This is a genomic window from Chryseobacterium glaciei (genome assembly GCF_001648155.1).
Lineage (GTDB): Bacteria > Bacteroidota > Bacteroidia > Flavobacteriales > Weeksellaceae > Chryseobacterium > Chryseobacterium glaciei.
Map to the genome: position 1 here is coordinate 2,811,958 of NZ_CP015199.1, position 57,671 is coordinate 2,869,628.

Annotated in this window: 49 protein-coding genes and 2 tRNA genes (2 of these 51 only partly in view); 23 read left to right on the forward strand and 28 right to left on the reverse strand. The window is 33.7% G+C overall.

The genetic code is table 11. From position 1 onward, the window contains the following. The 3 genes from A0O34_RS12515 to argS all read left to right on the forward strand — a co-directional run. Positions 1-1,067, forward strand: partial view of a SusD/RagB family nutrient-binding outer membrane lipoprotein gene (locus A0O34_RS12515; RefSeq protein ID WP_066755098.1) — the 3' portion only. The gene continues 394 nt to the left of window position 1, outside the view; only the last 1,067 of its 1,461 coding nucleotides appear in the window; its start codon lies off the left edge, out of view; the stop codon is at positions 1,065-1,067. 56 nt (positions 1,068-1,123) lie between these two features. Beyond that, positions 1,124-1,564 (forward strand): lipocalin-like domain-containing protein, encoded by a 441-nt coding sequence (locus tag A0O34_RS12520; protein WP_066755100.1) that lies wholly within the window; start codon positions 1,124-1,126, stop codon positions 1,562-1,564. A 122-nt stretch (positions 1,565-1,686) separates the two neighbouring features. Further along, complete coding sequence (argS, locus tag A0O34_RS12525) at positions 1,687-3,447, forward strand: arginine--tRNA ligase (RefSeq protein WP_066755102.1); 1,761 nt, start codon at positions 1,687-1,689, stop codon at positions 3,445-3,447. A gap of 55 nt (positions 3,448-3,502) precedes the next feature. On the opposite strand, the gene A0O34_RS12530 is transcribed toward argS, so the two are convergent. The 5 genes from A0O34_RS12530 to ccoN all read right to left on the reverse strand — a co-directional run bounded on the left by A0O34_RS12530 (position 3,503) and on the right by ccoN (position 15,318). Continuing rightward, positions 3,503-4,432, reverse strand: coding sequence for a YihY/virulence factor BrkB family protein (locus A0O34_RS12530; RefSeq protein WP_066755104.1), 930 nt, complete (start codon positions 4,430-4,432; stop codon positions 3,503-3,505). A 50-nt stretch (positions 4,433-4,482) separates the two neighbouring features. Further along, on the reverse strand, positions 4,483-6,810 hold the full coding sequence (gene tamL / locus A0O34_RS12535; RefSeq protein ID WP_066755106.1) for a translocation and assembly module lipoprotein TamL: 2,328 nt from the start codon (positions 6,808-6,810) through the stop codon (positions 4,483-4,485). Further along, positions 6,810-11,840, reverse strand: coding sequence for a translocation/assembly module TamB domain-containing protein (locus tag A0O34_RS12540; RefSeq protein WP_066755108.1), 5,031 nt, complete (start codon positions 11,838-11,840; stop codon positions 6,810-6,812). The genes tamL and A0O34_RS12540 overlap by 1 nt, the downstream gene beginning before the upstream one ends. 291 nt (positions 11,841-12,131) lie before the next feature. Continuing rightward, a complete protein-coding gene (locus tag A0O34_RS12545) occupies positions 12,132-13,019 on the reverse strand; it encodes a cbb3-type cytochrome c oxidase N-terminal domain-containing protein (RefSeq protein ID WP_066755110.1) in 888 nt (295 codons plus the stop codon). A 19-nt stretch (positions 13,020-13,038) separates the two neighbouring features. Continuing rightward, positions 13,039-15,318 carry a cytochrome-c oxidase, cbb3-type subunit I gene (gene ccoN / locus A0O34_RS12550; RefSeq protein WP_066755113.1) on the reverse strand — a complete coding sequence of 760 codons (2,280 nt, stop codon included), beginning with the start codon at positions 15,316-15,318 and terminating at the stop codon, positions 13,039-13,041. Between the two features lie 195 nt (positions 15,319-15,513). Between ccoN and A0O34_RS12555 the strand changes: the two genes are divergently transcribed. Continuing rightward, positions 15,514-15,807: a helix-turn-helix domain-containing protein gene (locus A0O34_RS12555; protein ID WP_066755115.1), complete on the forward strand. Its 294-nt coding sequence runs from the start codon at positions 15,514-15,516 to the stop codon at positions 15,805-15,807. Positions 15,808-16,134: 327 nt separating this feature from the next. Here A0O34_RS12555 and A0O34_RS12560 read toward each other — a convergent pair whose 3' ends face one another. Then, positions 16,135-17,478: an alkaline phosphatase family protein gene (locus A0O34_RS12560; RefSeq protein WP_066755116.1), complete on the reverse strand. Its 1,344-nt coding sequence runs from the start codon at positions 17,476-17,478 to the stop codon at positions 16,135-16,137. A gap of 186 nt (positions 17,479-17,664) precedes the next feature. Between A0O34_RS12560 and A0O34_RS12565 the strand changes: the two genes are divergently transcribed. Next, the gene (locus tag A0O34_RS12565) at positions 17,665-19,089 is read left to right on the forward strand and encodes an amino acid permease (protein ID WP_066755117.1); all 1,425 of its coding nucleotides are present in this window, start codon (positions 17,665-17,667) and stop codon (positions 19,087-19,089) included. A gap of 104 nt (positions 19,090-19,193) precedes the next feature. On the opposite strand, the gene A0O34_RS12570 is transcribed toward A0O34_RS12565, so the two are convergent. Both A0O34_RS12570 and A0O34_RS12575 read right to left on the reverse strand, forming a co-directional pair. Next, a tRNA-Gln gene (locus A0O34_RS12570) sits at positions 19,194-19,264 on the reverse strand. Between the two features lie 165 nt (positions 19,265-19,429). Then, positions 19,430-19,500, reverse strand: a tRNA-Gln gene (locus tag A0O34_RS12575). Between the two features lie 98 nt (positions 19,501-19,598). On the opposite strand from A0O34_RS12575, the gene A0O34_RS12580 reads away from it, so the two are divergent. From A0O34_RS12580 to A0O34_RS12595, 4 genes are read left to right on the forward strand one after another with little or no spacing between them, the layout of a single operon-like run. Next, positions 19,599-20,621, forward strand: coding sequence for an AMP-binding protein (locus A0O34_RS12580; protein WP_066759684.1), 1,023 nt, complete (start codon positions 19,599-19,601; stop codon positions 20,619-20,621). A gap of 39 nt (positions 20,622-20,660) precedes the next feature. Next, positions 20,661-21,053 (forward strand): alternative ribosome rescue aminoacyl-tRNA hydrolase ArfB, encoded by a 393-nt coding sequence (gene arfB / locus A0O34_RS12585; protein ID WP_066759685.1) that lies wholly within the window; start codon positions 20,661-20,663, stop codon positions 21,051-21,053. A gap of 47 nt (positions 21,054-21,100) precedes the next feature. Then, a complete protein-coding gene (locus A0O34_RS12590) occupies positions 21,101-21,757 on the forward strand; it encodes an acyloxyacyl hydrolase (protein WP_066755118.1) in 657 nt (218 codons plus the stop codon). A gap of 26 nt (positions 21,758-21,783) precedes the next feature. Beyond that, the gene (locus A0O34_RS12595; protein WP_054511710.1) at positions 21,784-22,758 is read left to right on the forward strand and encodes a deoxyhypusine synthase family protein; all 975 of its coding nucleotides are present in this window, start codon (positions 21,784-21,786) and stop codon (positions 22,756-22,758) included. A 376-nt stretch (positions 22,759-23,134) separates the two neighbouring features. Here the strand turns inward: A0O34_RS12595 and A0O34_RS22515 are convergent, their stop codons facing one another. Next, on the reverse strand, positions 23,135-23,281 hold the full coding sequence (locus tag A0O34_RS22515; protein ID WP_169816838.1) for a hypothetical protein: 147 nt from the start codon (positions 23,279-23,281) through the stop codon (positions 23,135-23,137). Between the two features lie 190 nt (positions 23,282-23,471). On the opposite strand from A0O34_RS22515, the gene A0O34_RS12600 reads away from it, so the two are divergent. After that, complete coding sequence (locus tag A0O34_RS12600) at positions 23,472-23,768, forward strand: MGMT family protein (protein WP_066759687.1); 297 nt, start codon at positions 23,472-23,474, stop codon at positions 23,766-23,768. Positions 23,769-23,867: 99 nt separating this feature from the next. Further along, positions 23,868-24,662, forward strand: coding sequence for an alpha/beta hydrolase (locus A0O34_RS12605; protein ID WP_066755119.1), 795 nt, complete (start codon positions 23,868-23,870; stop codon positions 24,660-24,662). A gap of 84 nt (positions 24,663-24,746) precedes the next feature. Here the strand turns inward: A0O34_RS12605 and A0O34_RS12610 are convergent, their stop codons facing one another. The 14 genes from A0O34_RS12610 to A0O34_RS12675 all read right to left on the reverse strand — a co-directional run bounded on the left by A0O34_RS12610 (position 24,747) and on the right by A0O34_RS12675 (position 39,016). Beyond that, positions 24,747-25,538, reverse strand: coding sequence for a hypothetical protein (locus tag A0O34_RS12610; protein ID WP_066755121.1), 792 nt, complete (start codon positions 25,536-25,538; stop codon positions 24,747-24,749). 3 nt (positions 25,539-25,541) lie between these two features. Further along, positions 25,542-25,904, reverse strand: a complete 363-nt coding sequence (locus A0O34_RS12615) for a hypothetical protein (RefSeq protein ID WP_066755123.1) — start codon at positions 25,902-25,904, stop codon at positions 25,542-25,544. Positions 25,905-25,916: 12 nt separating this feature from the next. Then, positions 25,917-26,471 (reverse strand): LemA family protein, encoded by a 555-nt coding sequence (locus tag A0O34_RS12620; RefSeq protein ID WP_066755125.1) that lies wholly within the window; start codon positions 26,469-26,471, stop codon positions 25,917-25,919. A gap of 12 nt (positions 26,472-26,483) precedes the next feature. Continuing rightward, positions 26,484-26,756 carry a hypothetical protein gene (locus A0O34_RS12625; RefSeq protein ID WP_066755127.1) on the reverse strand — a complete coding sequence of 91 codons (273 nt, stop codon included), beginning with the start codon at positions 26,754-26,756 and terminating at the stop codon, positions 26,484-26,486. 16 nt (positions 26,757-26,772) lie between these two features. After that, the gene (locus A0O34_RS12630) at positions 26,773-27,561 is read right to left on the reverse strand and encodes a hypothetical protein (RefSeq protein ID WP_066755129.1); all 789 of its coding nucleotides are present in this window, start codon (positions 27,559-27,561) and stop codon (positions 26,773-26,775) included. Between the two features lie 139 nt (positions 27,562-27,700). Continuing rightward, positions 27,701-29,593, reverse strand: a complete 1,893-nt coding sequence (gene htpG / locus A0O34_RS12635) for a molecular chaperone HtpG (RefSeq protein WP_066755131.1) — start codon at positions 29,591-29,593, stop codon at positions 27,701-27,703. 105 nt (positions 29,594-29,698) lie between these two features. Next, on the reverse strand, positions 29,699-30,424 hold the full coding sequence (locus A0O34_RS12640) for a phosphodiester glycosidase family protein (protein ID WP_066755137.1): 726 nt from the start codon (positions 30,422-30,424) through the stop codon (positions 29,699-29,701). A 75-nt stretch (positions 30,425-30,499) separates the two neighbouring features. Continuing rightward, on the reverse strand, positions 30,500-31,507 hold the full coding sequence (gene recA / locus A0O34_RS12645) for a recombinase RecA (RefSeq protein WP_066755138.1): 1,008 nt from the start codon (positions 31,505-31,507) through the stop codon (positions 30,500-30,502). Between the two features lie 495 nt (positions 31,508-32,002). Further along, positions 32,003-33,199: an oxygenase MpaB family protein gene (locus tag A0O34_RS12650; RefSeq protein ID WP_066755139.1), complete on the reverse strand. Its 1,197-nt coding sequence runs from the start codon at positions 33,197-33,199 to the stop codon at positions 32,003-32,005. Positions 33,200-33,349: 150 nt separating this feature from the next. Next, complete coding sequence (locus tag A0O34_RS12655) at positions 33,350-34,126, reverse strand: LuxR C-terminal-related transcriptional regulator (RefSeq protein ID WP_066755140.1); 777 nt, start codon at positions 34,124-34,126, stop codon at positions 33,350-33,352. A gap of 389 nt (positions 34,127-34,515) precedes the next feature. Beyond that, the gene (gene gap, locus A0O34_RS12660; RefSeq protein WP_066755141.1) at positions 34,516-35,520 is read right to left on the reverse strand and encodes a type I glyceraldehyde-3-phosphate dehydrogenase; all 1,005 of its coding nucleotides are present in this window, start codon (positions 35,518-35,520) and stop codon (positions 34,516-34,518) included. 26 nt (positions 35,521-35,546) lie between these two features. Continuing rightward, positions 35,547-36,533: a 6-phosphofructokinase gene (gene pfkA / locus A0O34_RS12665; protein WP_066755143.1), complete on the reverse strand. Its 987-nt coding sequence runs from the start codon at positions 36,531-36,533 to the stop codon at positions 35,547-35,549. 331 nt (positions 36,534-36,864) lie between these two features. Beyond that, positions 36,865-37,623, reverse strand: coding sequence for a TIGR03915 family putative DNA repair protein (locus A0O34_RS12670; RefSeq protein WP_066755145.1), 759 nt, complete (start codon positions 37,621-37,623; stop codon positions 36,865-36,867). 133 nt (positions 37,624-37,756) lie between these two features. Continuing rightward, complete coding sequence (locus A0O34_RS12675) at positions 37,757-39,016, reverse strand: putative DNA modification/repair radical SAM protein (RefSeq protein ID WP_066755147.1); 1,260 nt, start codon at positions 39,014-39,016, stop codon at positions 37,757-37,759. Positions 39,017-39,363: 347 nt separating this feature from the next. Here A0O34_RS12675 and A0O34_RS12680 point away from each other — a divergent pair, with 347 nt between their 5' ends. The 7 genes from A0O34_RS12680 to A0O34_RS12710 all read left to right on the forward strand — a co-directional run bounded on the left by A0O34_RS12680 (position 39,364) and on the right by A0O34_RS12710 (position 46,316). Further along, positions 39,364-40,692 carry a hydroxymethylglutaryl-CoA reductase, degradative gene (locus A0O34_RS12680; RefSeq protein WP_066755149.1) on the forward strand — a complete coding sequence of 443 codons (1,329 nt, stop codon included), beginning with the start codon at positions 39,364-39,366 and terminating at the stop codon, positions 40,690-40,692. 166 nt (positions 40,693-40,858) lie between these two features. Then, the gene (locus tag A0O34_RS12685; RefSeq protein WP_066755151.1) at positions 40,859-41,929 is read left to right on the forward strand and encodes a hypothetical protein; all 1,071 of its coding nucleotides are present in this window, start codon (positions 40,859-40,861) and stop codon (positions 41,927-41,929) included. A gap of 2 nt (positions 41,930-41,931) precedes the next feature. Next, positions 41,932-42,318 carry a DUF423 domain-containing protein gene (locus tag A0O34_RS12690; protein ID WP_066755153.1) on the forward strand — a complete coding sequence of 129 codons (387 nt, stop codon included), beginning with the start codon at positions 41,932-41,934 and terminating at the stop codon, positions 42,316-42,318. A 55-nt stretch (positions 42,319-42,373) separates the two neighbouring features. Next, the gene (locus A0O34_RS12695) at positions 42,374-43,060 is read left to right on the forward strand and encodes a hypothetical protein (RefSeq protein ID WP_066755155.1); all 687 of its coding nucleotides are present in this window, start codon (positions 42,374-42,376) and stop codon (positions 43,058-43,060) included. A gap of 80 nt (positions 43,061-43,140) precedes the next feature. Continuing rightward, positions 43,141-44,418, forward strand: coding sequence for a chloride channel protein (locus A0O34_RS12700; RefSeq protein WP_066755157.1), 1,278 nt, complete (start codon positions 43,141-43,143; stop codon positions 44,416-44,418). Positions 44,419-44,549: 131 nt separating this feature from the next. Beyond that, on the forward strand, positions 44,550-45,740 hold the full coding sequence (gene sucC, locus A0O34_RS12705) for an ADP-forming succinate--CoA ligase subunit beta (protein ID WP_066755161.1): 1,191 nt from the start codon (positions 44,550-44,552) through the stop codon (positions 45,738-45,740). Between the two features lie 126 nt (positions 45,741-45,866). Further along, complete coding sequence (locus A0O34_RS12710) at positions 45,867-46,316, forward strand: hypothetical protein (RefSeq protein WP_157886012.1); 450 nt, start codon at positions 45,867-45,869, stop codon at positions 46,314-46,316. Between the two features lie 51 nt (positions 46,317-46,367). Here the strand turns inward: A0O34_RS12710 and A0O34_RS12715 are convergent, their stop codons facing one another. Continuing rightward, on the reverse strand, positions 46,368-47,249 hold the full coding sequence (locus A0O34_RS12715; RefSeq protein WP_066755165.1) for a mechanosensitive ion channel family protein: 882 nt from the start codon (positions 47,247-47,249) through the stop codon (positions 46,368-46,370). A 99-nt stretch (positions 47,250-47,348) separates the two neighbouring features. On the opposite strand from A0O34_RS12715, the gene A0O34_RS12720 reads away from it, so the two are divergent. Next, entirely contained in the window at positions 47,349-47,984 is a 636-nt protein-coding gene (locus A0O34_RS12720; RefSeq protein WP_066755166.1) for a peroxiredoxin, read from the forward strand. Positions 47,985-48,090: 106 nt separating this feature from the next. Here the strand turns inward: A0O34_RS12720 and A0O34_RS12725 are convergent, their stop codons facing one another. From A0O34_RS12725 to A0O34_RS12735, 3 genes are all read right to left on the reverse strand, one after another. Beyond that, a complete protein-coding gene (locus A0O34_RS12725) occupies positions 48,091-48,681 on the reverse strand; it encodes a hypothetical protein (RefSeq protein ID WP_066755167.1) in 591 nt (196 codons plus the stop codon). Between the two features lie 162 nt (positions 48,682-48,843). Next, positions 48,844-49,359 carry a PepSY domain-containing protein gene (locus A0O34_RS12730; protein WP_066755169.1) on the reverse strand — a complete coding sequence of 172 codons (516 nt, stop codon included), beginning with the start codon at positions 49,357-49,359 and terminating at the stop codon, positions 48,844-48,846. Positions 49,360-49,453: 94 nt separating this feature from the next. Beyond that, positions 49,454-51,745, reverse strand: coding sequence for a TonB-dependent siderophore receptor (locus A0O34_RS12735; RefSeq protein ID WP_066755171.1), 2,292 nt, complete (start codon positions 51,743-51,745; stop codon positions 49,454-49,456). A 188-nt stretch (positions 51,746-51,933) separates the two neighbouring features. Between A0O34_RS12735 and A0O34_RS12740 the strand changes: the two genes are divergently transcribed. Then, on the forward strand, positions 51,934-52,989 hold the full coding sequence (locus A0O34_RS12740) for a Gfo/Idh/MocA family oxidoreductase (RefSeq protein WP_066759689.1): 1,056 nt from the start codon (positions 51,934-51,936) through the stop codon (positions 52,987-52,989). Positions 52,990-53,143: 154 nt separating this feature from the next. Here the strand turns inward: A0O34_RS12740 and A0O34_RS12745 are convergent, their stop codons facing one another. Continuing rightward, a complete protein-coding gene (locus A0O34_RS12745; RefSeq protein ID WP_066755173.1) occupies positions 53,144-55,036 on the reverse strand; it encodes an ABC-F family ATP-binding cassette domain-containing protein in 1,893 nt (630 codons plus the stop codon). Positions 55,037-55,309: 273 nt separating this feature from the next. Here A0O34_RS12745 and A0O34_RS12750 point away from each other — a divergent pair, with 273 nt between their 5' ends. The 3 genes from A0O34_RS12750 to A0O34_RS22105 all read left to right on the forward strand — a co-directional run. Then, the gene (locus A0O34_RS12750; protein ID WP_335617670.1) at positions 55,310-55,828 is read left to right on the forward strand and encodes a DUF1761 domain-containing protein; all 519 of its coding nucleotides are present in this window, start codon (positions 55,310-55,312) and stop codon (positions 55,826-55,828) included. Positions 55,829-56,131: 303 nt separating this feature from the next. Continuing rightward, positions 56,132-57,262 carry a GNAT family N-acetyltransferase gene (locus A0O34_RS12755; RefSeq protein WP_066755175.1) on the forward strand — a complete coding sequence of 377 codons (1,131 nt, stop codon included), beginning with the start codon at positions 56,132-56,134 and terminating at the stop codon, positions 57,260-57,262. Positions 57,263-57,445: 183 nt separating this feature from the next. Beyond that, positions 57,446-57,671, forward strand: partial view of an alpha/beta fold hydrolase gene (locus A0O34_RS22105; protein ID WP_082891157.1) — the 5' end (the start) only. The gene runs 1,421 nt beyond the window's last position; 226 of the gene's 1,647 nt are visible here — the first part of the coding sequence; its start codon is at positions 57,446-57,448; its stop codon lies off the right edge, out of view.

Below are 57,671 nucleotides of genomic sequence, written 5' to 3' on the forward strand. Positions count from 1 at the left end.
ATAATAATCTTGCCATGATAGAATTGGTGAATGTTTATGCTTGGGCTAATTTAGTTGATACCTATGGAGATATTCCTTATTTTGGAGCATTAAAGGCTACTCCTGAAAATCCAGGGTCTGCAGAAATTCCTTATGATGATGCCAAAGTAATTTATTTGGATCTGATCAAAAGAGTTGATGATGCTCTCGCGATGATCAACGTTACTGAAAAAGGATACTCAAATGATTTGATCTATAAAGGAGATATGATTAAATGGAGAAAAATGGGAAATTCTTTAAAATTTAGAATGGCCGTTACTCTATCAGATGTGGAGCCTGCATTAGCTAAAACATATGCGGAAGCAGCATTTACAAATGGTTTATTTACAGCACCAGAGGATAATTTTGGATTAAAAACATTTCCTTCAGGACAGTTTTCTAATCCGGTTTATCAGGATGTAATACAATCTGGTAGAAATGATTTTGTTCCTTCAGATGTTTTGGTAAACTTTATGAATACTACTGTTGACCCAAGAAGAGCAGCTTGGTTTACAACTGTTGGAGGCGCTTATGTTGGAGGGGTATATGCTAGGCAAAACCCATTTAGTAATTATTCTCATTTTACCGATGCTATTACCGGAGAAAATGCACAGGGGTATTTATTAGATTACACTGAGATTTTGTTTTTGAGAACTGAAGCAGCGCAGAGAGGATTTAATGTTGGAGGTACTGCTCCTGCTTTGTACGCTGATGCTATTATGGCCTCTATGACAGAATATGGGATAAGTAACGCAAACGCAGTAACTTATATTGCTGCTAATCCTTATAACGCTGCCAATTGGAAAAAATCTATAGGAGAGCAGTCATGGGTTGCGATGTTTAATAAAGGTTTTCAAGCTTGGAATTTTTCTAGAAGATTAGATTTTCCAGTATTTGTGAATCCAAGTAATTCTGTTGTTGAATCAGTACCGGTAAGAATGAGATATTCTGATCAAGAATATCTTTTAAATGCTAATAGTGTGAATGCTGCTGCTACAAAGATTGGTGGAGATAAAGTGTCAACAAAAATCTTTTGGGATAAATTTTAAATTAACTGATAATAATCCAGACAAATATTTTGTCTGGATAATGAAAAGTATGTTATATGAAGTATATTATTGTCATTTTCCTTTTATTGGGAATGGTTTCATGCTCTACTGATGAGCCTAATGTTATTGTAGAAAATACAAGTATCAATGGAAACTGGAAACCTTATAAGTATATTTTTAGAGGTAAGGACATTATGTTAAACGAATGTGAGAGTAAGGGCCAGCTATTAATCAATACAGATTTCTCTGGAGTATATGAAAGATATGGTCTTTCAGACTCAGGCAATTGTAATACATTGGATTCATTTGAAGGGAACTGGAAGTATGATAATTTAAATACTTTAATACTAACCTATATAGAATCTGGAGCGACTAAAACACTGACTAAAAAAGTTAATTCATATTCTGATATAGAACTCCGAATTAATGATAATAGTAAAAATTTAGATAATGTACCCGGAAATGATGAAGGAATCTTAGTTTATAGAAAATATTAATTTATTTAACATTCATATTAAAAACCGCCTCTGGGCGGTTTTTTTATTTCCGTATATTTGTACTTCAAAATTGTGAGATCAAATAAGGCTAATTCTATCCGGTCTTAAAAAATAATAGATACATGAATATTAAAGATATATTAGAAGAAAAACTTTCGGAGATTATTTTAAACGTATACCAGTTGAAGGATATCAATCTGGAAGTTCAGGAAAATAAAACTGAATTTGAAGGTGACTTTACGATCGTAACATTTCCTTTGGTAAAGCAATTGAAAAAAAATCCCGAAAGTATTGGGGTTGAATTAGGCGAAGCTTTAACAGAACAAACAGAATTACTGGAAAGTTTTAATGTGGTTAAAGGTTTCCTTAATGTTAAAGTAAAAAATCAATTCTTTGTAGATCAGTTTAGATGGGTAACAGAAGGTTTTTCAAAAATAGAAAAGAAAAATTCTGCGGTGATGGTAGAGTATTCTTCTCCGAATACCAATAAACCTTTGCATTTAGGGCATGTCAGAAATAATTTATTAGGTTTTTCTGTTGCGCAGATTCTTAAAGAAGCAGGATATGACGTGATTAAATCTCAAATCATCAATGATAGAGGAATTCATATCTGTAAGTCAATGTTGGCTTGGGAGAAGTTTGGAAAAGGAGAAACTCCGGAAACTACCAATACAAAAGGAGATAAATTTGTAGGAAATTATTATGTAGAATTCGATAAAAACTACAAAAAAGAAATTTCTGAATTGGTTGCCCAAGGTTCAACTGAAGATCAGGCTAAAAAAGATGCTCCATTGATTGTTGAAGCTCAAAAAATGTTGTTGGATTGGGAAAATGGAGACGAAACCGTAAGAAATCTTTGGAAAGAAATGAATTCTTGGGTTTATAAAGGTTTTAGCGAAACTTACAAAAGATTAGGCGTTGATTTCGACCAAGTTCAATATGAAAGCAATACATATATTTTAGGAAAAGACCTTATTCAGCAAGGTTTGGAGAAAGGTATTTTATACCAAAAAGAAGATGGTTCGGTTTGGTGTGACCTTACGGATGAAGGCTTGGATCAAAAATTATTGTTGCGTTCAGACGGAACTTCGGTTTATATGACTCAGGATTTGGGTACGGCGGTTGAGCGTTTTAAAGAAAATAATATTCAGAAATTAATTTATACTGTAGGAAATGAGCAGGATTACCATTTTCAGGTTTTATTTAAGATCTTGAAAAAATTAGGATATTCTTGGGCAGATCAATTGTTCCATTTATCTTACGGAATGGTGGAACTTCCTAATGGGAAAATGAAATCCCGTGAAGGAACTGTTGTAGATGCAGACGACTTGATGCAGGGAATGTATGAAGAAGCAAAATTGAAAGCAACCGAACAAGGAAGATTAGAAGGTCTTTTGGACGAAGAAAAAGAAGTTTCATACGAAATTATAGGTCAGGCTGCATTGAAATATTTTATGCTAAAAGTTGATCCTAAGAAAAAAATGCTGTTCAATCCAGAAGAAAGTATTGATTTTAATGGGAATACAGGACCTTTCATTTTATATACTTATGCTCGTATTCAATCTTTATTATCTAAAGCGAATTATCAGCATAAAGAAGTTGCTGTAGTTGAGTTCAATCAACCAGAAAAGGAATTAATTATGCTTTTATCTAATTATAAAGGAATTGTTGAAAAAGCTGCAGAATCTCTGAGCCCAGCCTTAGTAGCCAATTATTTATATGATTTGGTTAAATCTTACAATTCATTCTATCAAAGTAATAAGATTTTAATATTGGAAGATGAAAATTTAAAGCAAGCTCGTTTGAACTTATCAGACCTTACAGCAAAAACGATACAAAAATCATTAGGGTTACTGGGAATAGGAACGGTAAACAGAATGTAAAAATAAAAGCCTCTCGAAATTTTCAAGAGGCTTTTTTATGTGTTTAATATCAGATTCAGACTTGAGGAGTTTGATTTTTGTGACTTTCTTCGTAAAGCTTTGCAGCGCTCCATTTTGCGTGTTTTGATGGAACAATTTTATATCCTTTTTTATAGGTATAAACCTTGGTAAATTCGGCTCCGAAGAACACGAGCATACAGGAATAATTAATCCACATCATAATTAAGATGACAGTTCCGGCTGTTCCAAAAGCAGATGTAGGTTTGAAATTTCCAAAGTAAAGACTCAATAAAAATTTACCTAATGTAAATAAAAGTGTCGTTAAAAAAGCGCCTTTCCAAACCGGTCTCCAATTGATTTGTACATCTGGAAGAAATTTGAACATTAATGCAAACATCAACATTACCAATCCGAAACCGACTCCAAAATTGACTAATTCTACTAATAAATAAGTCTCGAAACCGAAATATTTAGTAATGATATTATTGAAAACACTTATTAATGAAGATAAAATCATGGTAATCATTAATAAAAAACCAATCATAAGAATCATTCCTAATGAATTGGCTCTGTCTAATAAAAATTTAATTAAAGCTTTTTTAGGAGCAGACTGTACGTCCCAAAGACTATTCAATGAATGTTGAAGCTGGAAAAATAGAGTGGTAGAACCAAAAACCAAGGAACCAATCCCCACAATTTTCATGAAAATATTTTGTTTATCAATCAAAGCTCCGGCAATCATACTTTCTACACTTTTTGAAACTTCAGCTCCCATAATTCCGCTGATCTGGTTACTTATTTCACCACGAATAGCTTCTTCACCGAAGAAATTACCCGCGATCCAAATAATAATAATCAACAAACCAGGAATAGAAAAAATAGCATAATAGGCAAGACTCGCAGAATCTCTTGATGCGTTGGAATTATTCCATTCGTCGAAAGTTTCTTTTAAAACCTCCCAGAAAAATTTTGCGTTTTTTACCATACAATTGTGTTTAAATAGATCAACTAAAATCAATATTGAAAATCCAAAATTTAAAAAGGATATCCAATTGCTATATTTAATATAAGATTGTCTTTTCTCCAACTTGAGTCCCCGAAATTAATTCGGTCAACTGTCCATCGATCTCCTTTTTCATAATAAGGAACTCTCAATGGCATTGCCAGATCTAATCTTAAAATTAGAATAGAGAAATCAAGTCTTAGACCAACTCCGGCTCCTACGGCAATTTCATTAAAAAAATCTTTGGTGAATTTTGCTCCTGGTCTTGAAGGATCGTCATGCATTAGCCAAACATTTCCTGCATCTACAAAGGCAGCTACATTTAAAAATTTGTATAGATTAGCTCGATATTCAGCATTTAATTCTAATTTAATATCACCAGATTGATCTATTATAAATTCTTGCCCAACTTTTCGGGGATCAAAACTTCCAGGACCTAAAGTTCTTGCACGGAATGCACGAATACTGTTACTTCCTCCCGTAAAAAACTGTTTAGAAAAAGGGACAAATTCTGAATTCCCATACGGATAAGCTATCCCACCAATAAATCTGCTGGCAAATGAACTCTTCTCTGTAAATTTATGATAGAACCTTACATCATTTTCAATTTTTGCATATTGACTGAATGGAACTCCGAAAATTTCTTTTTGTTTATCTTTTTTAGCGTTGGCACCTGTTACTAATCCTGTAATATTTCCTGCAAGATCCAACGTTCCTTTATAGTAGAATGTATTGGTTTTCGGAAGCATAGTATTGGTATAAGTATAACTATAAGTAGGTCCGAAAATAAGTTGTTTGGCAACTACTCTTCGCATAGCATCACTTTTTGCGGCTAAGGAGTTATATAATTCTGTAACGTTTGCAGGCGAAACAAGTGTTATGTCAATTACCTTTAAATCATGTTCTTTTCTGGCATTCTCTTTCCATACATATCCAAATGAGGCACTAAAATTATTTAGCTTATAATATTCTGTACGGTTTAGTAATTCATAGCCTAACGTAATATTGGTTCTCGGAACAAAAGCACTCGAAGAATTGAAACGGAACGGCGCAACAATTCTTGGGATAGAAAGTTGAACATTCGCTCCCGCACGGAAAATATTTTTTGCATTTTCCTGACCTCCCATTTGTACATCAAAAGCTCCATAAACAGCTGCTTTAAATTGCTCTGCTCCTTTAAAGAAGTTTCTGTGAGTCCAGTTAAGGTTCAATTCACTACCTGCGTAATTAGCAGAGTTTGTTCTTCCTAAAGCTTCCAGTCTAAGTGACTGAATTTGTCTTGGTGTCAATAAATAATAGGCATCAAATTTATGGTTTAAAGAATCTGAAACAACAAATTCATTTTTCACAAATTTGAAGACTCCTAAACTGATCAAACGGTTTAAAGAAAGATTATGATTGGAGCGATTGTACAAATCACCTTTTTTAAAATATAATGCTCTGTCAAAAATTTTTGGTTTAAATTTATGCTGAGGATCAATTACATAAATATCATCATAGGCATACTTTGCAAGAGAATCCGGATTCATCGGAACACTGTATTTTCCTTTTTTTACATCCTGAATATTATAGGTAGGAAAAACAATCACATTATTAATGCTGAATTGCTCTGTTGCCAACTCCGGAGTGTCTTCTTTCAGTTTTACATTCAATTCAACTTTATGACCTTTGCTAACCGTACTGTCTGCCTGAACAATAATATTATCTGCACTGAAATAATAAAAACCTCTTTCTTTTAAGCCATTATCAATACGATCTCTTTCACTTTTAATAACATCAAGATCAAATGGATTTCCTGATTTTAAAAATGTTTTATTGGTAAAAGTCTGAATTTCTTTATTGATCAAAGAGGAATCTTTTTGAAATTTAACATTGCTTATTAAATATCTTGCTCCCGGTCTTAATGTATAAATTACCTGCGCTTTCTTGTTTTTAGAAACCGTATCGTAAGTTGCTTTTGCATTAAAATATCCTTTGTTTTCAGAATAATTCTGAATGATATCTTTGTTGAATTCACGATCAACATCTCCTAATAAAACAGGTTTTTCACCTACTTTATATTTTAGCCAATAATTAAAACCTTTATCTTTTTTTGGTTCTTTGGCGATGTTATAGAAATATAATTTTGGACGTAATCCTAATATCGTTGAATTAGGTTTTGGAACTAAATTCTCTTCCAAAGCAGCTTGAAGTTCGTTTTTATCTTTTTTGGAGATTGTATCATTTTCGATTTTTACTTCTCCTCCGGTATAAAGCATTTGTCCTTCCTTCAGAAACTTTGTATTACTACACGAAAGAGTAACCGCAGCAAATCCGGAAGCGAGCAAATATTTATAATATATATTCAATTTACTTTTCATTATTTAAATTCTACCACTTGGTTATTCTTATTTTCTTTTTTACGTCTGTCTTTTTTGTTTTTTTGAAAGATCTCACGGAATTTATCATAGTCTAAAGTGATAACGAAACCAACTCCTGTTTCTATGATCTGCCCCTGAAGTGTCACCTGATATTCATCTTTACGATACGCTCTAAGCATATATCTTCCGTCTTTTGAAAGGCTGTAATCTACAGTTACATTTCCTGCAATATTGGTGGTGTTTTCATTTTCGCGGGCTTGACCTTCCAGTGCGAAATTACTTCCCACCGAAACCTTTAGACGGTCATTTAATAATCTTTTACTAACACCCACATTAAGATCTGTTCTTGTATTTTTTTGTCCGCTTGAGTAATCCTCAGAAGAATCAAGACCTAGATCAATATCAACTCCTTTGATTAAACCTGATGCCAGATTGTTCAATTGTTGAGAAAGAAGCTTACTTACACTTTGTCTCGCCATTCCTTCAGCGGACATTCCTGCGCTGGATTCAAATGGGTTTTCACCTATGAAGCGACCTAATAAAAGTAAAGCAAAAACCTGTTTATTCATTTCAGATTCCTGCGTTCTGAGTTGGGCAAGTTTTGTAGTTACAGTTTCTGTTACGTCCGATGAAACTGCATTATTTTTATCATCCGTTGTGATATCAAAACTGATTTCAGGTTTCAATAATTCACCTTTCATTTTTAACAATGTATTGAAAGAGATTCTTTGTTTATACTGATTCAATTTAGAAGCATCATCTCCGGCCAGCTGCTGCTCAACAAGGTCAATAGGAGGAGCCTGAGTTTTATAGACGGCTGTAATATCCATCATTGCTGTGGTAGGCTCACCAGTCCAAGTGATTGTACTTCCTTTTTGGATGTCAAATTTACGTTTCAGAACACTTACAGAAAGTTCATAAGATCCCTTTTCTACTTGATAGACTCCGACAAGCGTCATTTTTCCTGATGGATCAACTCCTCCAGTTAGTTCCGCTTCTCCCTGTAGTTTTACAAAATCACCATTGGCTTTATCAATGATAATCGACATTTTGGCTTCTTTGCTTACTTCGATATTCACACTTACATCCATTCCTTTGATGCGGTTTTGAGCTTTCAGAGAATCTGCTTTAATGGTTTTGTTTAATACCACCTGATCCTGATCAATAAACTCTACAATCCCATCTCTTTCCTGTAATGAAGGGCTGGTTTGCGGAAGAACGAAAGAGAAATCTGTATTATCAGAAACGGCTAATGTTCCGTCAACTTTTGGTAGGTCTAAGTTTCCTCTAATGTGCAATGCTGCATCAATCGCCAAAATTCCATACATCATGGCGTCATTAGATTTTTCTGAGTTAACTACTTTGAATTTTTTAGCATTAAGATCAAGATTAAAAGCGTAATCTTTATAATTTTGAGTAAGAACTGCGCCATTGATAACAAGAGCATTTCCGTCTTTATCGTTAATTTTAAATTTATCAAATTCAATTCCTCTGCTTGTAAAATCAATCTCGTCATTCAGTTTTCTGAAATCACTTCCTGTTTTTGCGATCTCCAAACCAACATCATTGAATTTTACTTTTCCTAAAATATTAGGTTTGTCGGCACTTCCTGTAATTTTCAGATTTCCTGAAAGATAACCTTCCGTATTGGTAATCGCATTCATAGAGAATCCTTGTGCAGATTTCATTTGAAGCTTGTTAATCGCCATATTCAGGTCAAATGTGCTTGAAGAAGTGTTGTAATCTCCCAAGATTTTCACATCATTATCATTTCCGGAAAGGGCAATATCAGCATTTAAAAGATTAGGTGAAGTATTGTTGACTTTCACAGCAAGATTTCCAACCGGATTTCCATAAACGAATAAATCTGAAACCGTAAGATCAGAATTAAATGTCATATTTTTCGTTAAATCTCGAAGCTGAGCAGTTCCGTTGATGGTTCCTTTTGCTAAAACAGTATCTTTTTTAATAATCTCGGTGATGGTTTCAATTTTGAAATCTTTCAACGAAATATTTAGAGGATTGTTTGGAGATTGAGTTTCGGATTGAAGTAAAATCTCGCTTCCTCCATTAGAAAGTCTGAAATTATCAGCCAAGATTCCTTTGCTGCTGATCTGGATTTTATTTCCTTCACCAACTGTCCAATCGCTGTAATTTAATTTTAAACCATTTGGATTTAAAGATATTTCTGTAATGTCGTTCAGTGATTTTGCGTTTCCTGCAATCAGGAATTGAGTCACATCTTTTTCGTCTTTGGTAGTGATGTTATAATTGATAATATTATTGGCAACATCTCCATTAATATTCACTTTATTTAAAGCTAAACTTGAGCTTTTCAATGCTGCTACGCCAAGATTATACTGTAAAGCCTGATTTTCATTCGTGACTTTTAATGAAGCATTTTCAATAGAATTTTCACCGTACAGCAATTGTGGAATTTGTCCGTCGATTTCAATTTTCTGAGAATCTGCGTCATAATTTCCAACTAAATTGATCGTTTCAAAACTTTTCAGATCCGGAACAAATTTTCTGATCAGATCATCGTTTTTAATTTTTGCATTAAAAGTAAAATGTTGCCCTGCATCAATTTTCTGAGCCTTACCGGGCTTTTGGAATTGATAGTATTGATTAATTGTATTGGCTAAAGATCCGAAGATCTGCGTTAATTTATATTTTCCTGCAAGTTCAACATCCGCAATTTGCGAGTTGAAAATAATTTTGGTTGAATCATTGGTTGAAGAAGCCTTTAAATTAACTTCCTGAATCGGATACACTTCTTTCGTATCAGAAAAAGCAAAATTTTGAAGATTTAAATATCCGTTAAGATTATCAGGATCAAGATTGGTGAAATCACCGTCAATTTTTCCTCCGATGATCATTTGTTTATCATAGAAACCAAGCTTGTTTAAGTCTAATTTAATGATGTCTCCGTTTACTTTTACGGTAGGATTTTTTTCATTATAAACTCCGGAAGCTATTAATTTTAAATTAGCATTCGGGTCTTTAGAGTTTAAAACAATATTATAAACGCCACGGTTGATCTTGCCTGTGAGATCCATATTTTGATAACGATAACCTTTATAAACTGCCGATGCAACATGACCTTTTAAGTCAGCGTTTGCATTTTTAAAATCAAAACTTTCTCCTTTTGCCGAAATTTGAGCCGTGATAGGTCCAATATCTTTATTTTGAATAAATTTTCCGACCTGTAAACCTTGAAGATTGGCTTTCACATTATACAACTCATGGTTTTTTCTGCGCATATCTACTTGAGCAATAATCGCAGCGTTACCAAGGGTTGAATACAGATTAAGATTGGTATCTACGACTTTCGTTGTGCCTTTTGCGGTTCCTTTTATGCTGAAATTTGATGGCAGAGAAATATTGGCCGGAATCGTATTTTTAGGAACTAAATTATAGATCGTTTTTGCCGATGAAGACAATTCTGCAATTCTCAGATCGTAATACAGATTGTCAGGATTCATCGCATTTTTAATTCTTCCTGATGCCGCAACTCGTAATTGATCCAATCCTGAAACTTTCAGATCCTGAATCAGTAAATCATTCACAATTCCTTTTACATTGGCGTTTACATTCAATATGGCGTTTGGATATTTGTTGAATGGAACGGTATTTCTTAACGTCGGAACCAAATTTAAAATATCAGAAAAACCAATTTTAGAATCTTTGATATTCGCTGAAATTTTTACGGTTCCTGGGTTTGAACTTAACTGTTCGATCGAATTATAATTTAAAATAACCTCATCTCTGATAAGCGTTTTCGGAGTCTGTAAATAAAGATCTTTCAAGTAAGCTTCTTTTTCACCATACACAAAATCGGTGTTGAATTTTTGAATATCCAAACCTCTCGCTTCCTGAATTTCCGCTGAATTTACAGTTCCCGCGAAAGTATTATTCTCCATTTTAAAGCTTCGAACCTCAATATTCATTTTAGAAAAATTCATGTGGTTGAAATCCATTCCCTGTTTTGTAGGAGCAATCGCGGTGTTGTTGTAAGCTACTTTTACGTCATTTAAAACCAATTTTCCTAAAAGCAGTTTCATTGCTTTTTCTTTGTCGGAATTGGTTGATGGTTCAGGTTCTTTCGTGTTTTTTGGATTGGCATTTTGTGCCGGAAGATATAAGTTGGCGTTGATGTCTGCTCCCGAAAGAAATACATTTCCAACATTATAAGCATTATTTTCAAGATCAAGTTTGTTGACTTTCGTACTTAATTCTTTAAATAAAACCTTTGCAAATGTTTTGGTATTGTCGTCTCCGTAATCAATGTCGAAATTGGTTAGTTTAATTCCTCTTAACCCAATCTGCATAGGTTTTTGGTTGTTGAGAGAATCCACTTTTTTCTCTACTTTTTTGGAAACCTCCTTTACAAGATCTTGTTTAAGTTTTAATTTTAATCCGTCAAGATTAATGTCATTAACGGCGTATGTGTTTTTAGTTAAATCAAAAGTTTTAACTCTGGTGTCGAAAGATTTGAAATATAATTTAATATCATTATTCGATTGTTGATCGTTGAAAGTAACGCCAATATCTTTTAAATTAATTTTATCAAGAGAGATAATGAATGGTTTTGACGGACTTTCTTCTTTATCAGTCGTCGCAAAAGCATCCATAATATAATCGAAATTGAATTTTCCGTCCGGTTTTCTTACCACATTCGCGCGAACGCCTTCCAGATCAACAGACGTAATATCTGCGGTGGAATTGATTAGTTTAAGCATATTTAAACCTACATCCAGTTTTTTTACGGCAAGAAGCGTATCAATATTTTGGCCTTTTAAATACAAATTTTCCATAACAAGACTGTTTGGAAACCCTATATAAACCTTTTCTAAGCTTACTTTTGTTTTGATTTTTTTCTCAAGATAGACAACCAATTTGTCTTTGATGAAGTTTTGAACCGCCGGAAGCCTTAAGCTGAATATAAGCAAAGTGAGGAAAACCAATATTGAAATAAGGGTTATTGCAATACGCTTTAGGATCTTTCTTTTATTAAATTTAAGTTTCAAATGTAAGTGGTTTGTAACAAAGATAATAAATCATTTTTCATTGAATATTAATTTTCTTTGTTGTATTAGCACTTTGCAAGTACAAAAATCCTGCCTTGGCCGACTATTATGGAATTTAGTTTAGCTAGTCAAGTGAATTAGTTGATAAGAACAGCCAAGACATGGATTTAGGTTAATATTTTTAAAAGCCCTCTTTCTAATCATTTTTTTTTCGTTGAAAAGGTGTGATGCAAAAATGAAATCAAATGTTAGTGTTTAAAAGAGGGCATGGTTGATATTTAGGTATAAATTTTATTCGTTGTTATTTTCCCATTTTACTTCTTCTCCCTGCGGTGCGGCACCTCCCTGAGCTTCGGTAATAGGCGTTGTTTCCTGATTGATATGATAAACATACGCTGCAATTTTTTCGGCATCTCTTCCTGTGATGGTTCCTTCTTTGATAAAAGGTCTCATGGTTGGATTATTTGGAGATCCATTTTCAAGCATCCAGAATACATTTTTAAATAAACTTTTTTCTTTAATGTTGATCCAGTGCGTATCGGTAAGATTCGGGCCGATTCCTCCTTTTGCGCCATCTCCGTGGCAGGTAACGCAATTTGTTTTAAATAATTGTTCACCTTCTGCAATGTTGTCTGCGCTGTATTTTGCGGTTTCCAGACTGATCTGTGGAGCCGTTTTTTCATATTCTGTGATTGATGCCAACATGGTTTTGGTTTCTTTGTTTAATTCAGCTTCAGGATGGGCGTAATCTGTAAAAGCAAAAGCAAATAAATAGACTGCGCAGAAAATACATCCGAACCAAAATAAACCGATCCACCATTTGGGTAAAGAATTATCAAGTTCTGTGATTCCATCGAAGCCATGATCGATCAGAATATCTTTTTCCTCGGTTGCAGATTGTTTTTTAAAGGCTGAATTCCAAAGTTTTTGATAATAAGGTATATTCTTTTCGTTTAAATATTCTTTTCTCTCATCTTCTGATAACCTGCTGAATCTTTCATTTTCAACCAAATCTCCAACAGAATTCATAATGAGAAGTAAAATAGTCGTAATCAATATCAATGCCCAGAAAAAAGGTGAAGAAAAATATCCTGAATCCTGTGCAAACATTTCGAATGCCATGATCGTTAAACCAATTGTTGCAGCAATATATATTGAAATTGGGGTTCTCGTTTTCATTGTAATAAAAATTTAATGATTACTTTATGCTTGCTGTTTTGATCTCCGTTGTCTTAATATCGGTTCCTAATCTTTGCAGATAGGCAATCATTGCTATGATTTCTCTTTGCTCAAGCGGAACGAATGAAGTGCCTTTGGCAACTTTATCTTTTTCTACTTGATCTCTTACATCAGTAGCTTCAGAATAAATTCTTTTAACGATAGCTTTCGATTGATTATCTGCCCATTTTCCGGCTGAATCTATTTCAGCTTTTGTGTACGGAACATCGAAACTGTTTTTCATTAATTTCATTTTATCCACCATTTGAGAGCGATCCAGTTTATTTGTAATCAACCAAGGGAAACGTGGCATAATTGAACCTGCGGAAGTAATTCTTGGGTTATACATATGTTTAAAATGCCATGAATCTGGGTTTCTTTCTCCTTCCCGGTGTAAATCTGGTCCGGTTCTTTTTGATCCCCATAAAAATGGTCGGTCATAAACGAATTCTCCTGCTTTTGAATATTGCCCGTTTTTACCGTCAAACCTCATCACTTCATCACGGAAAGGTCTTACCATTTGTGAGTGACATGAGTTACAGCCTTCGCGGATGTACAAGTCTCTTCCTTCTAATTCTAATGGTGAATAAGGTTTCACGGCTGTAATTTCAGGAACGCTTTGTTTAAGAGATAGGGTAGGGACAATCTCTATCAATCCTCCAATTGAAATCACTACAAAAGCTAGTATGGATAATAATTTTGGTGTTCTTTCCAGCCAAAGGTGTGCGCCTTCGCCTTCTTTTCTGCTGCTTCCGATATTAGCTAAAGCAGGTGCTTCTGCAGGTACATTTTTTTGGAATGATCCGGCTTTGATAGTTTTAATAACATTCACAACCATTAAGATTGCCCCTGAAAGATAAAGCAGTCCTCCTACAAACCTCATTTTAAAGTAAGGAATAATTGCAGTTACGGTATCTAACCAGTTTTTATAGAGTAAAGTTCCGTCCGGATTGAATTGTTTCCACATTAATCCTTGCGTAAATCCTGAGATATACATGGGTACGGCATAAAAGATAATTCCTAAAGTACCCAGCCAGAAATGCCAGTTTGCTAATTTTTTAGACCAAAGTTGGGTTCTCCACATCACAGGAATCAAATAATAGATAACTCCGAAAGCCATGAAACCATTCCATCCAAGTGCTCCTAAGTGAACGTGACCAATAACCCAGTCTGTGTAATGACCAATTTTATTTAAAGATTTTGTTGCTAAAAGTGGACCTTCAAAGGTTGCCATCCCATAACAGGTAACGGCTACGACAAAGAATTTAAGAATAGGATTTTCTCTTACTTTATCCCACGCACCTCTTAAGGTTAAAAGTCCGTTCAGCATTCCTCCCCAAGATGGAGCGATCAGCATGATGGAGAAACCTGTTCCCACAGCCTGAGCCCAAGCTGGTAAAGCGGTATATTGAAGGTGGTGCGGACCTGCCCACAGATAAACGAAAATCAAAGACCAAAAGTGAATAATGGAAAGTTTATATGAAAAGACAGGTCTGTCAGCAGCTTTAGGCATAAAATAATACATCAAACCTAAAACCGGAGTCGTTAATACGAATGCAACCGCATTGTGACCATACCACCATTGAACCAAAGCATCTTTTACTCCTGCATAGACAGAATATGATTTCCAGCTTGTGAATGATAACGGAACTTCAAGATTATTAAATATATGAAGCATTGCCACAGCAATCCAAGTTGCGATGTAAAACCAAATGGCAACATACAAATGTCTTACTCTTCTTTTTGCAATTGTTCCAAACATATTGATTCCGAAGATGATCCATGAGAATGCGATTAAAATATCGATCGGCCATTCGTGTTCTGCGTATTCTTTAGAGGTATTAATTCCCATTAAGAAAGTGATCACAACGCTGACGATCATTATTTGCCAAGACCAGAAATGCAACCAGGATAATGTATCGCTGTACATTCTTGTTTTTAATAGTCTCTGCATACTATAGTAAGCTCCGCAAAAGAATGAATTACAGACAAATGCAAAGATCACGGCACTTGTATGAAGCATTCTGATTCTTCCAAATCCCATTGCACCCTGAGTATTAATCAACCCTTGAATATTTCCGGATGCTAAACTTTTAATCGTAGTATCATCTGTTCCAAATAAAAATTCAGGTAATTCTGGGTAGAAAAGCATTAAAGCAGCCGTAAGACCGAGTAAAAATCCGACCAAACCAAATACAATAGTAGCATACAAGAATGCTCTGACAATATTATTGTCATAATTAAATCTTTGCGTCTCCATAATTCCAATTGTGTGTACCGAAGTGATAAATTTTTCTTTTAAAATGGTTTTATTGGGTAAATTTTTAAACCAAATTTTAGGATGAAATAAATATCATGTAACGTGTATAATGTTTTGCCAAAGGTATTTATTAACTTTGTTAGAGGCTATTAGATAAACTTCTAAAATATACCGAAAACTACTAAAACAAAAAGGATGAAGATATGTGGACAAAACATCAGAAAGATTCGAAGGAGTAAAGACTTTACCCAAGAATATATGGCTTTTGAAATGGGGATTTCACAGAAAGCTTATTCCGATATTGAAAATTCTAAAGTGAAGATCAATCTTGATATTTTAAACAAAATTTCAGGAATTTTAGATATAAAACCTTCCGACATCTGTAGTATTTCTCACAAATGCGGAACGAATGATTTTGAAGATAAATATCACGATCTTGTAGAATATATGAAGAAAAATAATATTGCTATTCCAAAAGAGTATTTATAAACTTGTTAGATATAAAATCAAAAAGGCTGCTTCAACAAGAGGTAGCCTTTAGTTTTTTTAAATTATTTTAGACTTAATACTAAGAGAACTTGATAAATCTAGTTAGTCGGTCAATCGCAAAGGCGCAAATTAAGATTAAATATATTCTTCTAAGGCGCAAGGATTTTGTCTTCGATAAAATTTAATAAAGCAAATTTATTACTGAATTAATTGAATATGATGTTTACTGAAAATCTCTGATTTTCTTGCGCCTTAAAAACGTGTATTATATTAAAAAATTGCGTCTTTGCGATTACCAACTGTTTAAACAGTTTTTAGTTTAAAATTTTACTTTTTCAATAGTCCCGGATATAGAACTCCGTCTGTTTTCATTGTAAGATGTAATAATTGTGCAATTAATGGAGCAATATCTTCCTGTCCCATTAGAGGTAAAACCGTTCCTTGCTTTATATTTTTACCAAAAGCAACAAATCCTGTTTGAATTTCTTTAAAATCTGTTGGTAAATAACCGTGAGTTCCTCCGTCTGCCGCTTTTAATAATTCTCCTGTAGCGGTTGCTCCAAAACTCACTCCTTGATAAGCTGCTAATGCTAATGATGCAGTCGGATCTCCTTGAGCATCTGCGATTTGTTGCTTATTCAAAACATGGAAAAGTTTTTTGTATCCATCAGGTAAATTGTTGAGAAGTTCGTTTACTTTAGTTAACGTAGCTTTATCATTAGGATTTTTCAAATGTAAAAATGCAGAACCTCCACTTGCCTGAAAGTAAGCTTTCCAGTCTTCTTTTTTATCATTATCGTACAATCCTGCTTTTGCGAGCATAACATTGGGATTAAACTGAGAGTGGATATCCACAAATCCGTGATCTCCTGTGATGATAAACGTTGTATTTTCATCAATTCCTGCTGCTGTTGCGGCATCGATAAGTGTTTTGATGGCTACATCCGCACCAACAACTGCGGAACGAACTTTATCGCCATCTCTTCCTTCTTCATGCTCAAAGTGATCGACAGCTGCAATATGAAGCGCTAAAAATGCAGGCTTGTATCTCTTTAAAATATAAGCGGCCATCCTTGCTTTATTTTGATCAGTTACTGCATGGTCTAAACTTGCTCCATATTCCCCGAATTTCCCCACTGCATAATCCTGAACTTCCTGAAAAAGCTCTTTAGGTGTTGATTCTAAACTCATTGCCTTTACTTCATCCTTTTTCTCACCTTTATTTTTTGGAAGATAAACATATTCTGGTAAGTTGTAAGTGATTGGTGCTCCTACGGTTACAGGCCAGCTTACTCCAGCAGTAGTAAGTCCGGCTTCTTTAGCAATACTGAAAATCGTTGGAACTTTAATATCCTTATAAAACCAAAACCATTCTCCCGTAATTCCCAAAGGCTGAACCGGAGTATTATAATAAATACCATGCTTTGCAGGCAAAACTCCGCTTACGATGGTAGTGTGCGATGGATAAGTAACGGTTGGAAATGAACCACGAACGCCATTGGCATAAGCTCCTTTTTTCATCATTTGTCTGAGGTTTACCATAGACCATTCAGGATTCAGATAAAACTCAGGTCTTAAACCATCAATACTTATTAAAACGACATGGTCGGAATTGTTTTGAGCTTTCGCCAATCCCGTTGCCAGCGCAAGAAAAAGGAATATTTTTTTCATTGTAAAAATTTTTGCAAGATTAGGATATTAGTATTAATGGAGTGTGAATAGACTATTAAGTTTACTTTCTTTATTAAATATTTGTTGAGGATTAAAATTATTAACCCAGTCAATTAACTTTTATAAAGTCTCCAATAAAATCAAGAGCGAAAGTTTTTATATATTTAAGCTATATTTTTTCGATCTATGAACAATGAAAATAAAGAGGAACAAAAAGGTTCTCTTGTCAGAGGGTTAACCAATCGACACATTCAATTAATTGCCCTTGGTGGAGCCATCGGAACAGGATTGTTTCTTGGAATTGGTCCTGCAGCAGTTTTGGCGGGTCCATCCGTTATTTTAGGGTATGCTTTGGCTGGGATTATTGCCTTTTTTATCATGCGTCAACTTGGTGAAATGGTTGTTCAGGAACCGGTTTCAGGAAGTTTCAGTTATTTCGCGTATAAGTATTGGGGGAAATTTCCCGGATTTGCTTCTGGCTGGAATTATTGGATTCTTTACATTCTCGTAAGTATGGCCGAACTTACTGCCATTGGTCATTACATTCATTTTTGGTGGCCTGATATTCCTCTCTGGGTTTCGAGTTTATTCTTTTTTATCTTAATTAATGCTTTAAACTTAGCTTCAGTAAAAGTTTATGGTGAAACAGAATTTTGGTTTTCAATTATAAAAGTAGTAGCCATTATTGCCATGATTATTTTCGGTATTTATTTGTTGATAAGTGGAACAGGAGGTAGTAATGCAAGCGTTTCTAATCTATGGAATGACGGCGGTTTTTTCCCAAAAGGATTATTCAATCACAGTGAAAATGGATATTCAGGGCTCTTTGCGGCAATGGCGATGATCATGTTTTCTTTTGGTGGATTAGAATTAATCGGAATTACCGCTGCGGAAGCAAAAAGTCCCGAAAAAACAATCCCTAAAGCTACTAATCAGGTAATCTATAGGATTCTGATTTTCTATGTTGGAGCTTTGATTATTCTATTTTCTTTGAGTCCGTGGAGAGAAATTACAGAAGGTTCAAGTCCGTTTGTAATGGTTTTTCAAAATTTGAATGGATTGGAATTTACGATGTTTGGAAAAGTCATTCAATTCAATGTTTTGATTGCTAATGTTTTGAATTTAATTGTATTGACAGCAGCATTATCCGTTTACAACAGCAGTGTTTACAGTAATAGCAGAATGCTTTTCGGATTGGCTCAACAAGGAAATGCACCAAAATTTTTACAGAAATTAAATAAAAATCACGTACCAATTAACGCAATCCTTATTTCTTCTTGTTTTGCAGGAATCTGTATTATCATTAATAAATTAGTTCCGGAAAAAGCTTTTGAGTATTTAATGGCTTTGGTGGTTTCATCATTAATTATCAATTGGTTGATGATTTGCTACACGCATTTAAAGTTCAGAAGAAGTAAAATAGCATCGGGAGAAAAAACGAAATTTCCGTCTATATTTTATCCAATCTCCAATTATATCTGCATTTTATTTTTATTGGCTATTTTGGTATTAATGAGTATTACAGGAATGGAAATTCAGGTAATCTTAATTCCGATATGGGTAGCCTTTTTGTTTGTAATGTATAAATTGTACAAGCCTAAACAAGGATAATAGTATTTTATCATTAAAAGATATTTTGAAAGGGCGGATATTCATCTGTCCTTTTTTGTGCTTTATAGAAATAAAAAAAACCATCCTTAAAAAAGAATGGTTTGTAGACCCACAGGGATTCGAACCCCAACTGACGGTACCAAAAACCGGAGTGCTACCGTTACACTATGGGTCTGTTTTATTTTGGTGATGCAAATTTACAGCTTTTTTCTTTATAGGCAAGAGCTTCATTGAAAAAATGCAATTTTTTTTATGTAAAAAAGTATAAGTGATTGTCTTTGAACGGAATTAATTTTTGAAAATTATATACAAAAAAACCACCCTTAAAAAGGATGGTTTGTAGACCCACAGGGATTCGAACCCCAACTGACGGTACCAAAAACCGGAGTGCTACCGTTACACTATGGGTCTGTTTTATTTTGGTGATGCAAATTTACAGCTTTTTTCATTATTTGCAAGAACTTTTTAAACTTTTTTTTAAATTTACATAACTTTTTATGGTGGTAAATATGGTGATAGACTTCAATAATCTCAGAATTAACAATTTACATTCGCAGACGGAATTTGAAAAGAAAGCGACTTTTTTTTTAGAAGATTGGCTGTCGGATTCTGAAACAATGAAAGTACAGACTTCAGGTTCTACAGGAACTCCGAAAGTTTTCGAAATTGAAAAAAAAAAGATGCTCAATTCTGCCGTGATGACCTGCAATTTTTTAGGTTTAAAAGAAGACGACACTGCATTATTGTGTCTTCCCGTAGAATATATTTCTGGGAAAATGATGGTGGTTAGATCTTTTGAAAGAAAAATGAAGCTGATTGTTGCCAATCCATCCTTAAAACCGCTTGAAAATTTAGAAGAAGAAATAGATTTCTGTGCAATGACGCCTTTACAGGTTGAAAATTCATTAGACAAGCTTCATTTAATTAAAAATCTAATTATTGGCGGTGCTTCGATCTCCGAAAATCTGAAAGATAAAATTTTTCAGGCTCTCAAACTTTCAAATTCTCAAACTCAAATATTTGAAACGTATGGAATGTCGGAAACACTGTCTCATATTGCACTGAAGCAATTGATTCCACAGGCAGAGGAGTACTTTACAGCCTTTGAAAATGTTTCTGTTACGAAAGATGAAAGAGGGTGTTTGAGGATATGGGCGCCTAATGTAAATGCTGAGGTGTTGGAAACTAATGACTTAGTTGAGATTAAGGATGAAAATAAATTTAGGTTTTTAGGGCGAATAGATAATGTAATTAATTCCGGTGGCGCAAAAATTTTTCCTGAAGAATTGGAAGCTTTAGTTAAAAAAGAAATTTCAAATGAAGTAGTATTTTTAGGATTGAATGATGAAAGTTTGGGGCAGAAATTGATATTAGTGATTGAAGGTGAAGAGTCGAATGATTTACTTGAAAAAATACACCAAATTCCATTTGAGAAAAATTTTCACAAGCCAAAAGAGATCATTTTCATTAATGAAATTCCAAGAACGCCGAACGGAAAAGTGAATAGGACAGAATTAAAAAACATATTGTAAAGTCTTTTATCTTTACTCTTTAATTTAATGATCTTAAAAATGAAAGATTTCACAAAAGAACTCAATTTCAAAACTTCCCGCAGCAGTGGGGCAGGAGGACAGAACGTCAATAAAGTTGAAACGGCTGTTACCGTACTTTGGAAAGTGGACGAATCTGAATTTTTTAATGAAAGACAAAAAAATTTAATTCAGGAAAAACTAAAAAACAGAATAAATCTAGAAGGACTTTTATTCTTAACCGTTTCTGAAAGCAGAACACAATTAATGAATAAAAACAAAGCGATTGAAAAAATTATAGATATCGTTAATAAAGCTTTAATTGTTCCGAAAACAAGAATCGCCACAAAACCTTCCCGAGCCAAAAAAGAAAAAAGATTAGACACCAAAAAGAAAATGTCTGAAAAGAAAGAAAACAGACGGTTCAAATTTTGATTTTGGATAATCAATAAAAACATTATTTTTGCCCAAAATTTTAAATAATGTTAAAAAAACTAATAGCCTTAGGAGCTTTTTCAATTTCTCTACTTTCTTTTGCCCAGCAAAATGAACCGAAAATTTCAGTTATTCCTTCTGTAGGATATGCATGGAGAACCGCAAAAACAACACCTGGTTTGACTAAAGCGGAAAAAGATTATGTTAATGGCCTAAAAAGCGGAGTGAATTTCGATATTTCTGCCTATTATCATTTAAAAAACATTGTAGCAATTGGATTGAAATTTTCTAATTACAGTGCATCAAGCGATGGATTTCTTTTAGGATATGATATGAGCGGAATGCCTGTTTCTGCGTCCGTTACTACTAAAGACAATATCACTTTCTTTGGTCCTGCTTTGATGATCTCAAACTTCAGCGAAGCAACGAGACATAAAATGTACGTTGATATGGGATTAGGAGTAATTTCATATTCAACAAAAACAGGAAATGTAAAAGGAACAGGTTCTAATTTAGGGGCAGAGCTTAATTTTGCATATCAATACCAAATTTCCAAGAACTTTTTAATTGGTCCAAAAGTAGGACTAACAGCCGGAACACTGAATAAAATGAAGTTCAACGGACAGACAATTGAGTTCGGAGAAGATCAAAAAGAAGGCTTACACAGAGTTTCTTTAAGTGCTGCCGCTACATTCCGTTTTTAAGTTTTATCTTTGCAAAAATCAAAATAATGAGCAAACCGATTACTGAATTTATAGAGAAATATTACCTGCACTTCAATGCAGCTGCATTGGTAGACGCATCTAAAGGGTATGTTGCACATCTTAAAGATGGTGGAAAAATGATGATTACTTTGGCGGGGGCAATGTCAACTGCTGAATTAGGGAAAATTCTTGCTGAAATGATCCGTCAGGGAAAAGTAGATTTTATCTCTTGTACCGGAGCGAATCTTGAAGAAGATCTAATGAATTTGGTGGCACATTCTCACTACGAAAGAGTTCCGCATTACAGAGATCTTACGGCTCAGGACGAGTGGGCTCTTTTAGAAAGAGGATTGAACAGAGTTACAGATACTTGTATTCCTGAAGAAGAGGCTTTCAGAAGATTGCAAAAACACATCGTTGAGATCTGGAAAGATGCTGAAGCGAAAGGAGAAAGATATTTCCCGCACGAATATATGTATAAAATGATCCTTTCAGGAGTGTTGGAGCAGTATTACGAAATTCCTAGAGAAAACTCTTGGATGATCGCCGCTGCAGAAGCAAATTTACCAATTGTAGTTCCGGGATGGGAAGATTCTACAATGGGTAACATCTTCACTTCTTACTGTATCAAAGGAGAATTACAGTTTTCTACAATGAAATCTGGGATCGAATACATGGCTTATTTAGCAGATTGGTACACTAAAAACTCAGGTGGAAAAGGGGTAGGATTCTTCCAAATTGGTGGAGGTATCGCAGGAGATTTCCCAATCTGTGTAGTTCCGATGTTGTATCAGGATATGGAAATGCATGACATTCCGTTCTGGTCTTATTTCTGTCAGATCTCTGATTCTACGACGTCTTACGGTTCGTATTCAGGAGCTGTTCCGAATGAGAAAATTACTTGGGGTAAATTAGATATCACAACACCGAAATATATCGTTGAAAGTGATGCAACGATCTGTGCACCATTGATGTTCTCTTACATCTTAGAAAATTCATAAAGCAGGAGGACGGAAGTCTGAAGCTTGAAGTTATATAAAACGTCCAATTTTGTTGGACGTTTTTTTATTTTATTAACCACAGATTTTCACAAATTCACACAGATGTTTGTGCTTATTTGTGAAAAATTATTTGTGAAATTTGTGTTTAAATAAATAGCATCAAAGAAAAATATACACAATTAACAAAGAAAATTAGAACACAAACATCTGTGTGAATTTGTGAAAATCTGTGGTCAAAATATTTATAAAAATCAGGGCGTGCCCCTCTCCAACGCTAAGCCTCAATCTCGGGTCGGGCTTCTCCGGGCTCCACTTCGTTTCGGTGCTTTGCACTGCTCCTTTCAGTCGCACCCTCCATATCCCTCACGCAAAACTGTCAGTCCAAAGAATTAGTCAGCACAAAATATCGATAAGCCAAAATCCCTTTCTGAACTTTGGTTAATATACTCGGATCTTTATCACTCAATTTCGGTAAAACGGCTTTATTGATTTTATTCACGAGTCTAAAAAATGATTTTTTCATAACTTTATATTTTAATGAGAAACACCATTGAAACAAGTAGAGTTCAAAAATGATGCAAAACAAGATAACTTAGCAGATTTAGCTGAGTGAAACGCCTTTGCGAACGAAAAATATTTTCAAACATTTCAAAAAAAACTTTGCGATCTTTGCGTTAAAAATAGGTAATCGTTTCAAAATAAAAACAAAAAAAATGGACGAAATATTCAAACAACAAGTCTGGGAAATTACCAAACTCGTTCCAAAAGGAAGAGTAACAAGCTACGGAGCTATTGCAAAAGCAGTCGGCTACCCGAATCATTCCCGTCATGTCGGAAAAGCAATGGGAGGGTGCCCGAAAGATGTTCCGGCTCATCGTGTTATTTCGAGCTCAGGAACTTTATCCGTTCCGGAATTTCAAGTCAGATTAGAAGCAGAAGGAATTGAGGTGGAGAATTTCAGAATTAAAAATTTCAAGAAGCTTTTTTGGAATCCTTTGGACGAATTATAGGATTTCTACCGTTCAGGACATAAAAAATACAGCTGAGTCGCTTTTTTTGGTAAGGCTTATTCGAAGGGTTTAGTTTTGTCTCATAAAATAAATGAAACCATGAAAACAAAACTGCTATCTACCATACTTTTCTTACTTACAATTTGCTTATCAAAAGCTCAAATGGATGATAAATTTTATCAGCCGAGTAAAGAAATGAAGCCATTAGAATTTTCAAATCCACAATTTATTGCGTTTCCTGTAGAAAATGATACGATTACGGCTGTAGTTTTAAAGCCTCAAACCAATAATATAAAAAAGACAATTTTGTTTTTCCACGGTGCGAATGGAAACGTATCAACCTATCAATATATTACAAAGCCATTGGTGGATAATGGTTTTCAAGTCGTAATGATAGATTTTAGAGGGTATGGAAAATCAACAGGAAAACCTACTCACGTTAACGTAGCAGCAGACGGACAAAAAATACTTGATTTTTTACTAGGCAAACCTGAGATCAAAAACACTAAAATATATATTTACGGAGCTTCATTAGGTTCTCAGATTGCGGCTCATTTGGCAAGAGAAAATAAAGATAAAATATCAGGATTGATTATAGATGGTGGGATGTCATCATTTGCAGATATCGCGGCGGTTCATGCTCCGCAATACAAAGATTTTATCAACCAAATGTTGCAAAACGTTTATTCGGCAAAAGAAGATATAAAATTTACAAATGGGCTTCCTAAGCTATTTATCTACAGCAAAAATGATAAAACAATTCCTTTTTCTCAAGGACAGGAAATTTTTGATAATGCTTCGGAACCTAAACAATTTCTTGAAAACATATCAGATCATATTCAAGGCTTGAAAGATGAGCCTAAAGAGATTTTAAAGGCGATTGATAATTTATAAAAATTGATTACTATAGAAATTGAGGGTGGCTTTTGGTCGCCCTTATTTGATAATTTTCAAATAAAAAAAATGAGATCGAAATATTTATTTTGGATTCTTCTTGCTGAGATTTATGAATCTTGTTTTGATGAGCTTCGATTTTTTGCTGCTTTGCTTAAAATTTTCTTTTTCAAAAAGCATCTTAAAATATCCAAATAAAGCGGGAATAAGAAATGTTACAAACAAACTGCAAATTCCCAAAGCCCAAATGGGCATGTCATCTCTTTTTCCTTGGAAATATTCCCAAATTACCCATGAAAGCACGATGATAAAAAACAACATAGCGCCTGGAAAAACAATATACATCATAAAGCCCATAACAATTGTCCAGATAAATGAAATGTCTCGATTGAGAGCGTAAAGTGTAATTCCGGCAATAGCGATCGTGAAGATGAAAAAGAATATAAGTACAAGAGATACAATCAATTTTTGCTCCCAGAAACTCATGTTTTTAATGTATTTATCCCCTTCTTTATAAGAGACTTTTATGGTTTTTCCAAGTTCAATTGGATGGCTTGCTCCGTAGCCGATTGATTTTTGAATGGTTTGATTTTTATCATTTTTAAACTCTACAATAGCAATAGGTACCGCATCTGATTCTGAATCTCCATCGGTATATTCATATCTTACCACCTTCGCATCATATTTTTTCTCAAAGAAATAAGCGTAGGCTGATTGACCAACAATTCCGGCTAAGAAAAAGAACATCCCTGAAATAACAAGGGTTGCAAGCATGGGTAAAATAAGTCCGGTTATTGAAATGTTTGCTCCTGCTTTTTTCTTTTTGATGACAATCAGAATGATAATAATGGCAGTAAAAATTAAAGTATACCACATAGTTTAAGATTTATTAGCATTAAAATTTTTCATTTTTGAAACTTCTTTCATAAAATTGATGCATTCCCGCTGGTTAAGCAGCGTAAATATTGAAACGAAAAATAGGATAATAAGGTAAATAAGTGCGAGTTTCAACTTTTCGGTTTCCAGAAATGCGGAGAAAAATAGGACAGGCATAAATACTAAAATCGATAATCCATAGGTCATTAAAATATATTGCACTATATTTTTTAAGAACGTAATTTTCCTAACGATACTATATAAAACAAAAAGTCCGATGGTAACAACTGGGAAACCAATGGCTAATGAGCCCCAAAATTTTCTGGAGTTCACGAAGTCTCCTATAATGCCTAAATCTATGACCATTTTTATTTAAATTTAAAGTGTAACCCCGTTATATTCTATTTCTTTCTCTGAAAACTCCAGCATTTTCATTTTTTGATAACTCATTATTTTTGCAAACAATACATCCGGAAAAACTTGGATCCCTGTATTGTATAAATTGATTGAATCATTAAAATACTCGCGACGGTCAGCGATCATATTTTCCAGATCACTTAATCTTTTCTGGAGTTCCAAGTAAGATTGTGATGCTTTTATTTCAGGATAACTTTCGATAGAAATTAGAAGAGATTTGATTCCTCCGTTAATGCCTTGTGCAATTTTTATTTTATCGTTCGTATTTTCTGATTGCAGATATTGACTTCGAAGTGCAACAAGCTCCTTCAGGGTTGTGTTTTCGTACAGTGCAGTTGCTTTTACAACACGAACTAAATTAGGAACTTCATCAGCGCGTTGTTTCAGCATAACATCAATATTGGCGAATGCTTTTTCTACGTTGTTTCTAAGGATTACAATCTGGTTGTATGATTTTACCAGAAATGAAACAACAGCAACAATCACAATGATAAAAATGAGTAAAGGTATGAGCATTGTTTATTAGTTTTATTTAAAGAAATCAAAAGGATTTTTAGAAAAATTTTCTTTCCAGTTTACCGACTCGAAAATAAGTTTAGTTCCACTGGCTTTTACAGGAATCAATATAATAAAAGCTGAAAAAAGAGCAATGCATAATAGAGTAGCTACGGCTTTTAATTTTAAAGGTCTCCATTTATTAGCAAAATTTACCCATTGTAAAGGTGCCATTCCGAAAAGCTTTTTAGTTTCATCATATCTGAAAATCGTTTTTGCATCTCCGTAAAATGCTTGTCCGATCATCAGAATTTCCGTTTTTTCATCTAAAATATATTCGCGATACCGTTGGTCCGGCTTCTATTTCGGTGGCTGGCCAGAAGCTTATCCATTCTATTTTGTCGGGGACAACTTCAATACTTCCGGAATCATCCTCCAGTAAAAAATTGTTGAAACCTATTTGTCGCTTAATTTCACGATAAGATTTGCTTGTTTTTCCGTCATCATCTCTAGATTCGGTAATTTCGTCTACCGTATAAATATATCCGACATATTTTGTCGTGCTGTAAGATGAAAATACAGGTTCTATGGCTTTTGCCTTTCCACAAATTTCGGCTAAACCTATGGCAACACTTTTAATTTTAGACGTCGGAAGGTTTCTTTGGTAAAAGAAAAATCGATTTTTATTACTGGGTAAAATAGAACTGAGAATGATGATAAATAAAATAATGAAAATGGAATAGATCCCAAAATAGAAGAATCCCAGATAAACGAAAAGGATTCCAAAACCACCTAAAATAATTTTCCAGACAGGCTTTTTCTCTTGTCTTGCTTTTCTGAAAGAATCATAAATGCTTTCTATTCCTTTCGTAATCATAGTGATGATTGCTAATAAAAAAACGGAAATGAAAAGTCCGATAAATATAAATCCTGATTGGTGAGGAAAGAAATAATATCCTAAAGCAATGATTAAAGGATCAATGATAAACATGATCCACGTTGGTTTGATCTTGAGCTCTAACAATCCTGTCAGAATAACAGTGTGAAAAAGTGCAATACCCAAACTAAAAAACATCAGAAAAGGAAGCATTTGGATCGTAATCTCAAACATTTGTAATTGGTGTTTTGCAAATGTAAGATTTTTAAAATTACTTAATAATGCTAAAAAAGGTGATGAGTAATGAGGTGGATATAAAAAGTTTCGGGGGTCGACAAAGTCGACCCCCGAAACCACAATATAATTAATTAAACTATTTTTCTAGTTGCTTATAACTTCTTTGGATGAAGTCTGTAAGATCTTTTCCTTTCAATAAATTTTGAGAAAGTTTGGCCAAATCTAAAGCATGTTTTACCAATCCTTCTTTTTCTTCTGAATTTTCAGTTTTTAGGATCTGGTTGGCAAATTCACTGTTAGAGTTTACGACTAGGTTATACATTTCAGGAAGGTTACCCATTCCAAACATTCCGCCGCCGCCAGTTGCCTGCATATCTTTCATTCTTCTCATAAACTCGGGCTGAGTGATCGTGAAGGGAGCATCATTGCTGTCTAAATCTTCTAGCTGAACTGTGAATTTTTTATCTTGAACCGCATCTTCAACATTCTTTTTTAATGATTCTTTTTCAGTATCATTTAATTTAGAAATAGTAGGGTCGTCTTTTTTGATCAGATTATTTACATGATCAGCATCTACTCTTGCAAATGAGATTTTCTCCTTAGAAGTTTCCAGTTTTTGGATTACGTGAGGAATAATATGAGAATCTAAAAGAAGAACTTCATACCCTTTATCTTTCGCAGACTGAATGTAGCTGTGTTGCTCATCAGCATTAGAAGCATAAAGAATGATCAAATTACCGTCTTTATCTGTTTGAGTAGGCTTTAATTTTTCTTCTAACTCGCTCCAAAGGAAATATTTTCCGTCAGTTGTTGGATATAGCGTGAACTTGTCTGCCTTTTCTGCAAATTTTTCTTCAGTTACAATTCCGTATTCGATAACGATTTTAATGTCATTCCATTTTTGTTCGTAATCTGCACGGTTTTCGTTAATTAAAGAAGCCATTTTGTCGGCAACTTTTTTAGTGATGTAAGAAGAAATTTTCTTTACAGCACCATCAGCCTGAAGGTAAGAACGGGAAACGTTCAATGGAATATCCGGAGAATCAATAACACCACGAAGAAGCATCAAGAAATCTGGAACGATACCTTTTACTTCATCTGTTACATATACCTGATTTTGATATAATTGAATTTTATCTTTTTCGATGTTTAAATTGTTGCTCAATTTAGGGAAGAATAAAATCCCTGTTAAGTTGAAAGGATAATCTACATTCAAGTGAATATTGAATAAAGGTTCCTCAAACTGCATTGGGTACAACTCGTGATAGAATGTCATGTAATCTTCACTCGTCAAATCACTTGGAGCAACCGTCCATGCCGGTGTTGGGTTGTTGATAATATTATCTACTTCCTCAGTTTCTGCAACAGCATCTTCCGGAGCATCCTCAGGTAAAGATAACGTATGCGTTTTTGTTCCGAACTTAATAGGAACAGGCATGAATTTGTTATATTTTAATAACAGTTCACGGATTTTTCCTTCTTCTAAAAATTCTAATGAATCTTCTGCAATATGAAGAATGATTTCAGTTCCTCTATCTGTTTTATCTGTTGTTTCTTCAAGAGTGAATTCTGGGCTTCCGTCGCAGATCCAACGAACTGCTGGTTCATCTTTGTAAGATTTAGTTAAGATTTCCACTTTTTCAGCCACCATGAACGCAGAATAAAATCCAAGTCCGAAATGACCAATAATTCCTGAATCTTTTGCAGTGTCTTTATATTTTTCCAAGAACTCTTCAGCTCCCGAAAAAGCAACTTGATTGATATATTTTTCAACTTCTTCTGCAGTCATCCCAATTCCTTGGTCGATGATGCGAAGTGTTTTTTGTTCTTCATCAATTTTCACTTCAAGCTTCGGATTTCCGTACTCTACTTTCGCTTCGCCAATGCTTGTTAAATGCTTTAATTTTAAAGTAGCATCCGTTGCATTTGAGATTAATTCTCTCAGGAATATTTCGTGATCACTGTAAAGAAATTTTTTGATAAGCGGGAAAATGTTTTCCACAGACACATTAATATTTCCTTTAGTCATAATAATTTAGTTTTGATTTGTGTTGTTATTCACAAAAAAAATACCACACGCTAGAAAGTGACATATTGGCATTGTTTTATATTTTTTTGTAAAAATAAAATGTAGCTACTTTTCTGTTGCAATACCTATAATTACTCCGAAATTTCCATCTTCCTGAATCCAGTTTTCTTCAGGTAAATATGCTCTTGAGACAAAGCCATCAAGATATAATGCGTTTTTACATCCCAGATTTTTAAATAATGAAGCGAAGTCGTAAAAGTTTATTTTTTTCTTAGACATTATAAAAACAGGATTTTTATTTTCCAATATTCCGACGCCGTTTCTTATATTTAAATTTTTAGAATTTTTTTGAAAAATAGGATTAATTTTTCCATTGATGATAAGCATTGGACCGGATTGAGTGGCAAATTTTATATCTGAATTTATTTTAAAATTTTCAGTGGAAATAACAGCAGATGTATTAGATTTTGTAAGGTAGAAAATACCGTTTGGTTTTAGATAGAAATTCCCTTGACCACTCAAAGTATCGATTGGGTGTAAATTTTTAAAATTTTCTATGTATAATCCTTTTGGAATATTGTTTTGAATGAACATTCCGCCATTCATGGCGAATTTTAAATACTGATTTTTGGTATTAACATAATTTTTTAAATTCTTAATGCTTTTGAAAGGTTGATTTTGATTCTTTTTCCAAAAGAATTCAATCTTATCTTTTTTCATATCAGCAGAATAGATTATAAAATCAGGATTAATTTGTTTCTCTTTTTTACATGAAAATAATATGATAAATACCGAAAGAAATAGTATTTTGGAAAAAATATTCAGTTTCATTTGAGTTTTTATTTAAAATTATACAAAAAAAGACAACCAAAAGGCTGTCTTTAATTATATTGTAAAGCTAAAAAATTAATTAGCCTTATTTTTCAATTCTTCTTTAATCTTATTTTCCAATTCATCAGAAAGTTCAGGATTGTCTTTTAATAAATCTCTTACAGCATCACGACCTTGTCCCAATTTAGTTTCGCCATAGCTGAACCAAGAACCGCTTTTCTTCACAATTCCCATATCTACTGCAGCATCAAGGATTTCTCCTGTTTTAGAAACGCCCTCACCATACATAATGTCGAATTCTGCCATTTTGAAAGGTGGAGCTACTTTGTTTTTCACAATTTTCACTTTTACACGACTTCCAACAGCTTCATCTCCGTTTTTGATAGGTGCACTTGCTTTTCTGATATCTACTCTTACAGAAGCGTAGAATTTCAATGCGTTACCACCGGTTGTAGTTTCAGGATTTCCGAACATTACACCGATTTTTTCTCTCAACTGGTTGATGAAAATTACCGTACATTTTGTTCTTGAAATAGTTGCAGTTAATTTTCTTAATGCCTGAGACATCAATCTTGCGTGAAGACCCATTTTAGAATCTCCCATTTCACCTTCGATCTCTGCTTTTGGAGTCAATGCGGCTACTGAGTCAATAACTACAATATCAATTGCTCCTGAACGAATCAAGTTGTCGGCAATTTCCAAAGCCTGTTCACCATTGTCTGGCTGAGAAATAATCAAGTTTTCAAGATCGATTCCTAGTTTTCCTGCATAACCTCTGTCGAAAGCATGCTCAGCATCAATAAATGCAGCAATACCTCCTGCTTTTTGAGCTTCAGCGATCGCGTGAAGGGTTAAAGTTGTTTTACCAGAAGATTCAGGTCCGTAGATCTCGATGATTCTTCCTCTAGGATATCCTCCAACTCCTAATGCAATGTCTATACCTAAAGAACCGGAAGGAATCACTTCAATTGTAGTATCAATAGTACTGTCGCCCAATGTCATTACAGTTCCTTTTCCGTATGTTTTATCTAGCTTGTCAAGCACTAATGCTAATGCTTTTTTCTTATCTTCTATATTGCTCATCTGTTGTTAAAATAATTGCTCAAAAATAGTGAATTTTACCGTCAAAAACTAATATTATTTGTTCCTTAGAATTGATTTTATAGTTAAAAAATGATAAAATTTAATAGGTTATATTGTTCAGAACTAATTAAATGCAGGATTAAAATCGTGTTGTTTATTTAGTGCCGAGAGTTAAAAATATTTTTATTGCTTAAATTTTCTTTTATATTATTAAATTAACCACAAAGTTTGTCATTCTGTAGGAAGCTAGACTCATTTTGTAGAAATTATTATGTAAATTCTTTGTTGAGATTCCTACAGAATGACAAAGATTTTGGGTATCATTATTGGATAATTAGATTACTTTATTTCAGCAGGTTCAGCACTGGCTTGCTACACTCATCACAAAGGCAAATAGCCCTAATGGTGACAAATACCCTAGCCCCGATTGAAGAGAAAATCCTTTTTTGAAAAAAAAGATTGCAACGGAAAGCGGGAAATAGCTCCTGAAAAAAATTAATGAAAATTAGAGTTTTTCGTAACCCTCAGATAGTCTTCCAATACTTTCAATTGAGCTTTGTTGCCTCTATTAATTCTTGTATTGCGATTAATCAAATTGTCATAAATTTTATTAATGATAATTTTCGTATTGGGAAATAATTTTCTGTTGGAAACATCCGGAATGTGTAATCTCCTACAAACATCATCATCCAATAAAAACCATGTACAGCAAATGTGTAAATAACGTAAATTTTTTCGTTGGAACTCAAATTTCAGAATAGGATTTTCCAAAGATTCATTCAAAAGAGAATGAGCCAGTAAGGCAGAGTCTTTATCCGCTGACGGTTGAACGGAAGTCCACAAATAAAAATATTCCGTAGCCTGTTTTTTATCGTCCGGTAAAAGATTTTCGGGGATGCCTAATAGATATCCAACGTATTTCCAAAGGTGAAAAAGTCCTTTTTCTTCTTCAACGGAAAATGTGTTTCCTAGTTTTTTAAGACTGTGAAGGAAAACTAAACTAAAACCAATGTAAGTCGCCATCATATCCCAAGAATTGATCGGTTCACCCCAATTTTCGGTATCCCATTCTTTGTAATGTTTTTTAATGGAAAGTCTTGCGTAAGAATGAATTAATCTTGTTTTGATGGCAAATTCGTAACCTTTTGCATGGATTTCCAGAGCATTGTATCGGGTTGCATTTATCCAGAAATCCAAAGTTTCGGAAAGTCGTTTTACCGCTCCTTTCTTTAGAGCTTCGGTTACAATTAAAGGTTTGTTGAGATAAGCATAATCGTAACCTCCAATTAAGCAGTAATCTCTCAAGGAAATTAAGGAATCGAGATTGCTTCTCATGCAAAGTTCGGCACCGCTTTTCAGCAAATTATAATCAAGCCATTCCGGAATGTGTTGGGTTTGTGAGAACAATTTTTTTACACTTTCGGGAACGTCATCATTTTCTGAAACTCCATTTCGGATGTAGCCTTCAATTTCTTTTGAGCCTTCACTGAATTTTTTAGTCAGATAAACATCTTTTACAACTTCATCCCCGATCTCATCGACATGATAAAAATAAGGCGCAAATTTTTCAAAATCCCTGAAACTCACTTCTGCTCCGGAAAAATCAGTAAGTTGTTTGCCGTTGCCTTTTATCCAAAAGTCTTTGAAATGTTGAGAGTACTTGAAACGAGGTTGTAAAATTGCTTTTTCCATTGAATATAAAAATACAAGTTTTAAGCCGAAATTCCTTGGTGAGATTTATCAGGATTTAAGTACGAATGGTTAATTGTCGAATCGCTTCACTGGTGAATTTTTGATGAGATTAATAATTTACAATTGATCATTCATAATTCATAATTGACATTAAATAAGTCCCCATTCGAAGGCCTTTTTCACAAGTTCTTTGCTGTTTCTGGAACTTGTTTTAGCTAAAATATTTCTTCGGTGCGTTCGTACGGTATGTTCAGATAAAATCAGCATTTTGGATATTTCTACTCCGGAATATCCTTTGGCAATAAAAGATAAAACTTCGGTTTCTCTTTTGGTTAAATTCATGCAGGCATGCTGAGGTAGAGCCTCATCATCAATTTTGATCTGATGAAAATCACTTCTGGGACTTATTCCGGTAATCAAAACAGTATTGGGATTTTGTTTTGTGATATGATGAATATTGGTGTGGATGTTTATAGATTGAATGATGTGACCGTTTTCGTCTTCCAAGGTCGGAATGGCTTGATGATGGAATAATTCATAACTTCCATTAGCAGTTTTCATTCTGAAACAATAGCTTGATTTTATGAAAAGTTGGTGATCCAGACCGATTTCCAGCATTTTTTCAATAACGGTTTGCTCGGCTTTCATTACAAACGGAATATCATCAGGATGGGTAAGATCAATAACATCCTTAAGGTTTTCCGGATATTTTTTTAACCCATGAAGTTTTAAAATATTTTCATGATGGTGAGAAAGAGTACTGTTGGTAAGGTTTAAGGCATAATAATAGAACTGGCCGATAGCAAACATTTCGCCAATGATCCTTTCTATCGGTGGCCTATCTAGAATATTATTATTACTTTTTCTTACGCCTGGATAAGTTTTCCATATTTCAATTAAAGGGTGTTTCTTTTCCGAGTCCTGCATGATTGAGTTTTGTTTAAAAATAGTTAAAATTTTCTTAAAAATACCTCAAAAGGGGGATTTTTTTATCGAGATAAAATTCTAATATTTGTTGTAGTTAATAACCGTGAAAACTTTCTTTAAACTGTTTAGCTTTACAGTTGATCTTTCTAGACTTATTCTTAGTTCAGAAAAATTTTAATCAAACAATAAAAAAATAAGAAATATGCTGTTTGCAGAGAACAGTATATTAATGATAAAGTTTAAAATTTTCGTTAGCTGTTGAAAAGGATAAACTAAAAACCTCTCAAATCTTTTTTTTGAGAGGTATTTTTTATTTTAGATTGATTATTTAAACAAAAAAAGCCTCCCAATTTGGAAGACTTTATATATTGCTAATTAATTATTTCTAATTATAAAGAAGCAGCGTGTACAAGCATATCAACCAACTTGTTTGAATACCCCATTTCGTTGTCATACCAAGAAACAAGTTTTACAAAGTTAGGAGAAAGCATGATACCAGCGTCTTTGTCGAAGATTGAAGTTCTCTTGTCTCCAATGAAGTCCTGAGAAACTACAGCATCTTCAGTGTATCCAAGAATACCTTTCAATTCACCTTCAGAAGCAGCTTTGATAGCAGCACAGATCTCTTCGTAAGAAGTAGCTTTTTCTAATCTTACAGTTAAATCTACTACAGAAACGTCTACAGTTGGTACTCTGAAAGACATACCTGTTAATTTTCCGTTCAATGAAGGGATTACTTTTCCTACCGCTTTAGCAGCACCTGTAGAAGAAGGAATAATATTGTTTAGAGCAGCTCTACCACCTCTCCAGTCTTTCGCAGAAGGACCGTCAACAGTTTTTTGAGTTGCCGTTGTAGCGTGTACAGTTGTCATCAAACCTTCTACGATCCCGAAGTTATCGTGGATAACTTTAGCTAAAGGAGCTAAACAGTTAGTCGTACAAGATGCATTTGATAAGATTTTGATATCGTCTGTAAGTTCAGTGTGATTTACACCCATTACGAACATTGGAGTATCATCTTTAGAAGGAGCAGAAAGGATTACTTTTTTTGCACCAGCATTGATGTGAGCCTGAGCAGAATCTTTAGACAAGAATAAACCTGTAGATTCTACGATATAATCAGCACCAATTTCGCTCCACTTTAGGTTGTTTGGGTCTCTCTCAGCAGTTACTCTGATTCTTTTACCGTTTACCACAAGATCGTTACCTTCTACAGATACCTCTCCCGGGAAAATTCCGTGTACAGAATCATATTTTAACATGTAAGCCATGTATGTAGCATCGATAAGGTCATTGATTCCTACAACTTCGATATTGTCTCTTTCAGTCATTGCTCTGAAAACAAGACGTCCAATTCTACCAAACCCGTTGATACCTACTTTAATTGTTGACATAATAGTTTGTTTTAAATTATAAAATATTAGATTGCTAAAATTTCTGAAATCAATAATAGATCTTTGTTGATTTCGTTATGTTTTTTAATGGCTTCTTCAATGGCTGTATATACCATATCATTGGAACGCATTCCTACCATTACGTTTGTTTGTCCTTCCATTAACCCTACCACAGCACCATATCCCAGTCTGCTTGCCAAAACTCTGTCTGCACAACTTGGTGAACCTCCTCTCTGGATATGTCCTAAAATTGCAACACGAATGTCATAATCAGGAAATTCCAATTTAGTTTTTTCGGCTAATTCGTAAATGTTGGCTAATTTTTCACCTTCCGCTACTACAACGATGCTTGATGCTTTTCCTGTTTTTTCCCCTTTTCTGAAATTAGCAAAAAGCTCATCCATACTATCCTTTTTCTCAGGAATCAAAATATCCAAAGCACCAGTCGCCAATCCGCTGTTCAAAGCAATAAAACCGGCATCACGACCCATCACCTCAACAAAGAAAACTCTATTGTGAGAAGTTGCGGTATCACGAATCTTATCGATTGCTTCCATTGCGGTATTTAAAGCAGTGTCGTAACCAATCGTGTTATCAGTCCCGAAAATATCATTATCGATAGTTCCTGGCACACCAAGAACTCTGATCCCGAATTCTTCATTAAAGATCTTTGCTCCTGTGAAAGTTCCGTCCCCACCGATACAAACCAATGCATCAACACCGTGTTTTACACAGTTGTCGTAGGCTTTCTGACGGCCTTCTTTGGTTCTAAATTCCTTGGATCTGGCAGATTTCAAAATAGTTCCGCCTTGGTTGATTATATTTTTTACGGAACGAGGTCCCATTTTCAGGAATTCGTCGTGGATAAGGCCGTTATAGCCCTCTCTTACTCCGTAACATTCTATATTATAATAGTTTGCGGTTCTTACCACCGCTCTTAATGCTGCATTCATACCCGGAGAATCTCCTCCTGAAGTAAGAACTGCAATTTTTTTTACAGCACTCTCTTTCATCTAGTAAAAAATTTCGAACACAAATCTACAAAAACAAGTTCAGATTATCATAGTAACTTTATAAGACTTTTGAATATAAATTATTAAAAATGTCTAAAATTTGTCGGTTTAAAAATATATCTCACAGTTTTGGTTTCCGGAGCATTAAATCAAACCCATATTAAGATGAAATATTTTCACTAAAAAAGGATTGGATAATAGGTGAATCGATTGAGCAATAGCTGAAAGCTAGCTGATTAAAATAGTATTTTCAAACATCTGTGCAAATTTGTGTAATCTGTGGGAGAAAAAAATATGCATTATTAACGAAATAATTTATTAAAATAAAAAATCAATTCTTCTCCGTCAAATACTTCCAATACCTCCTCGGAACATGCTGAATATGCAACTTTAAATTTTTCCTTTCCACAATATTAGTCTTCGTAAAATATCTTTGCCAAAGCGTTTGATATTGGGTTTCTTCATCATGAAACTTCTGTTGATATTTATTTAAGTCTAATTTTTCGTCAGGATAAAAGAAATCGCAGTTTTCCAGATCGTAGAGAATTCCATAGTTTCTTCTCAGATCATAAATCATCCATTTTTGATCCTGATAACGGTTTTTAAAATGTTTTCGAATTAAAGGAAGTACATTAAAATCAGGATCTATTTTGGCGAAAAAAACATCATCCTGCATTTTTTCAAAACGAACAAAAGCGGTCATTCTATGTCTTTCTCGGCTGACAGATTTGCAGATTTTAGAAATTTTCAACATATCATTATCTGCATAATTTTGCAGAATGTTTTCGGTTGGATGTTGAATCGATTGTTTCACAGCGGATAAAATAAGTTGTTCTAACTCCGAATCCTCAGATAAATAAACTTTCAACAATTCATGAATCCCGGATTTGCCAATGTTTTTTTCTAATTTATTTAAAACCCTTTCTGTTTTTTCATTTTGAGTAATCACTTCATGAATTTCCGCAAAAATATTTTCCTGATGAAACCTTTCTCTGCTTACAATTTCTACATCTTTATAACGATATTCAAAAACTTCAAATATCGCTGTGAAAAGTCCGTCGAAACTGCCGTCGTAGAGTAGGGTGGTCATGTTGAGTTGGAGAGTTATTGAGTTGGAGAATTATAGAGTTTGGGAGTTTTGGAGTGAATTTATTTGGTATTTAAGTCACAGAATTATTAGTGAAATTTGTGAAAAATATTTGTGCTAATTGTGTTTAAAAAGTTTAAAACAAAGTCAACTGCTGCGAAAACTGATTCTGAAATTTAGAGGTACTTCCCCCAATCAATAGTTTTCTAAGATTAATATCAGTCAAATGTCTCAAATGAATATTTCCTGCAGTAAAATCAATAAAATATTTGGCGCGATTCACTGCTGCTCCCAATTTTTTCAAATGTTCTATTGTCAAAACTTGAAAACGTCTTGCACTCACAATTTTCTGAGCCGTTTTTACACCAATTCCTGGGATCCTTAAAATCATTTGATAATCTGCAGTTTGTAAATTAATAGGAAATTGATGCAAATGTCTTAATGCCCAACTCAATTTTGGATCAACTTCCAAATCAAGAAAAGGCATATTCGGATCTAAAATTTCTTCTGCTTTAAAACCATAAAAACGCATCAGCCAATCCGATTGATACAAACGGTTTTCCCTAAGCATCGGCACTGCTGTAGTTAAAGAAGGTAATCTTTTATCCTCTAAAACAGGAACATAACCGGAATAATAAACTCTTTTTAGATTAAAATTCTTGTAAAAATGATCGGCAACTTTGATGATTTGTAAATCATTTTCATTTGTCGCGCCAACAATCATTTGAGTAGATTGTCCAGCAGGCGCAAACTTCGGAACTTTTCTGAAGATTTTCTTTTCATCTTTATATTGAGCAATCCCATTCTGAATATATTTCATAGGATTGAGCATATCCTGTCGATTTTTTTCAGGAGCTAATAATTTCAACCCGCTTTCTGTGGGGATTTCAATATTAATAGATAACCTGTCGGCATACAAAGCGGCTTCCTGCATCAATTCGTCACTCGCTCCGGGAATCGACTTTAAATGAATATATCCGTTAAAATTTTCTTCAAGACGTAATTTTTTCGCAACACGAACCAAGCGTTCCATCGTCGTGTCGGCATTTTTGAAAATACCTGAGCTTAAAAATAACCCCTCAATATAATTTCTGCGGTAAAAATTTATCGTTAAATCTACCACTTCATCCACTGTAAAACCGGCTCTTTTAATATCATTCGAACTTCTGGAAACACAGTAAGCACAATCGTAAATGCAGTGATTGGTCAAAAGAATTTTGAGAAGAGAGACGCATCGTCCGTCTTCCGTATAGGTGTGACAAATTCCGCTTGCGGAACTGTCTCCCAAAGCGCCTTTCTTGTTCTTTCTCGATCCTCCACTGGATGAGCACGAAACATCATATTTCGCTGCATCAGCAAGGATTTCGAGTTTTTCTTTCAGACGGTCAAAATTCATTTTTTATTTTATTTTTACCACAAAAGGCACAAAAGATTTTAAGTTTAAGTAATTTGAAAATTAAAAGTTCACAGAAGAAAAAATCAAAGATTTTTAAGAATCTTATGTTTACTTTTTTACAATCATGCATTTCTCTATGATGCAAAAGCTTTTGTTACTTTTGTGGTTTAAAAGTTAATTTTTCTGTTCAAATGTAGTTCCAAAATTGATAAATGTCAATCTTTTTTCATGGAAGTTATCAACATATTACAGAGACAAAATTAGTATATTTACGGTCATCAATTTATGCGTTGAATCGTAAACTCGCGATTTCTCATCCATATAATAAGAAATAAAAATCTACCCATATGAACCATAAACCCGTAGAAGGTTTTTCCAAATTAACAAAGCAAGGGAAAATCGACTGGCTTGTCACAGAATATCTTGAAGGAAACGAAGAATATCAAAATATATTAAAACAATACTGGAACGAAAATGCTGATCTTCAGAAGCTTCATGATGAGTTTTCTGAAAATACGATTTCCAATTTTTATATGCCTTACGGAATTGCACCCAATTTCTTAATCGACGGAAAATTATTCGCTCTTCCGATGGCTGTTGAAGAAAGTTCTGTGGTGGCGGCGGCTTCAAAGGCTGCAAAATTTTGGATTGATAAAGGTGGTTTTAAAACAACAATCATCAATACTGAAAAATTAGGGCATACGCACTTTATATTTAATGTAGAATCTCATAAACTGCTTAATTTTTTTAACTTCAATTTAAAGAAAAAACTGATTGAAGCTACCAACGACATCACGGCAAACATGAGAAATCGCGGCGGAGGAATTTTAGATATAAAATTGGTTGATAAAACCGCTGAAATGCCCAATTATTACCAGCTTAAAGCAAGTTTTGACACGGTAGATTCAATGGGTGCGAATTTTATTAATTCTTGTCTTGAACAGTTCGGGAAAACGTTGAAGCAAGAAGTTGCAACAAGCGAATCTTTCACGCAGGAAGAGAAAAATACATTACAGATTGTGATGAATATTCTTTCTAATTTTACACCGGATTGTATCGTAAGAGCTGAGGTTTCTTGCAAAATTGAAGACTTAAAAGACGACAGCGGAATTTCCAATGAAGAATTTGCAAGAAAATTCAAACAGGCGGTCACAATTGCTGAAATTGAACCTTTCCGTGCAACAACTCATAACAAAGGCGTGATGAATGGAGTAGATGCTGTGGTAATCGCGACCGGAAATGATTTCAGAGCAACCGAAGCTTGTGCCCATGCCTATGCTGCAAGAGATGGACAATACAGATCGTTGACACATTGTACAACAGATAACGGAATTTTCAGATTTTGGATTGATCTTCCAATTTCTGTGGGAGTTGTGGGAGGTTTAACGAATCTTCATCCTTTGGTAAAATTCTCTTTAGCTTTGCTTGGTAAGCCTTCTGCCCAGGAATTGATGAGTATTTTGGCGGTTTCTGGTTTGGCTCAAAACTTTGGAGCGTTACGTTCTTTGGTGACGACAGGAATTCAAAAAGGTCATATGAAAATGCATTTATTCAATATCCTAAATCAAATGGGAGCTACGGAAGAAGAAAAGCAGCATTTTGTGATATATTTTAAAGATAAAACGGTTACGCACCACGAAGTTATCAACGAATTTAATAGATTAAGAAACAAATAATGCTGCAAATTGCTTTACCAATTCTGTTTATCATATTCGGAATATTTTTAAAGAAAACAAATAATCCGGGTTTTAGAAGTTCAAAGAAATTCGCCATTATGTTTATTATTTTGGGGGTTTCTACTTTGGTAGCCAGATTTATTACCCTTTACTTAAAATCTAAGTAATGAGAAGTAAAATTTTATTCTTTTTGCTTATTTCCGGTTTAAGTTTTTCACAACAGAAAAATGTAAAAATAAACGATTTAAAACCGAAGACTGAAGATTCTGTTTTTCCGTTGGTTTCTTATTCTGAAAACCCTAGAGTCGAAAATAAAATCAATACTTTTTTGCAGGTTGATCAATTAGAATATATCCTGGGAGCAGAAGGAAATCCTTTTAAGCTGGTTTCTGCGGGAAAAACGTCATACTCCAATTATGTTTATTTTTACAGTTGGGAGAAATTAGAAACTCCTAAAAATATTTTAAGTATTGCATTAGACGGTGAAGCTTCCGGAGCTTATCCTGAAAGTTTTTTAATCTGGAAGAATTTTGATTTGAGAACGGGAAACTTTATTAATGCTAAAGATTTATTTCAAGTCAATTCAATAAAAACAGTTGAAAATTTAATTCAGAAACAGGTAAAGAAAGAGGTTAATGATTTTCTTTCACAATTAAAATCAGAGAAAAATCCTTCAGAAGAGGTTTTGGATCAGATTGCTATGTATGAAGAATGTTTTACGGCATTTACTTTAGAAGATATCGGGTATTATTTCGGAAAGGATAAAATTAGATTTATTGCTGGAAGATGTTCTAATCATGCAATGAGAGCATTGGATGAGCTGGACAGTCACGTTGTTGAATTCCCTTACAAAGAACTGGATAAATATTGGAGCCCTTATGCGAAAAATTTGTTGTCAGGTTCGGAGCAAACCGATAAAACAAGTCTTAGCAATAAACTATATAAAGGAAAGATTGATGGCAAATATCCTATTACAGTTTTAATCAAAAAGCTTTATGATGATGGTGGTTTTTCTGCCGTGTATTGGTACGATAAAAATAAAAAACTGATCGAGTGGAATGGGAAGATACAAGGAAATCATATTTCGCTCGTAGAAAGCGATTATTATAGTGAAGAAGCCAGACAATGGATGCTGAGAGGCTTGATAGAAGCAGATATACAGGGCAATAAAATCATAGGAACTTGGCAGGATCATAAAACAAAAAAATATTTAAATCTAGAATTAGAAGAATTATAAAAATGAAAACAATAACTTTAGTCTTTGGTGCTGTTTACGGCATGTTGTCAGTAATTTTAGGGGCGTTCGGCGCGCACGCTTTAAAGAAAATTTTATCTGTGGAAAGACTGGAAAGTTTTGAAACAGGAGTAAGATATCAAATGTATGCAGCCTTCTTTTTATTGATCGTAGGATACATTTTAAAGTTTGAAACATCATCAGAAAAGTGGGTTTCTATTTTAATGATTGCGGGAACGATGTTGTTTTCGTTCAGTATTTATTTCTTGAGTCTACAGGATTATTTAGGGACAAACCTTAAATTTTTAGGACCAATCACACCACTTGGAGGTTTATTAATGATCATAAGTTGGGGAATGCTGATTGTTTATTTTGCTAAGAATAGAATTTAATCAAAAAAGTAGATCTGCTATATTTTGTGTAGATTGTTTACCGAAAAATAAAACCATGAATCATCGCTTTTTATTATTTTTTATTGTTCTTATGATATCTTCTGTAAGTGTTCAGAAAATGAATGCACAGGAGAAGAAACCATTAATGAATGGAAATATTTTAACTGAAGTAAAAAATATACAAAAACGTTTTTCTGATAGTGTTAGACGGTATGATTACAAAAAAGATGAGGTTTTATATGGTCAAAAGTATAGATTTTTTTACGGTGAAAAATTAGACAATCTAAAAAAACTGTATCAAAAGATCTATGACAAAGAGGTGATGATTGGAAAGATAGATCCCAATATTTCATTTAAAACAACAAGCGGGATTCAGGCCGAAAACAATGTGCCTCAAACAGGAATTACACCTCCTGAGCAAGTGAAAAATAATTATATCAATATTGCTGAGGTTGAAAATTTCCAACAGCTTGGAGAGTTGAAAAAACGCTTAACAGCTGATTTTCCTGTTTATTTAATAGAAGATCTTGACGGAGGAACCTATCGTTGTAATTTGAATTTTGTAATTGATATCGATGGGAAATTCAAAAACGTGAAGTATAAAGGAGCATCTGATACAGAATTCGGTATCATCAGTGCATTGTTCCTGTATGCAATTGGAGGTTTGGAAAAACCTTTGATTTATAATCAAAAAACGATTGTACAAAACTTTGCACAGCCAATTGTGTTAAGATTTGAATAAATAAAATACTTATTGTAAAAGCTGTAATAATCAGCAAAGACAAATGATGAGATTCTTTTAATGTCTAAAAATAAATTAAAATGAAAATCAATAGAAGAAGGCGCTTAATCAAAACATTTGATCTTTTGGATCAACCCATCAGATTTAATCCGTTTGTGTTTAGTCGAACCTTTTTTATGTGGGCTTTTACAGGTCTGGTCGGTGGAGTTATTGCCGGATTATATTGGATTGTGCTTGAGCATTTCACTGAGTTTTTAGCAGAATTTCAAGGTTGGATGGTGATTCCTACAATGGCGATTTGTGGATTATTAGCTGGTTTAGTTATTCACTTTATCGGAGATCCGGGAGAAATTCATTTGATCGTCAATAATATCAGATTTAATAAAGGAAAATTAGAACCGAAAAATAATCCTTCCATGATTTTGTCATCCCTTTTCTGTGTGGCATCGGGTGGAAGTTTAGGTCCTGAAGCACCTTTGGTTCAGGTGACGGGCTCTACAGGAACTTGGCTCGGGAAAATTTTCAGATTGAAAGGTGAAGAATTACGTTCTTTAAGTATTGCAGGAATGGCATCCGGTTTTACGGCGCTGTTTGGCGCTCCGCTTGGAGGAAGTCTTTTTTCATTAGAAATTCTACATCATAAACACGCTGTTGAATATTACAAAGCCATTATTCCTGCGTTGGTGGCGAGCTGTTTCAGTTATCTGATGTTTGCTTTGATCATCCATTTGGGAATTGGAGCGACTTGGGATTTGAAGGCGTATCATTACACAGGAGTTTACGATTTTGCCTATGCAACCGCTTTTGGAATTGTTGGAACTTTATTTGGCTGGATCTTTATTTTTGTGGTTAAATTTTTCAAGAAAGTTTTTGAATACAGAAATTTACCAATTTATATTAAAACATTTGTAGGCGGAGTTATTCTAGGAATTATCGCTTTCTACTTTCCGATTACGAGATATTTCGGGCATAATGAAATCAATCAGATTATTAACGGAAATTTTGCATTAAACTTTTTAATTTTAATCTTAATTTTTAAAATATTAGCCATTGCAATCACTGTAACTTCAGGTTGGAGAGGTGGTTTTATCATTCCGCTTTTCTTTGTAGGAACAACGTTGGGATTAATTATCCATAATTTATTTCCAACAGTTGATACAACATTAGCAATTGTAAGTTGTATGGCCGCAATTAATGCATGTGTAACGAGAACTCCGATGAGTACAACCATTATTTTGGGAACTTTAACTGGATTTACATACTTTGTTCCGATACTTTTTGCAAGTTTAACGGGTTATTTTCTGGCTCCAAAAATTCCATTTATTGGCTCGCAGTCTGAAAAATTAACTGAAGAATAAGGCAAATTTGGTAGATATGTTAAAAATCAAGTTCATTGCGCTTTAATTTTTAAGTCAATAAACTTGAACTTCCATGTCTTTTTAGTAAATTTGTCAACCTTTAAAATTTAAAATAAAATAATAAAAATAATATGAATCTTCACGAGTATCAATCAAAAGAGATTTTATCAAAGTACGGAGTTGCTATCCAACGTGGTTTCGTAGCGAACAATGTAGAAGAAGCTGTAGCAGCTGCTGAAAAATTGACTGCTGAATTCGGAGCTCAGGCTTGGGTTGTAAAAGCACAAATTCACGCAGGTGGTCGTGGTAAAGGTGGTGGTGTAAAGTTCTCTCCAAACATGGATAAACTTAAAGAAAACGCTCAAAACATTATCGGAATGCAGTTGGTTACTCCACAAACTTCTGCTGAAGGTAAAAAAGTACACTCTGTTTTGGTTGCAGAAGATGTTTATTATCCTGGAGAATCTGAAACTAAAGAATTTTATGTTTCTATTCTTTTAGACAGAGCTGAAGGTAAAAATACAATCGTATATTCTACTGAAGGTGGTATGGATATTGAGCACGTTGCTGAAGTAACTCCTCATTTGATCCACAAAGAAATCATTGATCCTGCTTTAGGTCTTCAAGGTTTCCAGGCTAGAAAAATTGCTTTCAACTTAGGTCTTGAAGGAAATGCTTTAAAAGAATTCACAAAATTCATTACATCTCTTTACAATGCTTATACAGGAATTGATGCTTCTCTTTTCGAGATCAACCCTGTGTTGAAAACTTCTGATAACAAAATTATCGCTGTAGATGCTAAAGTAACTTTGGATGGTAACGCATTGTTCCGTCACAAAGATCTTGAAGCGTTGAGAGATACAAGAGAAGAAGATCCAATGGATGTTGAAGCTGGTGAAGCTGGTCTTAACTTCGTGAAACTAGACGGTAACGTTGCTTGTATGGTAAACGGAGCTGGTCTTGCAATGGCAACTATGGATATCATTAAATTATCTGGTGGTAGCCCTGCAAACTTCTTGGACGTTGGAGGTACTGCTGATGCTCAGAGAGTACAGACTGCTTTCGGAATTATCTTGAGAGATCCAAACGTAAAAGCAATCTTGATCAACATCTTCGGAGGTATCGTAAGATGTGACAGAGTTGCTCAAGGTGTTGTAGATGCTTACAGAGCGATGGGTAGCCTTCCGGTTCCATTGATCGTAAGATTACAGGGAACTAACGCTGTTGAAGCTAAACAATTAATTGACGAGTCAGGTCTTCCTGTACACTCTGCAATTACTTTAGAAGAAGCTGCAAACAAAGTAAAAGAAGTTTTAGCTTAAGACTAAAATTTTTATATAAAATTAAAACCGTTTCATTTTTGGAACGGTTTTTTCTTTTTAAAAATTAAATAATAATTGATGAAAAATCTATACATTCCAAATCCGTGTTCCGAAAATTGGGAAATGATGTCTCCTCAGGAAAAAGGGAGATTTTGTTCTGTCTGCAGTAAATGTGTGATTGATTTTACACAAAAACAACCAGAAGAAATTAAAAATATTTTTGTTGAAAGAAAAGATGAAAGTATTTGTGGAAGGTTTTATAATCATCAATTAACCAATAATAAAGATAATAAGTTTGAGCAGATTAAAACTCGGTTTTTTAAATATATTCCCTCAAATTTTCAAAATAATAGAATAACATTAACGGTCTTTTCTTTGATTTTATTTTTGACAGGATGTTCGAAACCCAAAGAAGAAGTTTGTGTTACAACGGGTGTTGTCATGGAAGATATAGAAATGGATACTGCTAAAAATAACCATTATGTAATGGGAGAAACTCTAATTCCGGAAGAAAAAGACACAGCGAAAATTCTAAAAAAGTATAATGTTCGTTTAAAGCAAATACACAAAAAATAATTTTTCAAACCTATATAAAAGATAACCGCCTTTCACAAAGCGGTTTTTTTATTAGTCGTGATTTTCGTTCAAAGTCGTTTCTCCGTTCGTAATGCTTATACTCGTTGGAGTTACCAATTGTATATTGTCTGAGTCGAGGCGTTGTTTAATCTTCATAAAGGCTTCACTTTTTAATTGAACCATATTTGCGCCCACCTTCATCAAGAATTTTGCCTGTAAAGTGAAGATACCTTGTTTTAGATCGGTGAAAATAACTTCTGACGTATCTAGTCTGTCAACATTTTCTAAACCTTTTATGACCTCTAAAATACCTTGCTGAACTTTATTAAGATCTTCATCTCCCGGAATTTCAAAATTTAAAATAATTCTTCGCTGAGGTGAAGCTGTAATATTATAAAAAGGAGCATTAAAAATTACCTGATTGGGAATGTAAGCTTTCTTTCCATCGTCAGTGATTAGTTTTGTGGTTAAAAATCCAATTTCCTGTACGGTTCCGGAATGAGCGCCTATTGTGATATAATCTCCGATTTTAAAGGCTTTATCAATCCCGATGAGCATTCCTGAAAATATACTTGAAACAAGATCCTTCAAGGCAACCCCGGCGATAACTCCGGCAACTCCCAAACTTCCGATGAATTTCCAAAGAAAACCACTGAAACCCATAATTTCCAAGGCGATAAAAGTTCCCATGATCATGATCATAAATCTGGAAACTTTAATTAAAGTTACTAAGGAGCCTTCTTTTTTGCTTTTTGGGAATAGTTTATGGAAGACTTTTACACAACCCTGACTTAAATATTTACTTGTAATAAGAAAAAAGGTAAAAACCAAAATCCCTACAATTAATTTCGGGGTAAGCTCTGCAAACCTTAAATACCAATTTTCCAGGACTTTATAAATGACATCGATGTAACTTAAACCATTTTTCTGCATGAAATGAAAATTTTATTAAATAAATATATAAATTTTTAACAAATATTTTGCTAGTATCAAAAAGTCTACTAAATTTGTAGACTAACAAAGCAGAATATTATGTCAATTAAATTAGGAGATACCGCACCCAACTTTCAGGCAGAATCATCTTTAGGAGATGTAGATTTTTACAATTATCTGGGAGATTCTTGGGGGATTTTGTTTTCACATCCTGCAGATTATACACCTGTATGTACAACAGAACTTGGATATACTTCAAAATTACGGTCGGAATTTGAGAAGAGAGGTACCAAAGTAATTGCATTAAGTGTGGATGGAGTAGAAGATCATCAGAACTGGATTAAAGATATTAATGAAACTCAAAATACAGATGTACAGTTTCCTATCATTGCGGATAAAGACAGAAAAGTTTCTGAATTGTATGATTTTATCCATCCCAATGCTTCGTTAACAGCTACGGTTCGTTCTTTATTAATTATTGATCCGGATAAAAAAGTAAGATTAATTATTACTTATCCAGCTTCAACGGGAAGAAATTTTAATGAAATTATTAGAGTATTGGATTCTCTTCAGTTAGTTGATTCACATAAAATTGCAACACCTGTAAATTGGAAAGATGGGGAAGATGTTATTGTTCCACCTTCAATTTCAACAGAAGATGCAAGAAAAATATTTCCGAAAGGCGTTACAGAGATTAAGCCTTATCTGAGATATACACCACAACCAAATACGTGATTTATTTGATTTTTTATAGTTTAGTTTTAATTTGTACGAAAATCGCCTCGAAAAAAATTTCGAGGCGATTTCATTTGTATACTATATGTATATGTGAAGTGATTTCTTATTTTGCGTCGTTAATGATCTGCTTACCTTTTGAAGTTGGTAAGTAAATACTGAAACCTACGTTGAAAGTAATGTTAGAGTTTAATCCCTCACTACCGAATCCTGACTGACCTTGGTATTTTACTAAACCTTCAAGACCGATATTTGGTGTAATGAAGTAAGAATAACCAGGACCAACACCGAAGTCTAAACCAGTTGTAGAGTTACCTCCTTCAACAGATCTACCTCCAACACCTAAGTTACCTTCGAAAAACCAACGACCGTGGTTTAATAAGTTGTCAACACCTTTCTCACCCGGAGATAGGAAATAACGACCTAAAGCACCAACACCGTAAGTGAAGTCTGTCGGGCTTCCGTTTGTTACTTTACTGATACCTAAATTTACATATCCACCAACTGCAACATTATCTTTAATAAAATATGCACCTTTTGGCTGTAATGCAATGCTGTAACCACCACCAGTATTTAATCCAAAGTTACTTGATACAAGGCTACTACCTACCATCCAGTTACCTTCCTGAATTTGAGCATTCATTGTAGTAGTTAATCCTGCTACAGCTAATATTCCTGATAGAATTAGTTTTTTCATAATTTATAATTTTTAATAATTAATGTTTATTATTCTTAAAGTAAGGATTAAACAACAAATGTGCCAGACTGCTCAATGTCAGGTGTTTTTTTGGAACCAGAGCGTGAATTAATGAATTTTACATCATTTTATTTTAACATTTTAATGAATAATTTTATGATTTCATATAAATAAGAGAATAATAGAAACAACAAGTCCTGCAATAGTGAAAATCATTCCTCTTTTGAATGCTTTTGTCTTTGGATTAAACATCCAGAAACTCGATATGACAAAAAAGAACAAGGCTATGCCAAAAAATGTATTTAAGGGAGACAATGTGTCTTTAGATTGCGCTTTATGAAGTTTTGTCATCTTATCTAAAACAAAAGGAAGCTCTTTTTTAGAGTATTTCGCCTCACCTGTAGCAGCATTGTATGTTCCTTGTTTAAATGTTGAAATATCTCCTTCTGTTTTTTCTACTTCGAAGTTTTTCATTTTTAATTCCTTACCTAATTCTTTTTCATTAAGGTTTCTAGCAAATGTTTTCTCGTACTTTTTCTCTTTTTTCAAGAAGTCAGTATCTCTATAAACCAATAAAACACCACTTACCGCATAAACTGCCATAATTCCTGCAAGGAAAAATCCTAAATAACGGTGGGTAATTCTCATAAAACTTCTCGTGTCCTTAATCTTATCCATGTATCAATATCTTTGTTTATTAAATTTCAAAAGTGGAAACTGCAAAAATGCAACTTCCACTTTGAATGATGAAATTATTAATAATATTAAATTATTAAAGTTTATATGTTAATGTGAAATAGTAATTTCTAGGCGTAATAGGGTTTACAGAATAATTTTCATGAACATTGTAATTTACAACATCAAATAAATTACCCACTTTTCCTTGGATTGAGAATTTGCTCCATTCGTAACCTACAGATAAAGCAACTGTTGTGTAATCTTTTAATTCAAAACTTCTGCTTACTCCATTTCTTGAAGCTAAACTGTTTGTACCGGTTTTTGTGTCATTCCATCCTGCGATTCTATCACCGATATAATAAATACCTGCCCCTACTTTTAATCCTTTTACATAGTTGGTAAATTTATAGAAAATTGACGCGTTTGCAGTTGTAGCAGGCGTTCTCACCAATCTTTGTTCTTCAACATATCCGAAAGCTTCCGGTGTGTCAAGATATACAGAATTGTTGTATGAAATACCTCCAATTATGGAAAGGTTTTCAGTAGGATTTCCTGTAATATCAAGCTCTACACCACGGCTACGCATTTTTCCGGCAAAATCTTTAATCAATCCGTTCGGATCCAATTGAAGTCCTGCATCATTTAATGCTACCTGATAATAGTTTCTATATAATATTTGATAAACAGTAAGATTAATTGCTAAAGCGTTGTTCCAAAGGTTTTTCTTAGCTCCGACTTCATATTGATCAATATTTGTTGGAGTTAAAGCTTCATTATTTCTTAATGTACCTGTATTAGCGACAAAAGAGTTTGTGTATGTAGCAAAAACAGATAAATTATCATTTGGAGAATAAACTAATCCAACTTTTGGAGATATTGCCTGGTCTGATGATGCAGTATTGTTTACTAATCCTTTACCTGTCGTTGAATTAAGATCAACAACTCCATTTTTATTAGTTTTGAATTTAGTGTTTATTGTTGGCATGTTTTCAATATATGACCAACGTAATCCTGCTATTACTTTAAACTCTTTGGTAAGGCTGATGTAATCTTGTGCATATATTCCAATTCTTCTGGTATTGATACGGTTCTTTTCTAATGTTGAAGCATCAGGAGTTGTTCCACTTGCCCAGCTTGAAGGATCATCAAGATAAACTGTTCCAAGGCTGTTTCCGTTTGTTCCGTAAAAATAGTTATTCCCGAATGCCAGCTTGTTGCTCGGATTATAATAGGTATAAGAATCTGCAGCACTGTAATCTGCATCTGCTCCAATTAATACTTTGTGATTAATTTTTCCTGTATTAAATTCACCATTAAGGTTTACCTGTGCAGAAGTATAGTTTTGTTCGTTATATGTTTTGTTTAAAGGTCTTTTCCATGAAAGACGATTGGTGGTTTTTTCATATCCCCACTGTACTCTTTCCGTAGAAAAATAATCTTTAGTATAGTTTTGATAAGAAGCTGTACTGTTTAAAGACCATTTTTCATTAAACTGATGATTAAAAGTAACGTTCGTTGAAACCTGTTGAACATTTTGATATTGCCAGTCGGTTCCTAAAAATGCACTTCTTGGAAGTAAATCATTTAATTCATAAGTAAGACCATCCTGTTTTGTAATAGACCCGATCCCAAAATCAGGAGTAATGTCATTTTTAAGATAATCAGCTTCAACAATCAATTGTGATTTTGGACTGATATTAAATAAAAATGAAGGATTAAAATAATATTTTGTAGACTGTACCACATCTCTGAAACTTTCAGCATATTCATAAGCTCCATTCATCCTAAATGCAATATTTTTGGATATTGGGCCGTAGATGTCAATTGTTGGCTTATAAGAATTCCAGCTTCCGGCATTTAATCCTACACTACCTCCAAAGTTAAATTTAGGTTTTTTGGTAACTAAATTAATAATACCTCCGGCAGCCGCATTACCATAAAGCATTGCGTTGGCACCTTTTAAAACTTCGACTCTTTCTAAACCACTTACCTCAGGGAAAACTCCACTGTTAATTCTTGATCCGTTTTTGTAAATATTATCATTACCAAAAATAAAACCACGACCTCCAAAACTGTCTTGTGAACCTCCTCTTGCAGAAGTAAGATAAACACCATTTACGTTTTGAAGAACATCACCCAATTGTTTTGCCTGTTGCTGCTCAATAATATCGTGACTGATGATAGCAATTGGCTGTGGTGTTTCCATTACTGTAAGGTTTGACTTGGTAGATAATGGTCTTGCCTTATTAGGATTTCCGGTTTTATAAAGATTTACGTCTTCAATAGTCTGGATTCTAATGGTATCATTTTCAGGAGTAAACTTCATTTGTGCATTGGCTGTGGCTGCCAATACAATAAAGCCTAAGGTAGTAATTTGTCTTTTCATTTTTACTTAATTTAGAGTGGTTTTAAATAAGGTGCAAATGTAGGTATTCAGATAATGTTATTTAGACTAATTCAAAATAAATGTTGTGATTTTTGTCATGTTTTAGTTGAGTCATGAATTATTTCGATGAATATTGTAGACTATTTATAGGGAATTTAATTATGAATATATTTGTTAAAAATAAAATTATGCAATTGGTAAAAGTTGGACTTTGTGCTTTTGGAATGAGTGGAAAAATTTTTCATGCACCATTTTTAAAAGAACATCCAGGATTTTTTATGTCGGCTGTTGTGGAAAGAAGCAAAGAAGAGTCAAAAGAAAAATATCCTGACGCGACAATCTATAAATCGGTAGAAGAAATGTTGGCTCATGCTGATATTGAATTAGTTGTAGTCAATACTCCGGTTCAGACTCATTTTGAATATGTTAAAATGTCTCTCGAAGCTGGAAAAAATGTAATTGTTGAAAAACCTTTCACCGTAAATGTTGCTGAAGCCGAAGAATTGGTAAAATTAGCCGAAGAAAAAGGATTATTTCTAAGTGTTTATCAAAACAGAAGATTTGACCGCGATTTTCTTCAGGTTCAAAAAATAATGAGTGAAGGAAAATTAGGTGAAATCAAAGAAACTGAAATTCGTTTTGACCGTTTCCGTACAACTGCGAGTGGAAAAGCGCATAAAGAAGATCCTCAGGCAACTGGTTCTGGCTCTCTTCATGACTTAGGATCGCATTTGGTAGATCAGGCAGTACAGTATTTTGGATTTCCGGAAAAACTTTTTGCTGATGTATTTTCAATGAAAGGGGAAGAGTTTGCCAATGATTATTTCGAGATTCTTCTTTATTATAAAAATGACTTAAGAGTAAGATTGAAATCCTCTGTTTTCAGTAAAGAAGCTCATTATGCATATGTGATTCACGGTGAAAAAGGAAGCTTCCTACAAGAAAGAACAGATAATCAGGAAAATGAATTGGTTGCAGGATCAATTCCTGTTTACGGTAAAGACTGGACGATTCCTTTAAAAGAAACTGATGGGATTTTAAATGTTTTAAATGAAAATTCAGAAACAGAAAGAACACTTACTTCAAGCGAACCCGGGAATTACATGAATTATTACCAAAATATCTACGAACACATTGTTTTTGGATATTATTTACCATCGCCGGCAGGAGAAATTATTCAGAATATGAAAATTATCGATGCCGCTTGGGATAGCTCGAAACAGGGTAAAGTAGTTGAATTGTAAGAGAGTTTTTAAGTTGGAGTGTTTTAGAGTTTTAGGGTTGGAGAGTTTAATGTGTTACATTTAAGTTTTAAAAACTTGATGCAAATGACAAAAATCATCAACATTCCCGCTCTAAAACTCTCCAACCCTAAAACCCTCTCACTCTAAAACTCAATTATATCTCCTGAAGCTCCAACCATCTCATTTCATGGTTTTCCAATTTCTCAGAAATTGCTTCTAATTCTGCAGAAAGTTTAGCGATTTTATCATATTCACTTTCATTATTAAGTTGCTCAAGAATCTTTGCGCGTTGCTCTTCCAATTGAGGAATTTCCTTGTCAATAGTTTCCAATTCTCTTTGTTCCTTAAAAGAAAGTTTTCTTTTTGGAGCCTGTGATTGTGGTGTTGGAACTGGAGCAGGAGCAGAAACAGGAGCTTCAATTTTTTTCTCAACAACAACTTTAGGACTTTTTTCTTCTAATTTTAAATTTTCTCTGTATTCTGAGAAGTTTCCGATAAAATCTCTGATTTTTCCTTCTCCTTCAAATGCTAAAATATGGTCAACAATTCTGTCCATAAAATACCTGTCGTGAGAAACAATAATTAAACTTCCTTGGAAATTCAATAGGAAATTTTCCAATACAGTCAATGTTGGAAGATCAAGGTCATTCGTAGGTTCATCAAATATCAAAAAGTTTGGATTCTGATATAAAATATACATCAAGTGCAATCTTCTTTTTTCACCTCCCGAAAGTTTTGAGATTGGCGAATATTGGGTTTGATCGTCAAATAAAAATAACCTCAAAAATTGTGATGCAGAGATCGTTCTTCCGTTGGCTAAAGGAAAGTTTTCAGAAATTTCTTTGATGAAATCAATAACTCTTTCGTCTTCTTTATATTTAAGTCCTTTTTGCGAAAAGTAACCGAATTTGATTGTTTCTCCGGTTTCAATTTCTCCGGAATCTCTAGGTTCAAGTCCTTGGATGATATTTAATAAGGTAGATTTCCCGGCACCATTTTTTCCTACAATTCCTACTTTTTCACCTCTTTGAAACTGATAACTGAAATCTTTTAGTAATAATTTATCACCATAACTTTTAGAAATATCTCTAAGTTCTAAGATTTTATTTCCAAGCCTTTTCATTTCGAAATCAAGCTCCAGAGATTCTTTTCTTGTGTCGGTTTTAGCTATTTTCTCAGTTTCGTAAAAGTCATCCTGTCTGGATTTGGACTTTGTAGTTCTCGCTTTAGGTTGTCTTCTCATCCACTCCAATTCTTTTCTGTAAAGATTGTTGGCTTTGTCGATGGTAGAATTCATATTATCCTCACGAATCATTTTGTTTTCAAGATAAGTTGCATAAGAACCATTGTGGAAATACAGATTTTTATCTTCCATTTCCCAGATAATTCCACAAACAGCATCTAAGAAATACCTGTCGTGAGTTACCAGTATTAAAGTGATTTTAGCTTTACTCAAATAACTTTCCAGCCATTCTACCATTTCCACATCAAGGTGGTTGGTGGGCTCATCCATGATAAGTAAAGTGTGACGGTGCTCAGCTCTGGTTTCAGTCAATAATTTTGCCAATGCAACACGTTTGATCTGACCTCCGGAAAGAGTTCCCATTTTCGCATCCAGCTCTGTGATCTTCAACTGAGACAGGATTTGCGCCATATCATTTTCCAGATCCCAGGCTTTATGAATTTCCATTTCGGCTAAAGCTTTTTCAATGAAATCATAATCTGTGGAAAGTAGCGATTTATGGTAATTTTTCAATGCCTGAATTGGCGCTGAATCAAGCGTCATCATAAATTCGTCGATCGTTAAGTCAGAATCAAAATCAATTTCCTGATCAAACAAAACAACCTGAATATCTTTATTAATAACTACAGTTCCGCTGTCTGCAATTTCTTTGCCCATCAAAATTTTAAGAAGGGTAGACTTTCCGCTCCCATTTTTGGCAACAATGGCAATTTTGTCTCCTTCATTTACATGGAAAGAGATATTTTCGAACAAAACTTTGATGCCATAAGATTTGGTAAGGTTTTCGACAGAAACGTAATTCATTGGAATTTAATGGTTTGATTTAAGAATTCAATTGAGCGGCAAAAATACGAAAATGTAAACACTTAAAACTTATTAATACTATTATATAAAGATCTTTTAAAATAGAAATCGTTTTTCATAATTAGCATAAAAACGTAGGTTGATATTGGTTTTTTAATTGAGTTTATTCTGTTTTGGTTTTAATTATTAGTTAAAATGAATTATAATTTATGTAAAGTGTATTTTATATTAATTTTTAATGTAGATTTGATATACAAATTAAAATACAAAAATATGATGCAAATTAACTTTCTGGCTATTGCGGTAGCCGCATTAGTACCCCTTATTATGGGATTTATCTGGTACCATCCAAAAATTTTCGGAACCGTTTGGATGCAGGAAGTGGGATTAACTGAAGAGAAAATGAAAGGATCAAACATGGGATTTGTCTTTGTTTTCGCATTTATCCTCTCTTTTTTAATTGCTTTTTTCTTACAAATGATCACTATTCATCAATTCGGAGCTTTAGGAATGATTGGTGGAGATGAAACGAACGCAAAACCTTCATTTTTTGCCTTCATGAAAGACTACGGAACAGCTTATCGTTCTTTTGGTCACGGTGCTTTGCATTGTTTTATGGCTGGGGTTTTATTTGTATTTCCACTTACGGCAATCAATGCCATGTTTGAAAGGAAATCTTGGAAATATACCTTCATTAATACAGCATATTGGACAATAACTATCACAATTATGGGCGGAATTGTCTGCGGTTGGTATTCTCCGGAAGGTTTTAATTGGGTTACACAAAAATAAAATTCTAACGATCGAAATTATAAGGCTACATTTGTGGCCTTTTTTATGTTATATAATTCTCTGTGCAGTTGAATACTTTGTTTTTTAAATATAAGTCAAACATCCATGTTCAGGTTAATCTAGTATATTCTAATAGTAGCTTTTATTTTGCTTTTACTTATTGCAAGCATAAACAAAGATAGATTGAAAAATAAATCATTTAATTAAAGAAAAAACAAAGCTCATTCGTTTATGTAAGTAAAACGAAAATAAAAACTATGGATTATCAATTATTTAAAATTTTATTTCCAAAATACACAACGGGTGCCATATAATTTAAAAATATATAATAGTGTTTCGGAACTGCCTTTACAGTGGAAAGCTGTAATTGGAAATCACAACATCATGCTTTCTAAGGAATATTTCCATGTTTTGGAATCGTCTAAACCGGATAACATGCAATGTTATTATGTAGGTTTTTTCATTGATAATGAATTGATTGGCGGTGCTTTATTTCAATATTTAAATTTTAAAAATCATGCCACTTTTCAGAAAAATGAAGTTTGGTGCAATATCAGAAATTTCTTTGGGAGAAAATTCAGCAAAGATGTTATGATCTTGGGAAACAATATGTTGACAGGGCAAAACGGATTTTATTTTGATGCTTCTAAAATTACTTTAGAACAAGTTATTCCGCTTTTGGATAAGGCGGTTCAGAAAATGCAGAAAGAAATCAGAAAAACATCTTTGATTATTTATAAAGATTATCAGTCCAATTTTGTGAAGTATTTTCAAGATAAAAATCATCAATCCTATTTCAGATTCTCTGTTCAACCGAATATGATGTTGAAAATAAAAGAAAGTTGGACTGTTTTTGAAGATTATTTAAATGATTTCTCTAAAAAATACAGAACTCGAGCCCGCTCTGCCAGAAAGAAATTTGATGGAATTGAAAAGTGCGAAATGAATTTTGATGATATAAAAAAACATCAAAAAGAAATGAATGTTCTCTATCAAAATGTGGCAGAAAATGCGCCTTTCAATACCTTTTTTCTTGCTGAAAATCATTTTGAAAGTATGAAGGAAAATTTAAATCAAAATTTTAAAATCTTTGGATATTTTTTAGATCAAAAATTAATCGGATTTTACACTTTAATTCTCAATAACGAAGATATTGATACCTATTTTTTAGGCTATGATAAAGAACTTCAAAAAGAAAAGCAATTGTATCTGAATATGCTTTTAGACATGGTGGAATTTTCAATTAATAACAAGTTTAAAAGAATAATTTTCGGAAGAACAGCCTTGGAAATAAAATCAACTATAGGCGCAGAACCGATTGAAATTTTCGGGTTGATAAAACATAATAATATTCTCATAAATCAGTTCATGGGAAAAATATTTTCATCACTTAACCCAAAAGCTGAATGGATTCAGAGAAGACCTTTTAAATAATAATTATTTCAATTAATTTATTTTTAGCAGAATCATCTGTGTAATTTGTGGTTTAAATATAAAATTAGAATCATATTTGAGTGATTTTTTTTATAAAACATTTAACAAGATAGGTGTTAAATTTAATAACCTGTTGGGAGCTATTAATGAAATAAATGAACATTTTTGTGTCAAACTTTTACCATGAAAAAACTCAATATTTTATTTCTTATATTTTTTACTTTTTACATCAACGCACAGGTTGTTTCCGGAACAGTTTTCTCCAAAGAAGAAAATAAACCGATTCCATATGTAAAGATCGGTGTTGAAAAAGAAAAAATTGGTGTTATTTCAGATGAAAAAGGAAATTTTTCAATCGATCTTTCCGGAATTGATGTAACTCATAAAGTAAGAATAGAAGTTCCAGGCT

Coding starts and splice junctions, on each gene's coding strand:
- A0O34_RS12520 (WP_066755100.1), top strand. CDS start 1,124: ATGAAGTATATTATTGTCATTTTCCTTTTATTGGGAATGGTTTCATGC.
- argS (WP_066755102.1), top strand. CDS start 1,687: ATGAATATTAAAGATATATTAGAAGAAAAACTTTCGGAGATTATTTTA.
- A0O34_RS12530 (WP_066755104.1), bottom strand. CDS start 4,432: ATGGTAAAAAACGCAAAATTTTTCTGGGAGGTTTTAAAAGAAACTTTC.
- tamL (WP_066755106.1), bottom strand. CDS start 6,810: ATGAAAAGTAAATTGAATATATATTATAAATATTTGCTCGCTTCCGGA.
- A0O34_RS12545 (WP_066755110.1), bottom strand. CDS start 13,019: ATGAAAACGAGAACCCCAATTTCAATATATATTGCTGCAACAATTGGT.
- ccoN (WP_066755113.1), bottom strand. CDS start 15,318: ATGGAGACGCAAAGATTTAATTATGACAATAATATTGTCAGAGCATTC.
- A0O34_RS12555 (WP_066755115.1), top strand. CDS start 15,514: ATGAAGATATGTGGACAAAACATCAGAAAGATTCGAAGGAGTAAAGAC.
- A0O34_RS12560 (WP_066755116.1), bottom strand. CDS start 17,478: ATGAAAAAAATATTCCTTTTTCTTGCGCTGGCAACGGGATTGGCGAAA.
- A0O34_RS12565 (WP_066755117.1), top strand. CDS start 17,665: ATGAACAATGAAAATAAAGAGGAACAAAAAGGTTCTCTTGTCAGAGGG.
- A0O34_RS12580 (WP_066759684.1), top strand. CDS start 19,599: ATGGTGATAGACTTCAATAATCTCAGAATTAACAATTTACATTCGCAG.
- arfB (WP_066759685.1), top strand. CDS start 20,661: ATGAAAGATTTCACAAAAGAACTCAATTTCAAAACTTCCCGCAGCAGT.
- A0O34_RS12590 (WP_066755118.1), top strand. CDS start 21,101: ATGTTAAAAAAACTAATAGCCTTAGGAGCTTTTTCAATTTCTCTACTT.
- A0O34_RS12595 (WP_054511710.1), top strand. CDS start 21,784: ATGAGCAAACCGATTACTGAATTTATAGAGAAATATTACCTGCACTTC.
- A0O34_RS22515 (WP_169816838.1), bottom strand. CDS start 23,281: ATGAAAAAATCATTTTTTAGACTCGTGAATAAAATCAATAAAGCCGTT.
- A0O34_RS12600 (WP_066759687.1), top strand. CDS start 23,472: ATGGACGAAATATTCAAACAACAAGTCTGGGAAATTACCAAACTCGTT.
- A0O34_RS12605 (WP_066755119.1), top strand. CDS start 23,868: ATGAAAACAAAACTGCTATCTACCATACTTTTCTTACTTACAATTTGC.
- A0O34_RS12610 (WP_066755121.1), bottom strand. CDS start 25,538: ATGTGGTATACTTTAATTTTTACTGCCATTATTATCATTCTGATTGTC.
- A0O34_RS12615 (WP_066755123.1), bottom strand. CDS start 25,904: ATGGTCATAGATTTAGGCATTATAGGAGACTTCGTGAACTCCAGAAAA.
- A0O34_RS12620 (WP_066755125.1), bottom strand. CDS start 26,471: ATGCTCATACCTTTACTCATTTTTATCATTGTGATTGTTGCTGTTGTT.
- A0O34_RS12625 (WP_066755127.1), bottom strand. CDS start 26,756: ATGATCGGACAAGCATTTTACGGAGATGCAAAAACGATTTTCAGATAT.
- A0O34_RS12630 (WP_066755129.1), bottom strand. CDS start 27,561: ATGTTTGAGATTACGATCCAAATGCTTCCTTTTCTGATGTTTTTTAGT.
- htpG (WP_066755131.1), bottom strand. CDS start 29,593: ATGACTAAAGGAAATATTAATGTGTCTGTGGAAAACATTTTCCCGCTT.
- A0O34_RS12640 (WP_066755137.1), bottom strand. CDS start 30,424: ATGAAACTGAATATTTTTTCCAAAATACTATTTCTTTCGGTATTTATC.
- recA (WP_066755138.1), bottom strand. CDS start 31,507: ATGAGCAATATAGAAGATAAGAAAAAAGCATTAGCATTAGTGCTTGAC.
- A0O34_RS12650 (WP_066755139.1), bottom strand. CDS start 33,199: ATGGAAAAAGCAATTTTACAACCTCGTTTCAAGTACTCTCAACATTTC.
- A0O34_RS12655 (WP_066755140.1), bottom strand. CDS start 34,126: ATGCAGGACTCGGAAAAGAAACACCCTTTAATTGAAATATGGAAAACT.
- gap (WP_066755141.1), bottom strand. CDS start 35,520: ATGTCAACAATTAAAGTAGGTATCAACGGGTTTGGTAGAATTGGACGT.
- pfkA (WP_066755143.1), bottom strand. CDS start 36,533: ATGAAAGAGAGTGCTGTAAAAAAAATTGCAGTTCTTACTTCAGGAGGA.
- A0O34_RS12670 (WP_066755145.1), bottom strand. CDS start 37,623: ATGACCACCCTACTCTACGACGGCAGTTTCGACGGACTTTTCACAGCG.
- A0O34_RS12675 (WP_066755147.1), bottom strand. CDS start 39,016: ATGAATTTTGACCGTCTGAAAGAAAAACTCGAAATCCTTGCTGATGCA.
- A0O34_RS12680 (WP_066755149.1), top strand. CDS start 39,364: ATGAACCATAAACCCGTAGAAGGTTTTTCCAAATTAACAAAGCAAGGG.
- A0O34_RS12685 (WP_066755151.1), top strand. CDS start 40,859: ATGAGAAGTAAAATTTTATTCTTTTTGCTTATTTCCGGTTTAAGTTTT.
- A0O34_RS12690 (WP_066755153.1), top strand. CDS start 41,932: ATGAAAACAATAACTTTAGTCTTTGGTGCTGTTTACGGCATGTTGTCA.
- A0O34_RS12695 (WP_066755155.1), top strand. CDS start 42,374: ATGAATCATCGCTTTTTATTATTTTTTATTGTTCTTATGATATCTTCT.
- A0O34_RS12700 (WP_066755157.1), top strand. CDS start 43,141: ATGAAAATCAATAGAAGAAGGCGCTTAATCAAAACATTTGATCTTTTG.
- sucC (WP_066755161.1), top strand. CDS start 44,550: ATGAATCTTCACGAGTATCAATCAAAAGAGATTTTATCAAAGTACGGA.
- A0O34_RS12710 (WP_157886012.1), top strand. CDS start 45,867: ATGTCTCCTCAGGAAAAAGGGAGATTTTGTTCTGTCTGCAGTAAATGT.
- A0O34_RS12715 (WP_066755165.1), bottom strand. CDS start 47,249: ATGCAGAAAAATGGTTTAAGTTACATCGATGTCATTTATAAAGTCCTG.
- A0O34_RS12720 (WP_066755166.1), top strand. CDS start 47,349: ATGTCAATTAAATTAGGAGATACCGCACCCAACTTTCAGGCAGAATCA.
- A0O34_RS12725 (WP_066755167.1), bottom strand. CDS start 48,681: ATGAAAAAACTAATTCTATCAGGAATATTAGCTGTAGCAGGATTAACT.
- A0O34_RS12730 (WP_066755169.1), bottom strand. CDS start 49,359: ATGGATAAGATTAAGGACACGAGAAGTTTTATGAGAATTACCCACCGT.
- A0O34_RS12735 (WP_066755171.1), bottom strand. CDS start 51,745: ATGAAAAGACAAATTACTACCTTAGGCTTTATTGTATTGGCAGCCACA.
- A0O34_RS12740 (WP_066759689.1), top strand. CDS start 51,934: ATGCAATTGGTAAAAGTTGGACTTTGTGCTTTTGGAATGAGTGGAAAA.
- A0O34_RS12745 (WP_066755173.1), bottom strand. CDS start 55,036: ATGAATTACGTTTCTGTCGAAAACCTTACCAAATCTTATGGCATCAAA.
- A0O34_RS12750 (WP_335617670.1), top strand. CDS start 55,310: ATGATGCAAATTAACTTTCTGGCTATTGCGGTAGCCGCATTAGTACCC.